Annotated in this window: 53 protein-coding genes (1 of these 53 cut by a window edge); 23 read left to right on the forward strand and 30 right to left on the reverse strand. The window is 74.3% G+C overall.

The features are described from left to right. Positions 1-421, forward strand: a 421-nt coding sequence (locus tag NUM_RS26320; protein WP_207127621.1) for a helix-turn-helix transcriptional regulator, incomplete at its 5' end; no start/stop codon positions are given. 30 nt (positions 422-451) lie between these two features. Here the strand turns inward: NUM_RS26320 and NUM_RS26325 are convergent. Further along, entirely contained in the window at positions 452-1,888 is a 1,437-nt protein-coding gene (locus NUM_RS26325; protein ID WP_207127622.1) for an ROK family transcriptional regulator, read from the reverse strand. A 105-nt stretch (positions 1,889-1,993) separates the two neighbouring features. On the opposite strand from NUM_RS26325, the gene NUM_RS26330 reads away from it, so the two are divergent. Further along, a complete protein-coding gene (locus tag NUM_RS26330; RefSeq protein ID WP_207127623.1) occupies positions 1,994-5,800 on the forward strand; it encodes an NEW3 domain-containing protein in 3,807 nt (1,268 codons plus the stop codon). Between the two features lie 71 nt (positions 5,801-5,871). Here NUM_RS26330 and NUM_RS26335 read toward each other — a convergent pair whose 3' ends face one another. The 5 genes from NUM_RS26335 to msrB all read right to left on the reverse strand — a co-directional run bounded on the left by NUM_RS26335 (position 5,872) and on the right by msrB (position 9,692). Continuing rightward, a complete protein-coding gene (locus NUM_RS26335; protein ID WP_207127624.1) occupies positions 5,872-6,264 on the reverse strand; it encodes a VOC family protein in 393 nt (130 codons plus the stop codon). Positions 6,265-6,375: 111 nt separating this feature from the next. Next, the gene (locus NUM_RS26340; protein WP_207127625.1) at positions 6,376-7,719 is read right to left on the reverse strand and encodes a C1 family peptidase; all 1,344 of its coding nucleotides are present in this window, start codon (positions 7,717-7,719) and stop codon (positions 6,376-6,378) included. 133 nt (positions 7,720-7,852) lie between these two features. After that, complete coding sequence (locus NUM_RS26345; RefSeq protein ID WP_207127626.1) at positions 7,853-8,311, reverse strand: GNAT family N-acetyltransferase; 459 nt, start codon at positions 8,309-8,311, stop codon at positions 7,853-7,855. Positions 8,312-8,365: 54 nt separating this feature from the next. After that, the gene (locus tag NUM_RS26350; protein ID WP_207127627.1) at positions 8,366-8,908 is read right to left on the reverse strand and encodes a hypothetical protein; all 543 of its coding nucleotides are present in this window, start codon (positions 8,906-8,908) and stop codon (positions 8,366-8,368) included. 355 nt (positions 8,909-9,263) lie between these two features. Then, complete coding sequence (gene msrB, locus NUM_RS26355; RefSeq protein WP_207127628.1) at positions 9,264-9,692, reverse strand: peptide-methionine (R)-S-oxide reductase MsrB; 429 nt, start codon at positions 9,690-9,692, stop codon at positions 9,264-9,266. Positions 9,693-9,814: 122 nt separating this feature from the next. Between msrB and NUM_RS26360 the strand changes: the two genes are divergently transcribed. Further along, a complete protein-coding gene (locus NUM_RS26360) occupies positions 9,815-10,273 on the forward strand; it encodes a nitroreductase family deazaflavin-dependent oxidoreductase (protein ID WP_308440592.1) in 459 nt (152 codons plus the stop codon). 51 nt (positions 10,274-10,324) lie between these two features. Here NUM_RS26360 and NUM_RS26365 read toward each other — a convergent pair whose 3' ends face one another. From NUM_RS26365 to NUM_RS26405, 9 genes are all read right to left on the reverse strand, one after another. After that, positions 10,325-12,694 (reverse strand): lamin tail domain-containing protein, encoded by a 2,370-nt coding sequence (locus NUM_RS26365; protein ID WP_207127629.1) that lies wholly within the window; start codon positions 12,692-12,694, stop codon positions 10,325-10,327. A gap of 197 nt (positions 12,695-12,891) precedes the next feature. Next, positions 12,892-13,416: a gamma carbonic anhydrase family protein gene (locus NUM_RS26370; RefSeq protein WP_207127630.1), complete on the reverse strand. Its 525-nt coding sequence runs from the start codon at positions 13,414-13,416 to the stop codon at positions 12,892-12,894. 69 nt (positions 13,417-13,485) lie between these two features. Next, positions 13,486-14,961 carry a CoA-acylating methylmalonate-semialdehyde dehydrogenase gene (locus NUM_RS26375; RefSeq protein WP_207127631.1) on the reverse strand — a complete coding sequence of 492 codons (1,476 nt, stop codon included), beginning with the start codon at positions 14,959-14,961 and terminating at the stop codon, positions 13,486-13,488. Positions 14,962-14,973: 12 nt separating this feature from the next. After that, positions 14,974-16,833 carry a 3D-(3,5/4)-trihydroxycyclohexane-1,2-dione acylhydrolase (decyclizing) gene (gene iolD, locus NUM_RS26380; RefSeq protein WP_207127632.1) on the reverse strand — a complete coding sequence of 620 codons (1,860 nt, stop codon included), beginning with the start codon at positions 16,831-16,833 and terminating at the stop codon, positions 14,974-14,976. After that, positions 16,830-17,675 carry a 5-deoxy-glucuronate isomerase gene (gene iolB / locus NUM_RS26385; protein WP_207127633.1) on the reverse strand — a complete coding sequence of 282 codons (846 nt, stop codon included), beginning with the start codon at positions 17,673-17,675 and terminating at the stop codon, positions 16,830-16,832. The genes iolD and iolB overlap by 4 nt, the downstream gene beginning before the upstream one ends. Positions 17,676-17,686: 11 nt before the next feature. After that, the gene (locus NUM_RS26390; RefSeq protein ID WP_207127634.1) at positions 17,687-18,562 is read right to left on the reverse strand and encodes a Cgl0159 family (beta/alpha)8-fold protein; all 876 of its coding nucleotides are present in this window, start codon (positions 18,560-18,562) and stop codon (positions 17,687-17,689) included. Beyond that, complete coding sequence (gene iolC / locus NUM_RS26395) at positions 18,555-19,508, reverse strand: 5-dehydro-2-deoxygluconokinase (protein ID WP_207127635.1); 954 nt, start codon at positions 19,506-19,508, stop codon at positions 18,555-18,557. Before iolC ends, NUM_RS26390 begins: the two co-directional genes overlap by 8 nt. Then, positions 19,505-20,404, reverse strand: a complete 900-nt coding sequence (locus NUM_RS26400; RefSeq protein WP_225918869.1) for a TIM barrel protein — start codon at positions 20,402-20,404, stop codon at positions 19,505-19,507. The genes iolC and NUM_RS26400 overlap by 4 nt, the downstream gene beginning before the upstream one ends. Further along, positions 20,401-21,390 (reverse strand): Gfo/Idh/MocA family protein, encoded by a 990-nt coding sequence (locus NUM_RS26405; protein ID WP_207127636.1) that lies wholly within the window; start codon positions 21,388-21,390, stop codon positions 20,401-20,403. The genes NUM_RS26400 and NUM_RS26405 overlap by 4 nt, the downstream gene beginning before the upstream one ends. A 168-nt stretch (positions 21,391-21,558) precedes the next feature. Between NUM_RS26405 and NUM_RS26410 the strand changes: the two genes are divergently transcribed. Continuing rightward, positions 21,559-22,302: a GntR family transcriptional regulator gene (locus NUM_RS26410; protein ID WP_207127637.1), complete on the forward strand. Its 744-nt coding sequence runs from the start codon at positions 21,559-21,561 to the stop codon at positions 22,300-22,302. A 53-nt stretch (positions 22,303-22,355) separates the two neighbouring features. Here NUM_RS26410 and NUM_RS26415 read toward each other — a convergent pair whose 3' ends face one another. Continuing rightward, positions 22,356-23,600: a phytase gene (locus NUM_RS26415; RefSeq protein ID WP_207127638.1), complete on the reverse strand. Its 1,245-nt coding sequence runs from the start codon at positions 23,598-23,600 to the stop codon at positions 22,356-22,358. A gap of 187 nt (positions 23,601-23,787) precedes the next feature. On the opposite strand from NUM_RS26415, the gene NUM_RS26420 reads away from it, so the two are divergent. Genes NUM_RS26420 through NUM_RS26450 form a run of 7 tightly spaced genes read left to right on the forward strand, consistent with a single transcriptional unit; the run spans position 23,788 to position 31,168 of the window. Next, positions 23,788-24,975, forward strand: a complete 1,188-nt coding sequence (locus NUM_RS26420) for an ABC transporter substrate-binding protein (RefSeq protein ID WP_207127639.1) — start codon at positions 23,788-23,790, stop codon at positions 24,973-24,975. A 12-nt stretch (positions 24,976-24,987) separates the two neighbouring features. Next, entirely contained in the window at positions 24,988-26,808 is a 1,821-nt protein-coding gene (locus NUM_RS26425) for an ABC transporter permease (protein ID WP_207127640.1), read from the forward strand. Between the two features lie 4 nt (positions 26,809-26,812). Continuing rightward, positions 26,813-27,958, forward strand: coding sequence for an ABC transporter ATP-binding protein (locus tag NUM_RS26430; RefSeq protein ID WP_207127641.1), 1,146 nt, complete (start codon positions 26,813-26,815; stop codon positions 27,956-27,958). After that, positions 27,955-28,734, forward strand: a complete 780-nt coding sequence (locus NUM_RS26435; RefSeq protein WP_207127642.1) for an HAD family hydrolase — start codon at positions 27,955-27,957, stop codon at positions 28,732-28,734. The genes NUM_RS26430 and NUM_RS26435 overlap by 4 nt, the downstream gene beginning before the upstream one ends. Positions 28,735-28,743: 9 nt before the next feature. Further along, the gene (locus tag NUM_RS26440) at positions 28,744-29,508 is read left to right on the forward strand and encodes an HAD family hydrolase (protein WP_207127643.1); all 765 of its coding nucleotides are present in this window, start codon (positions 28,744-28,746) and stop codon (positions 29,506-29,508) included. After that, the gene (locus tag NUM_RS26445) at positions 29,505-30,335 is read left to right on the forward strand and encodes an inositol monophosphatase family protein (RefSeq protein ID WP_207127644.1); all 831 of its coding nucleotides are present in this window, start codon (positions 29,505-29,507) and stop codon (positions 30,333-30,335) included. The genes NUM_RS26440 and NUM_RS26445 overlap by 4 nt, the downstream gene beginning before the upstream one ends. Further along, entirely contained in the window at positions 30,335-31,168 is an 834-nt protein-coding gene (locus tag NUM_RS26450; RefSeq protein WP_225918876.1) for an HAD family hydrolase, read from the forward strand. Before NUM_RS26445 ends, NUM_RS26450 begins: the two co-directional genes overlap by 1 nt. Before the next feature lie 37 nt (positions 31,169-31,205). Here NUM_RS26450 and NUM_RS26455 read toward each other — a convergent pair whose 3' ends face one another. From NUM_RS26455 to NUM_RS26465, 3 genes are read right to left on the reverse strand one after another with little or no spacing between them, the layout of a single operon-like run. After that, positions 31,206-31,928, reverse strand: coding sequence for a PP2C family protein-serine/threonine phosphatase (locus NUM_RS26455; RefSeq protein WP_207127646.1), 723 nt, complete (start codon positions 31,926-31,928; stop codon positions 31,206-31,208). 44 nt (positions 31,929-31,972) lie between these two features. Further along, positions 31,973-32,302, reverse strand: a complete 330-nt coding sequence (locus NUM_RS26460; protein WP_207127647.1) for a transcriptional regulator — start codon at positions 32,300-32,302, stop codon at positions 31,973-31,975. Beyond that, the gene (locus tag NUM_RS26465; RefSeq protein WP_207127648.1) at positions 32,299-32,916 is read right to left on the reverse strand and encodes a hypothetical protein; all 618 of its coding nucleotides are present in this window, start codon (positions 32,914-32,916) and stop codon (positions 32,299-32,301) included. Before NUM_RS26465 ends, NUM_RS26460 begins: the two co-directional genes overlap by 4 nt. A gap of 149 nt (positions 32,917-33,065) precedes the next feature. On the opposite strand from NUM_RS26465, the gene NUM_RS26470 reads away from it, so the two are divergent. Next, complete coding sequence (locus tag NUM_RS26470) at positions 33,066-34,313, forward strand: helix-turn-helix transcriptional regulator (RefSeq protein WP_207127649.1); 1,248 nt, start codon at positions 33,066-33,068, stop codon at positions 34,311-34,313. A 79-nt stretch (positions 34,314-34,392) separates the two neighbouring features. Continuing rightward, a complete protein-coding gene (locus NUM_RS26475) occupies positions 34,393-35,430 on the forward strand; it encodes an App1 family protein (protein WP_207127650.1) in 1,038 nt (345 codons plus the stop codon). Between the two features lie 112 nt (positions 35,431-35,542). Here NUM_RS26475 and hrpB read toward each other — a convergent pair whose 3' ends face one another. Further along, positions 35,543-38,011, reverse strand: coding sequence for an ATP-dependent helicase HrpB (gene hrpB / locus NUM_RS26480; protein ID WP_207127651.1), 2,469 nt, complete (start codon positions 38,009-38,011; stop codon positions 35,543-35,545). An 89-nt stretch (positions 38,012-38,100) separates the two neighbouring features. Here hrpB and NUM_RS26485 point away from each other — a divergent pair, with 89 nt between their 5' ends. After that, positions 38,101-38,358 (forward strand): DUF6343 family protein, encoded by a 258-nt coding sequence (locus NUM_RS26485; RefSeq protein WP_207127652.1) that lies wholly within the window; start codon positions 38,101-38,103, stop codon positions 38,356-38,358. Positions 38,359-38,404: 46 nt separating this feature from the next. Here NUM_RS26485 and NUM_RS26490 read toward each other — a convergent pair whose 3' ends face one another. After that, entirely contained in the window at positions 38,405-39,625 is a 1,221-nt protein-coding gene (locus tag NUM_RS26490; protein ID WP_207127653.1) for a CapA family protein, read from the reverse strand. A 285-nt stretch (positions 39,626-39,910) separates the two neighbouring features. Between NUM_RS26490 and gndA the strand changes: the two genes are divergently transcribed. Next, a complete protein-coding gene (gndA, locus tag NUM_RS26495; protein WP_207127654.1) occupies positions 39,911-41,350 on the forward strand; it encodes an NADP-dependent phosphogluconate dehydrogenase in 1,440 nt (479 codons plus the stop codon). Positions 41,351-41,353: 3 nt separating this feature from the next. Next, entirely contained in the window at positions 41,354-42,100 is a 747-nt protein-coding gene (locus NUM_RS26500) for a dienelactone hydrolase family protein (protein WP_207127655.1), read from the forward strand. A 61-nt stretch (positions 42,101-42,161) separates the two neighbouring features. On the opposite strand, the gene NUM_RS26505 is transcribed toward NUM_RS26500, so the two are convergent. Next, positions 42,162-42,992 carry a hypothetical protein gene (locus tag NUM_RS26505; protein WP_207127656.1) on the reverse strand — a complete coding sequence of 277 codons (831 nt, stop codon included), beginning with the start codon at positions 42,990-42,992 and terminating at the stop codon, positions 42,162-42,164. Between the two features lie 59 nt (positions 42,993-43,051). Then, positions 43,052-43,675 (reverse strand): hypothetical protein, encoded by a 624-nt coding sequence (locus tag NUM_RS26510; protein WP_207127657.1) that lies wholly within the window; start codon positions 43,673-43,675, stop codon positions 43,052-43,054. Positions 43,676-43,881: 206 nt separating this feature from the next. On the opposite strand from NUM_RS26510, the gene NUM_RS26515 reads away from it, so the two are divergent. Together NUM_RS26515 and NUM_RS26520 are read left to right on the forward strand one after the other, a co-directional pair. After that, positions 43,882-44,517, forward strand: a complete 636-nt coding sequence (locus tag NUM_RS26515) for an acyl-CoA-like ligand-binding transcription factor (RefSeq protein ID WP_207127658.1) — start codon at positions 43,882-43,884, stop codon at positions 44,515-44,517. 219 nt (positions 44,518-44,736) lie between these two features. Then, positions 44,737-46,350 (forward strand): FAD-dependent monooxygenase, encoded by a 1,614-nt coding sequence (locus tag NUM_RS26520; protein ID WP_207127659.1) that lies wholly within the window; start codon positions 44,737-44,739, stop codon positions 46,348-46,350. Here NUM_RS26520 and NUM_RS26525 read toward each other — a convergent pair. From NUM_RS26525 to NUM_RS26550, 6 genes are all read right to left on the reverse strand, one after another. Beyond that, positions 46,258-46,893: a hypothetical protein gene (locus tag NUM_RS26525; protein WP_207127660.1), complete on the reverse strand. Its 636-nt coding sequence runs from the start codon at positions 46,891-46,893 to the stop codon at positions 46,258-46,260. The genes NUM_RS26520 and NUM_RS26525 overlap by 93 nt on opposite strands. A 213-nt stretch (positions 46,894-47,106) precedes the next feature. Further along, positions 47,107-48,522, reverse strand: a complete 1,416-nt coding sequence (locus tag NUM_RS26530) for an aminopeptidase P family protein (protein ID WP_207127661.1) — start codon at positions 48,520-48,522, stop codon at positions 47,107-47,109. A 174-nt stretch (positions 48,523-48,696) separates the two neighbouring features. Next, complete coding sequence (locus tag NUM_RS26535; RefSeq protein WP_207127662.1) at positions 48,697-49,467, reverse strand: TetR/AcrR family transcriptional regulator; 771 nt, start codon at positions 49,465-49,467, stop codon at positions 48,697-48,699. Beyond that, positions 49,464-50,318, reverse strand: coding sequence for an NmrA family NAD(P)-binding protein (locus tag NUM_RS26540; RefSeq protein WP_207127663.1), 855 nt, complete (start codon positions 50,316-50,318; stop codon positions 49,464-49,466). The genes NUM_RS26535 and NUM_RS26540 overlap by 4 nt, the downstream gene beginning before the upstream one ends. 47 nt (positions 50,319-50,365) lie before the next feature. Continuing rightward, positions 50,366-50,857, reverse strand: coding sequence for a GNAT family N-acetyltransferase (locus NUM_RS26545; protein ID WP_207127664.1), 492 nt, complete (start codon positions 50,855-50,857; stop codon positions 50,366-50,368). A gap of 192 nt (positions 50,858-51,049) precedes the next feature. After that, positions 51,050-51,829, reverse strand: coding sequence for an SDR family oxidoreductase (locus NUM_RS26550; protein WP_207127665.1), 780 nt, complete (start codon positions 51,827-51,829; stop codon positions 51,050-51,052). A 142-nt stretch (positions 51,830-51,971) separates the two neighbouring features. Between NUM_RS26550 and fabG the strand changes: the two genes are divergently transcribed. The 3 genes from fabG to NUM_RS26565 are packed head-to-tail and all read left to right on the forward strand — an operon-like array spanning position 51,972 to position 54,348. Further along, positions 51,972-52,730: a 3-oxoacyl-ACP reductase FabG gene (gene fabG / locus NUM_RS26555; protein WP_207127666.1), complete on the forward strand. Its 759-nt coding sequence runs from the start codon at positions 51,972-51,974 to the stop codon at positions 52,728-52,730. After that, complete coding sequence (locus NUM_RS26560; protein ID WP_207127667.1) at positions 52,730-53,893, forward strand: acyl-CoA dehydrogenase family protein; 1,164 nt, start codon at positions 52,730-52,732, stop codon at positions 53,891-53,893. The genes fabG and NUM_RS26560 overlap by 1 nt, the downstream gene beginning before the upstream one ends. Next, positions 53,890-54,348, forward strand: a complete 459-nt coding sequence (locus NUM_RS26565) for a MaoC family dehydratase (protein ID WP_207127668.1) — start codon at positions 53,890-53,892, stop codon at positions 54,346-54,348. The genes NUM_RS26560 and NUM_RS26565 overlap by 4 nt, the downstream gene beginning before the upstream one ends. Before the next feature lie 120 nt (positions 54,349-54,468). Here NUM_RS26565 and NUM_RS26570 read toward each other — a convergent pair whose 3' ends face one another. Continuing rightward, complete coding sequence (locus NUM_RS26570; protein WP_207127669.1) at positions 54,469-55,185, reverse strand: SDR family oxidoreductase; 717 nt, start codon at positions 55,183-55,185, stop codon at positions 54,469-54,471. Positions 55,186-55,229: 44 nt separating this feature from the next. On the opposite strand from NUM_RS26570, the gene NUM_RS26575 reads away from it, so the two are divergent. Together NUM_RS26575 and NUM_RS26580 are read left to right on the forward strand one after the other, a co-directional pair. Further along, on the forward strand, positions 55,230-55,769 hold the full coding sequence (locus NUM_RS26575) for a TetR/AcrR family transcriptional regulator (protein WP_207127670.1): 540 nt from the start codon (positions 55,230-55,232) through the stop codon (positions 55,767-55,769). A 354-nt stretch (positions 55,770-56,123) separates the two neighbouring features. Beyond that, on the forward strand, positions 56,124-56,428 hold the beginning of the coding sequence (locus tag NUM_RS26580; RefSeq protein WP_207127671.1) for an ABC transporter substrate-binding protein. It continues 1,396 nt past the right edge of the window; only the first 305 of its 1,701 coding nucleotides appear in the window; its start codon is at positions 56,124-56,126; the stop codon falls past the right edge of the window.

The following is a 56,428-nucleotide window of genomic DNA, read 5'->3' on the forward strand; positions in this document are numbered from 1 at the left end:
CGGCCCGAGCGGCCTCGACCCGGCCGGTGGGCCCGCCGCGTCGGTCGGCGCGCGACCCGACCCGGCCGCGGTACTCGCCAGCGCGCTCGCCACGGCGCTCGCCGAGCCGCTGGCCGCGGCGGACGACCCGGCGCTGCGGTCGCTCGTCGCCGCGTTGCGCCGCGGTACGACGGTCGGCGCCGTCGCGGCCGGCTCCTACCTCAGCGAGCGGCAGCTGCACCGGCGCTGCCGGGACGCGTTCGGGTACGGGCCGAAGACGCTCGCGCGGATCCTGCGGATGAACCGCGCGCTGGACGCGGCCCGTACCGGCCGGAGCCTGGTGGAGGTGGCCGCCGCCGTCGGCTACGCGGACCAGGCGCACCTCAGCCGGGACGTCCGCGCCCTGACCGGCGTGCCGCCCAGCGCGCTGCTCGCGACCTGATCCGCCCGGTCGCCGCCCGGTGCGCTGCCGTCACCGAGAGGCGCCGTCGCCCGGCTGGTGACCGGCCTCGCCCGCTGCGGCCGCCGGTTGGCCGGCCTTGCCCGGTTGCCCGGCCTCGCCCGGGTGCCCGGCCTCGCCCGCTGCGGCCGCCGGCTGGCCGGCCCGGTCCGGCGCGCCGGCGCTGTCCGGTGTGGTCGCTGGTTGCCCGGCGGCTGCCTCGGCGGCGTCGGCGCTCGGCAGCAGCCGGGCCGCCACGTCGTCGAGCGCGTACCGGACGGCACCGGTGACGACCGCGTCCCCGCCGAGGGCGGACAGCCGGAGCGGGGTCGGCGTGAGTACCAGCCGTTGCAGGTGCTGGTTGACCGAGTCCAGGATCCGCGGGCCGGCCTGGGAGATCCCGCCGCCGATGACGAGGACGTCCGGATCGAGCGTGAGCATCAGCGGGGCCAGCCCGCGGGCGAGCCGGACGGCGATGGTGTCCACCACCTCCCGTGCGGTGGCGTCGTGGTCGGCCGCCGCGAACACCTCCGGTACGTCCAGGTCCGGTCGGCCGGACAGCGTCGAGGTGCGGGCGGGGTCGGCCGCGAGCGTGCGGGCGAGACGGACGATGGCGCTCGCCCCGACCTCGCGCTCGAACGGCCCGCGGCCCTCGCCGTCGGGTTGTGCGCCCCCGCCGTCGTCGCCGAGCACGGTGAGGTAGCCGATCTCGCCGGCGGCGTCGCCCTTGCCGCGGTGCAGCTGGCCGCCGATGCAGATGCCGGCGCCGACCCGCTCGCCCCACAGCACGAACACGACGGTGTCGGCGTCGCGGGCCACCCCGCGCCAGCGTTCGCCGAGTACGGCCAGGTTGACGTCGTTGTCGACCAGGACCGGGCAGCGGAAGAAGCGCCGCAGCTGCTGGTTGAGGTCGAGCGTGGTCCATCCCGGCAGGCCGGGCGCCTGCACGACGGTGCCGGCGTGCCGGTCGATGATGCCGGGGCTGCCGACCGCCACCGACAGTACGGCGCGCTTGGCGACCCCGGCCGCCCGCAGTGCCGCGTCGACCGCGGACCGGACCGCGGCAAGGAGCTGGTGCTGGTCCTGCGCCGAGGAGGTGCTCCGGCGGGCCGAGCCGACGGTGCGGCCGTCCAGGTCGGCCACCAGGACCGCGGTCTGGTGCGGTCCGATGTCGATGCCCAGCACGTAACCGGCGTCGGCCCGGAACCGCGCCACCCGGGCCGGACGGCCGAGCTGGCGCTGCCCGGCCGGCTCCCGCTCCAGGTAGTCGACCCAGCCCGCCTCGGACAGCTGGTCGATGACGTGGCTGACGGTGGGGCGGGACAGGCCGGAGAGCCGGGCCAGCTCGCCCACCCGCATCGGCCCGCCGGCCCGCAGGACGGCCAGCACCTTGCCCTGGTTGATCAGCCGCAGCAGCGGTGGCCCTGCCGTACCGGACGTTCCTGGCGGCTCTTGACGACCTCGTGTCACCAGGGCATAGTACCGAAGCAAAGTTTCGAAAAGGGCTTACGTAACTACACGTTGGCACGAGAGGTGGCCGACCGGTACCGGTCGCGTACGGCAGGAGCTGTCACCATGCATTCGAAACGTACCCGCCCCCGATCCCTCGTCCTGGCGGTGGCCCTCACGATGGTCGCCGCCGTCGCCGCGCAGGTGGTCGCCCCCACCACCCCGGCGCTCGCCGCACCCGCCCCGCTCGCGGACTCCGCGCCCGGCCCGGCCCCCCGGACCCCGACGGCGCGCAGCCCGTACGGCAACCCGTACAACGACTTCCTGCGCACGCCGTACGGCGTGACCGGCTCGGCGCAGCAGCAGGCGACGCTGTCGCCGGTCGAGGACGACCCCCACGAGCCGTTCGACTGGTACCGCAACCCGGTGTCGGTGCTCGGCGTGTACGGCGGGCCGGAGGAGTCGGTCGTCACCGCCAAGGGCGACCTGCAGACCGCGTTCGGCACCCTCACCTTCGCCACCGGGACCGACCGCACCCCGATCGACCAGCGGGTCAAGACCTGGCAGGACGGGTACCTGCCGATCCTGCGGGAGCGGTTCGACCGCGCCGGCGTCCGCAACGAGATCCAGATGTACGCCGCCAAGGTGCCCGACGTCGCGACGGTGGCGTACCGGGAGACCTACGGCAACCCGCAGCGGCAGCTCGACGCGCAGGTCGACAACATGGTCAACTTCGTCCGGGTGAACCTGACGAACACCGGCGACACCGCGACCACCTACCGGTTCTCCGTCGGGCTGGGCAACGACAAGGTCAAGGCCGCCGCCGGTACCACCGGGCCGGCCCGCCCGGCGAGCGCGGCCTGGGACAGCGGGCGCAACGCCTACCTCGGCGACGGCAAGCTGCTGTTCACCGCCGACCAGAGCCCGGACCGGGTCAGCGCCGGAACCCTGGACTACGACGTGAGCCTGGCCGCCGGCCAGACCCGGTCGCTGGTGTTCAAGCTGCCATACTTCGTCGCGCAGGAGTCCGACACCGCCGCGATCGCGGCCGCCTCGTACGAGCAGTACCGGACCGACACCGCGGCGTTCTGGCACCGCACCCTGGACCGGGCCGGTACCCGGATCGAGGTGCCCGGCACCGGGGTGGAGAGCAAGATCCTGGACACCTACAAGGCGAGCCTGGCGCTGTCGCTGCTCAGCTTCGACAACGTCGACGGGAAGTACTTCTGGGACGCCAACCCCACCGTGTACGACGGCTACTGGCTGCGGGACGCCGCGTTCGACATGGACGGCATGCTCGACGCCGGGTTCGGCGACCTCGTGCGCGGGGTCGACCTCGCGATGCTGGACTACCAGCACGACGACGGGCAGTTCAACTCGCAGAGCGGCCAGCTCGACGCGACCGGCCAGGCGCTCTGGGCGTTCGGCAACTACTACGCGACCACCCACGACGCGGCGTTCGCCCGGCAGGTGTGGCCCGCGGTCCAGCGGGCGATGGCCTGGGAGTGGACGTTCCGCGACGGCGGGCTGATGCCCGCGGCGGCGATGGACCACGACAACGAGGGCGTCCGCGGCCACCTGCTGACCTACGATCTGTGGAACATCGCGGGGGAGCAGGGCGCGGCGGTGATCGCGCGGGCCGTCGGGGACGACACCACCGCCGGCGAGTGGGCGCGGCGCCGGTCGGCGTACGTCGAGCTGCTGCGCGAGAAGGTCCGGCCGGCGGTGGACCAGCTCGGCTTCCTGCCGACCACGTTGGAGGGTGCGCAGGCCACCGGCGTGCGCACCGGCTGGTACGGCACCGTGTACGGGATCGACTGGGGCAACCTGGAGGCCGTCTGGCCGACCGGCGCCTTCGACCCGCAGGATCCGTGGGTGACCGGCAGCCTGCAGGCGTGGGAGCAGAAGAGCTTCGAGGGCATCTTCGGCTACCCGGAGGGCGGCCTGGAGAACATGCTGCACAGCTACACGACCACCTCGATCGCCATCACCGACGTACGCCGGGGCGATCAGTGGGCGGCGCTGCGCTACCTGTACGGCCTGCTGCTGCACACCTCGTCGACGCACATGGCCGCCGAGGCGGTACGGGCGGTCGAGCGGTGGGGGCGGCACAACCCGGAGACGGACACGATGCCGCACGGCGAGTTCGCCGGCAAGTACCTGACGCTGCTGCACGACATGCTCGCGTACGAGGGGCAGGACGACTCGCTGCACCTGGCCAACGTGTGGTCGCCGCAGTGGGCGCGGCCCGGCCAGCGCATCGCGTTCGCCGGCGACACCGACTTCGGGCACCTGGAGTACTCGATCGAGGTCGGGGACGCGGGTGCCACGATGCGGCTCGACCCGCCGACCCGGACCGCGCCGAAGAGCATCGTGGTCAGCATCCCGCAGAACGACACCGTCACCTCGGTCACCGTGAACGGGCGCAGCGTGCGGACCTTCCACGGCAACCGCATCACGCTGCCCGCGCTCACCGGGCACGCCGACGTCCGGATCGGGTGGCGGCAGCAGCAGGCGGCCCCCGCGTACTCGTTCGCCCGCGCGGTCTCCGACTACCAGGCGAACTACCGGAAGATGACCGGCGCGCCGCAGGTGGAGATCGCGGACACGGCGGTCGAGCATCCGAGCGTACGGGCCGGGTACCCGCTGCAGGTCACCGCCGACGTCGTCAACACCGGCGGTGCCGGCTACCTCGACGACCCGCGGCTGCGGCTCTACGTCGACGGCAAGCCGGTGAGCACCGACGACCGGTCGCTGGCCAAGGGGATCGGCTTCACCACCCCGAAGCAGGTGATCTCGTTCCAGCGGCACGACGAGGGCGTGGTACCGGTCGGGCTCGTCACCACCGTGTGCGCGCCGGGCCGGCACACCGTCGGCATCGGGCTCGGTGACCAGCCACCGGCGAGGACCGTCGCGGTGACCGTACTGCCCATGGTGCCGACGCAGTCCGCCCCGGCGGCCACGCTGAGCCTCGACGCGACCGCGGCGTTCGTGGCCGGGGACGGGCCGGCGACCGCCACCGCGACGATCACCAACCAGGGCTGCGCCGCACTGTCCGATGTGGACATCACGCTGGCGGCGCCGGACGGCTGGTCGGCGCGGCGCACCTCGCCGAAGACCGACCCGGTGGCGCCGGGGGAGTCCGCGACCGTGCGCTGGCACGTCGCGCCGGACGGGCACCCGACCGACACCCAGCCGACGCTGACCGCCACCGCCGGGTACGGCTGGCGCACCGACCGGTGGGCCGGCCACACCACCGGCAGCGCCGATGCGACCACCACGATGGTCGTCTGTACCGGTGCGCCACCGCAGGTCGAGCCGGGTGCCCGCGCGCAGTGGGACTTCGGCCGGGGTTGCGCGGCGGACCTGTCCGGCTCCGGGCACGACGGCCACGCCGGCTCCGGGGTGACGTTCACCGACGCCGGCGCGCTGTTCGACGGCACCGCCGACGGCGCGATCAGGGTGCCGTACGGGGACGGGTACCAGCCGGAGGCGATCGGCGCGGGGCAGACCTGGGCGCTGCACCTGACCGGGGTGGTGCCGGGCAAGGTCGGCGGCGGGTACCAGGCCGTCGCGAACGCCCGCAGCCTGTCGTCGAGCTACTCGACCGGGTGGACGGTGTACCTCAACCCGGACGGCACGTTCACCTTCCGGATGTCGCAGGTCGACCACCCGGGTTCGACGTACGCGATCGCGCAGTCCGGCGTGCACGCCGAGGCCGGGAAGCGGTACGACATCACGGCCCGCTGGGACGGGACCCGGCTGTCCGTCACGGTGTCGGGCGCCGGCAGCGGTACCGGATCGGCGACGCCGAAGGGTGGGTACCTGCCGGTCGGCGACGGGCCGATGGACCTCGGCAAGGGCACCACCGGCACCGCCGACTCGTACTTCTTCACCGGGTCGATCGAGGCCGCCACGATCACCGTCGAGTGACCGGCCGGTGCACCGGGGTCGGGGTCCACCCGACCCCGGTGGGCGGTTGCCGCCAACCGGCGGCGGCACCCCTAGCCGAGTGCGGCGTAGAGGTCGATGCCGTTGCCGTCCGGGTCGAGCAGGCTCGCGTAGCGCTGACCCCAGGGCGCGTCGAACGGTTCCCGCACCCCGCGCCCGCCGGCCCCGACCAGCCGCCGGTAGGTGGCGTCGACCTCGGCCGGGTCCGCGCACCGGAAGGCGAGCGCGATCCGCGGGCTGCCGCTCGGCGCGGTCCAGTCCGGATCCATCGACCGGACCACGTCCAGGGTGTCCCACATCAGCCGCATGCCTCCGGGCAGCGTTGCCTCCACGTGCGGCTGGGTCTCCGCGTCGGCCGGTACGGCCAGGCCGAGCGACCGGTAGAAGGCGAGCGAGGTGGCCAGGTCGGTGGTGACCAGGCCGATGCAGTCGAGTTGTGCGGTCATGCCGGCCACGCTAACGGCGGTGCCGGCGCCGAGCCTTGACGAAATCGGACGCGTACCGAACGGACCGGCCGGGCACCCGTCACGGTGACGGCTGCCCGGCCGGCGGTGCGGTCAGCGGGCGAGGGCGCCCATCGGGTCCCAGGCCGGCAGCACGGTGGGCTCGCCGGACAGCGCCTCCCGCAGCTGCTCGGGGAGCAGGTCGGCGCGGGCGGCGATCTCGAAGACGTACTCGTCGAACCACGAGTCGGTCATGGTGAAGAAGCCCTCCTGGCCGAGGTCGGCACCCCAGGAGTTCTCCACCCGCCAGCGCCGGGGCGTGCCGTCGTCGGCGATGTCCACGCCGGTGAACAGCATCGCGTGCGACATCGCCGACTCGTGGTACGTGAGCCGGTCGGCCTTGCTCAGCGCGAACGTGGTCGAGTAGACCGACGGGTAGTCGAGCAGCTTCGCGTCCCACACGCCGAGCTTCTTGTCGAACTGCTGCGCCACGTCACAGCCGAACCAGACCGGTTCGCCACCGGTGATCGTCTTCGCCGCGACGTCCTTGAGCACCGCCATGTCCACGTTGAGGTAGACCACCGGTGCGCCGCCGAGCACGTTGCCGAGGTACTCCACGGTGTAGGTGCGGCCGGTCGGGTTGCGCGGGTCGTGCACCAGGCAGACGTACTCGGTCAGCGGCAGCTCGACGTAGCGCTGCGCGAACTGCTGCGGGGTCAGCTCACCGTCCCGGTGGTACTGCCGGTCGGCGTCGGTCCACTGCCACTCGAACCGCTCCGGCGGGTTGCCCAGGTGGATCGCGAGCACCCGGTACACCACGGTGAGGATCTCCCGCCGCTGCTCGTCCAGCTCGTCGGCGGTGGCACCGGCGGCCGCCGCACTGCGCAGCGTGTGCGCGCCCTCCCGCAGCACCTTCTGCAGGATCGAGTTCATCCGGGCGGTCTGGCCGGACGAGTCGGTCTCCGGCATCGCGCTCTTCGGCACCAGCCCGTGCTTGGCCACCAGGGCGACGAACATGTTCCACTGGCCGCCGTCCTCGGCGACGTGGCTGAGCAGGTGCGCGACGGTACGGTCGTCGACGTCGGCGCCGGCCGTCTCGATCACCGCGGTCAGGAAGTAGTTGGCCCGCTCCAGCTTGTCCCAGAACATCAGGTGGTTCTGGGAGAACTCGAAGTCCTTCAGGTTCAGCTTCTGCTTCGCGCCGACCCGCAGCAGGTTGAGCCCGGCGAACAGCCAGCACCGGCCGCTCTTCTGCTGATCGGTCGCCTTCCAGTCGTCGAGCAGGTGCGACACGGCATGGTCGATGCCGTTGCCCACCGACCGGTCCAGCGCCACCTGGTCGACCGGGGTCGCGGCCACCGCGTTCTGCGCGACCCGGTTCGCCGGGTTCGCGGCGAACTGCTTGCGCAGCGACTCCAGCTCGTCGGTACCGAGGATGTTCCGGCTGCCAGCGTCCATGCCTGCTTCCTTTCCACCGGGCATCGCTGCGCCGGCTGTCGGGCTGGGAGGCCCCGACCGCAGGGGGTGTCGGATCCGTCGGGAGCCTCGTACGGCGCCGCGACCCGCCGATCGACCGGCACCGATGCCGACCCTACGTGGCCGGTGGCTGTTCGCGCGAACGCACCATGGGCGTGTGCGGGATGCCATCTTCCAGGAACGGCGCCCCGTCCGGGCGAAAGCCGTACCGGGCGTAGAACCCGGTCAGATGGCTCTGCGCGCTGAGCGCGACGGAGCGTGGCCCGATCGCGACGAGCGCCTGGTCGAGCAGCTGGCCGGCGAGGCCCCCGCCGCGCGCGTCCGCGGCCGTGCACACCCGCCCGATCCGGGCGGCGCCACCCGGCTCGGCGAGGATGCGCAGGTACGAGGCGATCGCGCCGCCCCGCTCGTACCACAGGTGCACGGTGTCCGGTTCGGTGTCCCGGCCGTCCAGTTCCGGGTACGGGCAGTCCTGCTCGACCACGAAAACGTCCACCCGCAGCCGCAGGATCTCGTACAGGTCGGCGCCGGAGAGCTCCGCGAACCGGGCCCGCCGCAAGGTCAGATCACTCACGGCACCGAGCCTATTGCGCCCGACCGCGACACCGGCCACGGACACCCGGTCGGGTCAGCGCGGCGCGGCGACCGGCGGCGGCGACGCGGTCGGCCGGCGCCGAGGGTCGAAGTACTCGCGGGAGCTCGGCAGCGACAGCAGCACCACCGGCCCGACGGTGGTCACCACCAGCAGCACCGCGGCGAACCCGCCGACGACGTTGACCGGGGCGAGGACCACGAACGAGCGCACCACCGCGCCGAGGCAGCCGAGCACGCCCACCAGCCCGAACAGGCAGCCGAGGAGGTAGGTGCCGATCCGGCCGGCGGGGCGGCCACGCAGCGTGAGGATGCCGCAGACCACCATCGCGGCGAGCACCAGCAGCGCGACGCCGGCGCCGACCAGCAGCTCGGCCGACGCGGCGGGCCGGATGTCGCCGCGCAGCGCGAGCCCCAGCAGCGCCAGCGTCGCGGCGGTCAGCAGCAGCGGCAGCGCGGCGACCAGGTCGCCGATCCCGGCCAGCGTGACGCTGGTCGGCCGCCGCCCCGGCTGCGCCCCCGCTCGTCCCGGCGGCACCGCGCCCGGCGGCATCCCGGGCGGCTCGGTGCCCGCTGGCATCCCGGGCGGTGCCGGATACCCGGGGAGCCGGGGCCCGACACCGGGTGGGGGTGCCCCGAGGCCGGGTGTGGGACGCCAGGGGCCGCCGGCGGGAGAGCCGGCGTCCGGCGGGCGGCGTGGTTCCGGCGGCTGCATGGGCACTCCTCGGTCTGCCGGCGGCCGTCGCCGCGGGCGGACGGCGCGCTGGGGCGGGACCGTCCTGGGCCGACCGACGGTATCGGACGGCCACCACCGCGGTACCGGAGCGGGCGGCGCAGCCGGGCCGGCCGGGCCGCGATGGGCACCCGGTCGACGCCCCGACCACCTCCGGGGCGGTGTGCTCGCGCCCTGCCGGGGGTGGTGTCGTCCCGCCGGCTCAGGAGGCGGGCTCGCGCGGCTCCAGGGTCAGCGAGACGGAGTTGATGCAGTACCGCTGGTCGGTGGGGGTGCCGTAGCCCTCACCCTCGAACACGTGGCCGAGGTGCGAGTCGCAGGTGGCGCAGCGCACCTCGGTGCGGGTCATGCCGAGGCTGGTGTCGGTGATCAGCCGCACCGCCTCGCCGGCCAGCGGGGTGTAGAACGACGGCCAGCCGCAGTGCGACTCGAACTTGGTGTCGCTGCGGAACAGCTCCGCCCCGCAGGCCCGACACCGGTACACACCCTCGGTGGTGGTGTTCACGTACTCCCCGGTGAACGGGCGCTCGGTGGCCGCCTCCCGCAGCACCGCGAACTCCTCCGGGCTCAGCCGCTCGCGCCACTCGTCCTCGGTGGCCGGCAGCGGCCGGCTCACGCTCTGCTCACTCATGTCTCCAGGCTACGTCGGCTGCCCAGTGCCGCCGCTGCCCCGGCGACGCCCCGCGGCTCCGGCGTTCTCGTGGTCGCCGGCGCGATACCGCCCTATCGTTCGAATCGAGCCCGATCGGCGGTATGGAGGAGTTGACTGGCGGCATGGCCTTGCAGGGGGAGTACGCACCGAGTCCGTCCCAGCGTTCGCGCGACCAGGTGGAGCGGTACGAGAGTTCCGGCGGCACCGAGGGCACCACGATGCGCGGCATGCCGGTGGTGATCGTCACCAGCCGGGGCGCCCGCACCGGCAAGATCCGCAAGACGCCGGTGATGCGGGTCGAGCACGACGGCGACTACGCGGTGGTCGCCTCGCTCGGCGGCGCGCCGAAACACCCCGTCTGGTATTACAACCTCGTCGCCGACCCACACGTCGAACTGCAGGACGGGCCGGTCAAACGGGCGATGGTGGCGCACGAGGCGAGCGGCGCCGAGCGGGACACCTGGTGGCGGCGCGCGGTCGAGGCCTACCCGGACTACGCCGACTACCAGACGAAGACCGACCGGATCATCCCGGTCTTCGTGCTCACCCCGGCCGACTGACTCCCGGTACCGGAGCGGCGCGCGGCGCACACGTCGCCGCGCGCCGCGACGTCACGGTCGGACCCGGGCGATCTGCGGGTCGTGATCGCTGGTCTGGTTGGCGAACTCGCTGTTGATGTGCACCACCTGGTAGTCGTGCCGCGGCAGCAGCGACGGCGAGATCATCAGGTGGTCCAGTACCTCCGAGTTGCCCTCGTAGTCGTAGGTGTACCGGTCCCGCAGCGGCAGCGTGCCCGGCAGGTCGACGAGGGAGTGGTCGGCGGTCAGGGTGTGCGCCGTGTCGGAGAACTCGAAGTCGTTCAGGTCACCGAGTACCACGATCCTCGCGGCCGGGTCGATCGCCTGGAGCTGCCCGACGAACCGGTGCACCAGCACCGCCTGCTGGTCGCGCTGCTTCTCCGAACCGCGCGCCGGCGGCTGGTAGCGGCCCATCAGCGGGTCGTCGCCGCCCTTGGACGCGAAGTGGTTCGCGATCACGAACAGCGGCTTGCCGTGGTAGGAGAACTCGCCGGCCAGCGGCTTGCGCGAGTCCTGCCAGGCGTCGTCGGCCGGCGCCACCCGCCCCGGCGAGTGGGTCAGCTGCGGCACCCCGTGCACCGAGGTGACCGACTCCGGCGTGGTCGAGTCGCCGGGCGAGCGGTCCACGAAGGACAGCCCCCGGTCGGTACGGAACAGGAAACCGACCCGGATGTTGCCGCCGGGCTGCCCGCCGTCCTGGTCGTTCACCGGGTCGATCGAGCGCCACTGGTACGTCGGCCCGCCGGCTGCGGTGACGGCGTCGATCAGCTTGGTCCAGGTCACGTCCGCGGCGACCACGCCGTCGTCGGTGGCGCCGTCGTTGTCCTGGATCTCCTCCACCGCGACGATGTCCGGCGAGGACAGGTTGTGCACGATGCCGGTGGCGAGCTTGTCGAACTTGCTCTGCGGGTCGCCCGGCGCCAGGTTCTCCACGTTGTACGTGGCGATCGACAGCTCGCCGGCCCGCTGCGGCCGGGTGGTGCCCGGCCGCAGGCCGCCGGAGACGACCGTCGGGCTCGCGGTCGGGTAGAGCATGTAGTTGCCGAACTGGTAGTCCAGCGGCCCGGACACGGTGCCGGTCAGCCGGTCGCCGGTGTTCGCGTCCGGCACCTTCGCCAGCGTCGAGGACAGGATCAGCCGGCCGGTGTTCGCGTTGTCGTAGCCGGTGTACTTGACGCCGCCGTTGCGGGTGCGCACGCCCGGGTCGCCGGCCGGCAGCACCGGCAGCTCACCGTACGAGTTGGTCGGGCCGACGGCCGTGGCGTGCCGCACCGCGACGAGCATGCCCTCGACCGACTCGTACGCGTCGAGCGCGTTGTGCCTCGGGTCGAACGTGGCGCTCTTCTCCACGTCGCCGGGCGAGTCGGTGCGCACCGCGCGCGGGATCCGCAGGCCACCGGGCCCGAGGACGACGGCCTTCGGCAGCCGCGCGTCGTGGCCGACGACGGTGACGGTCGGCCTGGTCAGCTCGGTGGTGGACAGGTTGGTGGCGCTGTTGCCCGGCCGGTACTCGCTGACCGTGCCGGCCACGGTCACGCTGTCGCCGCGGGCCACGGCCGGCTTGGCCGAGGTGAACACGTACAGGCCCTCGCTGGTGGCCGGGTCGCGGTCCGGGTGCGGGTCCTGGAACCAGAAGCCCTGCGGGCCGACGGCGGTGACCACGCCGGGTACCTCGGTGACCGGCTTGCCGGAAAGCGGGGAGCGGTGCGCGGCGCCCTGGATGTCGTGGATGCGGGCCGGTTCGCCGGTCGGCGGCGGGGTGCTGCCGGTACCGGTCGGGTCCGGGTCGCCGACGGTGAAGTCGGTGGCGTTGTCGTCGGTGTCGGCGGCGTCGCCGCGCAGCGCGGCGGTGGTGTTGGACAGTGCCGGTACCGGGCTGCCCTCGGCGTCGGTGACGCTGCCGTACCCGACGAAGTCGCGCACACCGTCGCTGCCGGCGCAGGAGGCGCCGCAGGTCAGCGCGGTACCCGCGGTGACGAGGGCGATCCGGCCGGAGGTGGCGCTCATGGCGATCGAGCCGGTCGCGTTCGGGTCGGTCAGCGGCGTGCTGCCGCCGGCCCCGGCGGCCTCGGCGACCAGGTAGTCGGCGCCGGCCGCGATGGCGCCGGTCAGCTTGGTCACCTGCCAGCTGGTGCCGCTGGCGGACGCGTACTGCACGCTCCAGCCGGACACGTCGACGGCGCTGCCGCCGCGGTTGTGCAGCTGGACGTAGTCGTTGGTGAGGGTGGCGCCGGAGTTGCCGCCACCGCCGTACACCTGGGTGATCACCACGTCGCTGGACGCGGCCTGCGCGGGCGCGACCGCGGCGAGGGTCAGGCCGCCGGCCGTGACGAGGGCGAGCGCGCCGCCGAGCACGGCGCGTCGCCGCCGTCCCGCCAGGGCGGCTGTGATGCGTGGGGACACGCTGAATCCTCCTGGATCGGTAGTGGAGGCACCCGGGAGGACGGCCGGCGCCCCGAGCCACGTCGGCAGTCCCGTCGGTACCTCTGCGCCGCCCGGCGTGGGCAGCCCTTCTGCCTACCATCCGGAGCCGGACAAGTCAGTAACGCCGCGGTATCGACCCCCTGAAGTCCACCCGACCGGCGGGTTCGGCCGCTGCCTCAGGCGGTGGTCGCCTCGTCGCGGTGCCGGTGGGCGAGGGACACGTACAGCTGCCACGAGGCGGCGATCGTCGCGGTCTCGGCCTCGCTGACCGGCCGCCGCACCTTTCCCGGTACGCCGGCGACCAGCGAACCGGCCGGAATCCGCGCGCCGGGTGGTACCACCGCGCCGGCGGCGATCAGGCAGCCCGGCTCGATCCGGGCGCCGTTGAGCACGGTGGCGCGCATCCCGATCAGGCAGTCGTCGCCGACCGTCGCGCCGTGCACGACCGCGCCGTGGCCGATGGTGACCCGCTCGCCGATGCTCGCCGGGAAGCCGGGGTCGGCGTGCAGCACCGCGGTGTCCTGGACGTTGCTGCCGGCGCCGATCGACACCGACGCGACGTCGCCGCGCAGCACCGCGCCGTACCAGACGCCGACGTCGTCGGCCAGCGTCACGTCGCCGACGACGGTCGCACCGGGCAGGACCACGGCGCCGGGTGCGAGCCGCGGCGCGGCGCCGGGCAGGGCGAGGATGCGGGACATGGGAACCGCCTCGAGGGTCGCGTCGTGGCGGCCGGCCGACCGCCACGACGCGATCATGACAGCAGCCGCTCAGGCGGAGGGGAAGTGGTACTGCGGGGCAGCGGCACCGCGCGGCCAGCGCGCGGTGACCGCCTTGGCGCGGGTGTAGAACGCCACGCCCTCGGTGCCGTACACGTGCGTGTCGCCGAACAGCGAGTCCTTCCAGCCGCCGAAGGAGTGATAGGCCATCGGTACCGGGATCGGCACGTTGATGCCGACCATCCCGGCGGTCACCTCCCGGCCGAACCGGCGGGCGGCGGCACCGCTGCCGGTGAAGATCGCCGCCCCGTTGCCGTACGGGTTCGCGTTGACCAGCGCGATCGCCTCGTCCAGGGTGGCCGCCCGCAGCACCACCAGTACCGGCCCGAACACCTCGGTGCGGTAGATCTCCTGGTCGACGTCGACGTGGTCGAGCAGGCACGGGCCGACGAAGAAGCCGTCGCCGGGCTGCTCGCGGCGGTCCACCACCAGCGTCGCGCCGTCCGCGGCGGCCCGCTCGACGTGCCCGACGATGCGCTCCGCCGCCTGCGCGGTGATCACCGGACCCAGCTCGGTACCGGCGTCCCGGCCGGCGCCGACCCGGACCCCGCGGGCCAGCTCGGCCAGCGCGGCGACCAGGTCGTCGGCGCAGTCACCGACCGCCACCACCGCCGAGATCGCCATGCAGCGCTGGCCGGCCGAGCCGTACGCGGCGCCGGTGATCTGCCGGGCGGTGTCGGCGAGGTCGGCGTCCGGCAGCACCACCGCGTGGTTCTTCGCGCCGCCGAGCGCCTGCACCCGCTTGCCGGCAGCGGTACCGCGCTGGTACACGTGCCGGGCGATCGGGGTCGAGCCGACGAACGACACGGCGGCCACGTCCGGGTGGTCGAGCAGCGCGTCGACCGCGACCGCGTCGCCGTGCAGCACGGTGAACACGCCGTCCGGCAGCCCGGCCCGCTGCCACAGCCGGGCCAGGACCATCGCCGCGGACGGGTCGCGCTCGCTGGGCTTGAGCACGAACGTGTTGCCCGCCGCGATCGCGATCGGGTGCATCCACAACGGCACCATCGCCGGGAAGTTGAACGGGGTGATCCCGGCGCAGACGCCGAGCGGCTGCCGCAGCGACCAGGCGTCGACCCCGGTGGACACCTGGTCGGAGTACGCGCCCTTGAGCAGGTGCGGGATGCCGCAGGCGAACTCGACGACCTCGCGGCCGCGGGCCACCTCGCCGCGGGCGTCGTCGAGCGTCTTGCCGTGCTCGTCGGTGATCGCCTCGGCCAGCTCGTCGGTGTGCGCGGTGAGCAGCTCCCGGAACCGGAACAGGATCTCGGTGCGCTTGGCGAGCGACAGGTCGTGCCAGCCGTCGAACGCGGCCTTCGCCGACGCCACCGCCGTGTCCACATCGGACTTCTCGGCCAGCCGGACCCGCGACTGCACCTGTCCGGTCGCCGGGTTGTACACCGGTGCGCTGCGCTCGCCGTCGCCGGCGGTGCTCGCCCCGTTGATCCAGTGCTCGATCGTCTGCATCTTCCCGCTTCCTTACAGGTAGTGGCGTTGCGTCTGCTTGGCCTGCTCGTACTCGCGGCGCGCGGTGACGGTGGCGGGCAGGGTCGCGGCCTCGGCCACCGGCACGTCCCACCACGCGGCCGAGTCCGGCGCGGGCACCAGGGGGTCGGTGCCGATCCGGATCACCGTGGTACGCGGCGACCGGCGCGCGGCGGCCAGCGCCGACCGCAGTTCCTCCACAGTGGACACTTCGGTGACCGCGGCGCCGAGGCTCGCGGCGTTCGCGGCGAGATCGGTCGGCAGCACGTCGCCGGTCAGCCCGCCGCCCTCGTCGCGATAGCGGTACCAGGTGCCGAAGCGCGGCGCGCCGACCGTCTCGGACAGCGCACCGATGGAGGCGAACCCGGCGTTGTCGACCAGCACCACGATCAGCTTCACACCCTCCGCGACCGCGGTCACCAGCTCCTGCGCCATCATCAGGTACGAGCCGTCGCCGACCAGGACGAACACCTCGCCCTCGGTGCCGATCGCGAGCTTCGCGCCGAGCCCGCCGGCGATCTCGTAGCCCATGCACGAGTACCCGTACTCCACGTGGTACTGGCGGGGTGCGCCGGCGCGCCACAGCTTGTGCAGGTCGCCGGGCATCGACCCGGCCGCGCACACCACGACGTCGGCGTCGGTGGCGGCCTCGTTGACCGCGCCGATCACCTCGCTCTGCGCGGGCAGCGGCGCGTGCCCCAGCCGGTACGCACCATCCACAGTGGACGACCAGGTCGCGGCGAGGTCCGCCGCGCGCCGCCGGTACCCGTCGGGCACCCGCCAGCCGGCGAGCGCGGCGGTCAGCTGCTCCAGCGCCCGCCGGGCGTCGGCCAGCACGGCGAGGCCGGCCAGCCGTACCGCGTCGGCGGCGCACACGTTGATGTTGACGAACCGGACGTCCGGGTCGGCGAACGCGGTGTGCGAGGCGGTGGTGAAGTCGGCGAACCGGGTACCGATGCCGAGCACCAGGTCGGCCTCGGCCGCGAGCGCGTTCGCCGCGGTGGTCCCGGTGGCCCCGATCGCGCCGACCGATGCGGGGTGGTCGTGCCGCAGCGAGCCCTTGCCGGCCTGCGTCTCGGCGACGGGGATGCCGGTGGCGGCGGCGAAGGCGGCCAGTGCCTCGGTGGCCGCCGAGTACCGCACGCCGCCGCCGGCGACGATCAGCGGCCGGCGGGCCGCCCGGATCGCCGTCACCGCCTCGGCCAGCGACTCCGGATCGGCCACCGCGCGGCGCACTGGCCAGACCCGGGGCGCGGTGAACGCGGCGGGCCAGTCGTACGCCTCGACCTGCACGTCCTGCGGCAGCGCCAGGGTGACGGCGCCGGTCGCGGCCGGGTCGGTCAGCACCCGCATCGCCGCGGGCGCCGCGTCGAGCAGCTGCTCGGGCCGCATGATCCGGTCGAACCACACCGACACCGGGCGCAGGCAGTCGTTCACCGACACGTCGGCCGCGTACGAGGTCTGCAGCTGCTGCAGCACCGGATCGGCCGGCCGGGTGGCGAACACGTCGCCGGGCAGCAGCAGCACCGGCAGCCGGTTGATGGTGGCGCCGGCCGCGCCGGTGACCATGTTCGTCGCCCCCGGACCGATCGACGAGGTGCACGCGAACGTCGACAGCCGGTCGCGCACCCGGGCGTAGGCCGCGGCGGTGTGCACCATCGCCTGCTCGTTGCGGGCCTGGTGGTAGCGCAGCTCGTCGCCGGCCTGCAACAGCGCCTGCCCGATGCCCGCAATGTTGCCGTGCCCGAAGATGCCGAAGCAGCCGGCGAACAGCCGCCGCCGCACCCCGTCCCGCTCGGTGTACTGGTTCGCCAGGAAACGCACCAGCGCCTGCGCCACCGTGGCCCGGGTCATGACGCCCCCTCCGCTTCGCCCATCGGCAGCCGGTCGTCGACCGGCATGCCGTCCCAGCTGGACCGTATCCAGGCGTGCGCCGGATCGTCCCGGATTCGCCAGGCCCGCTCCGGACGCGGCCCGGCCATCACGTTCAGGTAGTACATCGGGTAGCCCGGCGCGGCCATCGACGGTCCGTGCCAGCCGTACGGCACCAGCACCACGTCACCGGTGCGCACCTCGGCGAGCACGTCGATCGGTCGCCCCGGCGTGCCGTACACCCGGTGGTAACCGGCGCCGTCGCCGCCGATCTCGAAGTAGTAGATCTCCTCCAGTTCGGACTCGTGCTCGGAGTGCTCGTCGTGCTTGTGCGGCGGGTAGCTGGACCAGTTGCCGTCCGGGGTGAGCACCTCGACCACGATCAGCCGGTCGCACTCGAAACCGCCGGCGGCGGCGAGGTTGTTGACCTGCCGGCTGCACCGGCCGGCGCCGCGCAGCTCCACCGGCACCTGCCCGGCCGGCCCGTACCGGAAGGGAAGGTCGCGTCCGCACGGCCCGGCGGCGACGGCGAACCGGCCGCCCGAGGCCGAACCGATCGTGGCGTCCGAGCGCCGCGGCAGGTAGGCGAAGTCGGTGCGTCCGGCGAACACGTCGGCCCGGCCGGCCAGCTCGTAGCGCCGCCCGCCGCACTCGACGTGCGCGCCGCCGGCCAGCGGCACCACCAGCATCTCCTGCTCGCCGGTGTCGATCGTCGTGCTGCCGCCGGGCGGCAGTGCCAGCACCGACAGGCCGGCGTGCGACAGCCCGGTGCGGACCGTCCACGGTGGACTCGCGGTGGCGCCGAACGGTTGGTACCAGTCCATGCCCGATCCCCTCACAACAGGCCGACGGCGGTGTCGACGGCCGCGGCGACGTCGTCGTCCGGCGGGTACAGCAGGGCCCGGCCGACGACCAGACCGCGCACCGACTCGTCGGTCAGCGCCCGCTGCCACGCCGCGTACGTCCGGTCCGGGTCGCCGTGCGGGTCACCGCCGAGCAGCACCACCGGCAGCGTCGTCGCGGCCAGCACCCGCGGCATGTCGTCGACCACCGGCAGCTTCAACCAGGTGTACGCCGACCGGCTGCCCAGCGCCTGCGCCACCGCGACGGACCGGATCACCGCGTCGGTGGACAGGTCGTTGACCCGCCCGCCGGCGGCGTCCCGGCGTACCCAGAAGGGCTCGACCATCGAGACCAGCTGGCGCGCCGCGAGCGCCGAGACGGCCTGCGCGCAGCGTTCCAGCGCACCCGCGGTGGCCGGGTCGTCCGGGTCTATGCGCAGCAGCATCTTGCCGGCGTCGAAGCCCATCGCGGTGATCGTGTCCGCGTCGTAGGCGGTGAACCGATCGTCGATCTCGAACACGGTGCCCGGCACGCCGCCCCGGTTCATCGAACCGACCACCACCTTGCCCGCCAGCGCGTCGAGCAGCAGCAGGTCCTCCAGGATGTCGGCGGTACCGAGCACCCCGGCGACGCCGGGCCGCGACAGCGCGACGAGCAACCGGTCGAGCAGGTCGACCCGGTCGGCCATCGCGTTCGCCCGCCCCCGTACGGTCAGCGAGGCGCGCGCCGGGTGGTCGGCGGCGATGAGCAGGAACCTGCCCCGCCGGGCCAGCTCCGGCCCGCGCGGCCGGCTCGCCGCGGCGGTGCACACCGCGTCCGGCGCGGTGGCGCGGGTATGCACCAGCCGGGCGCGCATCGTCTCAGGCATCCGGGGCCACCCGTTCCAGTAGCGCCGTCACGTCGGCGGAGTACGGCATGTCGACCGAGCAGGCGAGCCGCCCGGCGGCGAGCGCGCCGGCGGCGTTGGCGAACGCGATGGTGTCGGCGAGCGGCCAGCCGGCGAGCAGCCCGTGGCACAGCGCGCCGCCGAACGCGTCGCCGGCGCCGAGCCCGTTGACCACCTCCACCGGCAGCGGCGGCAGCTGCACCCGCTCGGTCGCGGTGCGGGCGAGCACGCCGGCCGGGCCCTGCTTGACCACCGCGAGCCGCACCCCGGCGGCGAGCAGCGCCTCGGCCGCCGCGTCCGGCTCGCTCTCGCCGACCGCGATCTCGCACTCGGCCAGGTTGCCCACCGCGACGTCGACCCGGGTCACCGCCGCGCCGATCTCGCGCCGCGCGCTGTCCTCGTCCGGCCACAGCGTCGGGCGGTAGTCCAGGTCCAGCACCGTGTACGGCCGGCGATCGCGCGCGGCGAGCATCGCGTGATGCGCGGCCCGGCTCGGCTGCGCCGACAGTCCGGTCCCGGTCAGCCACAGCACCCGGGCCGCGCGGACCGCGTCGAGGTCGATCTCGGCCGGTTCGAGCTGCAGGTCCGGCGCGGCGGGGTAGCGGTAGAACCAGATCGGGAAGGTGTCCGGCGGGAAGATCTCGCAGAACGTGATCGGCGTCGGCAGCCCGGCCACCGGCGTCACCCACCGGTCGTCCACCCCGAACCCGCGCAGCGCGGTGTGCAGGAACTCGCCGAACGGGTCCGCGCCGGTGCGCGAGACGAGCGCCACCCGGCGGCCGTGCCGGGCCGCGGCGACCGACACGTTCGCCGCGGTACCGCCGAGGTAGCGGCCGAACTGCTCGACCTGCGCCAGCGGGGTGGCGATGGTCTGCGGGTACAGGTCGACGCCGAGCCGGCCCACCGCCAGCACCTCGAAGCCGGTCACGACAACACCTTCCGCAGGTAGGCCAGGCTGGTCGCGACGTCGGCGGCCGGGCCGGCATCCGGCGCCGGTGCCGCGGTCAGCACGACGTCCTGCTCCAGCACGTACCAGCCGGGGTAGCCGGCGAGGGCGGCGGCGATCGCCGGCACGTCGACGTCGCCCGCGCCGAGCGGCCGGTACAGCCCGTCGCGCACCGCGACGCTGTAGGGCACCGTGCCCGCGCGCACCGCCGCGGCGAGCGTCGCGTCCACGTCCTTGAGGTGTACGTGCGCGATCCGGTCGGCCGCCGACCGGCTCAACGCCACCGGATCCACCCCGCCGACCAGCAGGTGGCCGGTGTCCAGGCAGAGCCCGACCGTGCTGCCGTCGAGCACCCGCTCGACCTCGGCGCCGTTCTCGACCAGGGTGCCGACGTGCGGATGCAGGGTCGCGGTCAGCCCGGCGTCGGCGGCCCGCGCGGCGATCGCGTCCAGGTTCGCCAGCAGCGTGCGCCACTGGCCGGCGGTCAGCTCCGGCCGAATGTCGTACCCGTCGGCGCCGGTCGCCGCGGCGAGCACCAGCGTGTCGGCGCCCGCCGCCCGGAACGCCGGGAAGTGCGACTCCGCGGCGGCGACCGCGCCGTCGGTGTGCAGGCGCACCGGCACGAAGCCGCCCACCGCGACCATCCCGTACTCGGCGAGCACCGCGGCGCGCTCGGCCGGATCCGCCGGCAGGAAGCCGTCCGGACCGAACTCGGTGGCGGCCAGCCCCAACGCGGCCATCTCGGTCAACACCCGGTCCGGTGCGAGCTGGTGCCCCCAGCCCGGCACCTCGCACACGCCCCAGGAGATCGGCGCCGCGGCGATCCGCGGTGTGCCACCCACGCCTGCGCCGGACCGATCACGTCGGCGGGTGGTCACGCCGCCTCCTTCACCGCGACCGGCCGGTGCTCCCGCCGGGACCGCTCGGCGGCCTCGGCGACCAGCAGCGCGGCGAGCGCGTCGGCACCGGTACAGGGCGACTCCCGCTCGCCGCGCACCAGCTCGACGAACGCGGCCAGCTCTGCGGCGTACGCGGCGGCGAACCGGTCGGCGAACCCCTGGTACGGCTCGGCCGGCGCGGGCCCGCCCGGCTCGGCGGACGGCAGCGGCGCCCGCTCGTCCAGCCCGGCGACGAGAGTCGAGTCCCGGCCGCACGCCTCCAGCCGCACGTCGTAGCCGGCCCCGTTGTACCGGGTCGCGGTGCAGCTTGCCAGGCACCCGTCGGACAGCGTCAGCACGGCCATCGCGGTGTCCACGTCGCCGTGCTCGGCGAAGTGCGGCTCGCCGGTGTTGCCGCCGACCGCGCTGACTTCCACCACCTCCTGACCCGTGATCCACCGGACCGCGTCGAAGTCGTGCACCGCGCAGTCCCGGAAGATGCCGCCGGAGTGGGCGAGGTAGTCCGGGCTCGGCGGTCGAGGGTCGCTGGTGCAGGCCCGGACGGTGTGCAGCCGGCCGAGCTGACCGGTGCGGACGGCCTCGCGCACCGCGGCGAAGCCGGCGTCGAAGCGGCGCTGGAAGCCGACGTGCAGCGCGACGCCAGCCGCCGCGACGTGCGAGAGCACGGCCCGGGTCTCGGCCACGTCGGCGGCGACCGGCTTCTCGCAGAAGATCGGCAGCCCGGCGCCGGCGACCCGCCGGATCAGCTCCGGATGGGTACCGGTCGGGGTCGCGATCACCACACCGTCGGCATGGTCGAGCAGCTCGGCCATCCGCACCGGGCGGGCGCCGGTGTCGGCGGCCACGAGTTCGACGCGGGCCGGATCGGGGTCGGCGAGCAGGACCTCGTCGACGCTGTCCAGGTGGCTGAGGCTGCCGGCGTGACAGGCGCCGATGCGGCCCGCCCCGACGAGTCCGATGCGCATGGGTTGCTGCCTTCCTGCGATGTGTCGCGATCTCGCGGCCCTTTGTATCCCGGCCGGAGCGCGCTCGTCAAGCATTTGTTAGGACATACGGACGTATTGATATTCTGTAATCCTGAACAGGTGGGGAGGCGGCGGCGCGAGCCGCCGCAGACAGCAAGGGAGTCCGACGTGACCCGCGTTACCGACCTGATCACGATCGACCGCAGCAGCCCGATCCCGCTCTACTTCCAGGTCGCCTCCCGGCTGGAAGAGCTGATCGAGAGCGGCGAGCTCGCACCCGGCAGCCGGCTGGACAACGAGATCCAGCTGGCCGACGAGCTCGGCCTGTCCCGGCCGACCATGCGCCAGGCCATCGCGCACCTCGTCGACCGGGGCATGCTCACCCGCAAGCGCGGCGTCGGCACCCAGGTGGTGCACGACAGGGTCCGCCGCCGGCTGGAGCTGACCAGCCTGTACGAGGACCTGGACGGCGCGCACCAGCAGCCCCGCACGGAGCTGCTCACGCTGGAGCGGCGCACGGCGGACGAGGACGTCGCGACCGCGCTGCGGATCGATCCGGGCGCCGAGGTGACCTACCTGGAGCGGCTGCGGTTCGCGGCGGGCGAGCCGCTCGCCCTGATGCGCAACCACCTGCCGGTCGCGGTGGCCGACCTGACCCGCAAGCAGCTCGTCGCCGGCGGCCTGTACGCGGCGCTGCGGGAGGCCGGGATCCGGCTGCGGGTGGCCGACCAGACCATCGGCGCCCGGCGCGCCAGCACCGCCGAGGCCCGGCTGCTGGACGAGCCGCGAGGCGCTCCGCTGCTCGCGATGACCCGGGTGGCGTACAACGCCGGCGGGATACCCGTCGAGTACGGCTCGCACCTCTACCGTGCCTCCCGCTACACCTTCGAGCTGACCCTGATGGCACCCTGAGCCGCGCCGGGCGTCCGGTCCGGGTTCGGGCCCGGACCGGCGCTGACGGCCGGTCAGTGGGCGGTGCGCAGCTGCGACCGGTCCACGAACTTGACGTTGGTCGCCTCGCGACCCCCGGCGTCCGGCCCGGTGTCGGTGCCGTCCTGGATGGCGAGCAGCCCGTGCGGGAACGCCGAGCCGAGCGCCCCGTCGAACCCGTCGAGGCCGTCACAGCCCTGCGACCCGTCGATGGTCCCGGCGGCGACCCGGAACGCGCCGCGGTAGGCGTTCGTCGCGCCCAGCGAGTAGCGGACGAACGTGTCGTCGCCCTGGCTGGAGGCGATCAGCTGGTGCCCGGCGATCGTGAGCCCCTCCACGTCGGCGGTCAGGTGGTTGCCGCCGAAGCCGGGATCGGGGCCGTCGACCACGCACTCGTCGCTCGGCGCGTCGTAGTGCGCCGGCACGCCGTAATCGCGGACCCGGTCGAGCAGCGTGCCGGGACCGGACAGGTCGGCGGGCAGTCGCCAGATGCCGACGTCCTCCTGCGCCGCGTACAGCACACCGCGCCGCGGGTCGACCACCAGCCCCTCGGCCTGCGGCTGCTCGCCCGGGTCCTCGCACGGCGCCCAGCTCGTACCGTCGGGCAACCGGAACGTGTCCGGCAACCGCAGCGTGCGCACCGTGTGGTAGCCGACCGTGCCGGCCGCGGTGCCGACCAGCTCGACGAGCGCCAGCGCGTCCCGGCCGGCGCGGGTGACCAGCGCGTACGCGTGACCGTCGTGCTGCCAGGCGGTCAGGCCGTACGCGGTGGTGTCACCGTCCACATCGGACTGGTCGGCGGCGAACACCGGTGGTGCCCCGGCGGCGGTCACCTCGATCAGCGGCGCATCGGGACGGTCCGGTCGGATGCGGAAACTGCGCACCTGGTCACTGCCGCGGTCGGAGGCGAGCACCAGGTCCGTGCGGTGGCCCCCGAGCCGGATGCCGGTGACGATGTCGACGTTGTTGAGCCGCCCGGCCGCCGCGCCTGGGCGGGCGCCGGCCGGCACCGCCTGTACCAGGGTGCCATCGGTGCGGTAGACGCGCAGCCCCGCCTTCTTGGCCGCGACGACGACCAGGCTGCTGTCGGGATCGGCTCGGTTGAGCCAGATCGCCGGGTCGTCCGCGTCGCCGCCGGTGTCCGCGAACACCGGCGGCGTCTCGACCTGGGCGGTGACCGTGACGACCGAGCCGTGTCCGCTGGCCGGCGCGACGAGCCCGATCAGCGCGAGCGCGGCGGCACAACCCGCCGCGATGAGCGGGGATCTGTTCCGGGACATGGGTTTCCTCCTCGAACGGGGGGTGCGACCGGCCGACGCTACCGCCGTTTGTCCGGACAAATTAACCGAACGAACAGGTGAACAAGAAGTTACATCCGTATGTCTTGACAATTGCCGGGCGGGGGATCGATGCTGACACCCACCCCGAGCCCGGCCGCATCGCCGGGCAGCGCCTGGAGGTTTGACCATGCGCTCCATCCGCCCCCGTTCCCGCCGGTCGTTGCTGCGCGGCACCGCCGTGCTGGCACTCGCCGGCCTGACCGTCGCCGCCGCCGGATGCGCACCGTCGAGTGCGCCCGCGGACGGCACCACGAAGTCGGACGCCGCCATCACCGCGACCCGGGTCGACAAGGACTTCGACCTGAACAAGCTCGTCGCCGCGGCGAAGGAGGAAGGCAGCGTCACCGTCTACGACAGCACCGGTGACGTCGTCGAGGCCGCCGCCGCGTTCACGAAGAAGTACGGCATCAAGGCCGTCGGCGTGAAGTCGAAGGTCGGTGACACGCTGCAGAAGATGACCCGGGAAGCCGCCGCCGACAACGTCACCATCGACGCGACGCTCTACGAGGACGGTCCGACCTTCGTCGGCGAGCTGCTGCCGCAGAAGGTCGTGTACCCGTGGCTGCCGGGCGACCTGGTCGACGACATCGCCGCGAAGGACCGGACCCCACCGCAGGTGCTGCAGAAGGCGAACGTGTTCGCCTACAACCCGAAGCTCTACCCGGCCGGCTGCCCGGTGCACAACGTCTGGGAACTGACCGACCCGAAGTGGCGCGGCAAGGTGGTGCTGCAGGACCCCCTGGGCAAGCCCAACATCATCCAGCTGTTCACCCAGCTGGACAGCCAGGGCGACGCGTTGGGCAAAGCGTATCGGGACGAGTACGGCACGAAGCCGAGCGGCTCCCCGGCCCAGGAGTGGATCAAGAAGCTGGCCGCCAACGCGCCGATCCTGACCAGCTCCGACGGCGACTCGTCGGCCGCGGTCGGCGCCCCGAACCAGACCAAGCGCCGCATCGGGCTGTTCTCCACCGCGAAGTTCCGTGACGTCAAGGACAAGGGCTACCACCTGCGGGCCTGCGAGGGCCTCCAGCCGTGGAGCGGGTACCTCTACCCCAAGTACGTCGGGATCGCCACCCACACCAGGCATCCGAACGCCGCCAAGCTGTTCGTGCACTTCATGTACACCGAGGCGGGCATCGGCACCGAGATGCACAACGGCGGCATCTCGGCCAACCGGACGATCCCGGTGGCCGGTGGGATCCCCGGGCTGACCGACTGGCACCGTGACCTGTTCGCGTTCGACTCCGCACACCTGCGCAGCGACTACCGCAAGTCGTCGGACATGCAGGATCTGTGGCGGCTCAACCATCACTGATCGGAGGCGGCGATGACGGCGGTTGCCCAACCGCGAGCGAGCGCCTGGGGTCGGCTGCGGTACCGGCTGAGCGTGTGGCGACGTGAACCGACCGTGCTGCTCGGTGCGGTCCTGGTGCTGATCCTGCTCTACCTGGTGGTCGCGCCGCTGATCGCGGTGCTCTCCGACGCCGGGCAGGTGCAGTACGGCGACGAGGAGAAGGCCGGCGCCGCAGCCGGCTCGGTGACCAGCTTCTACCTCTGGCGGGTGTTTCGCTCGCCGGTCAGCCAGCTGCTGTTCTGGGAACCGTTGGTACACACCATCACCGTGGCGATCGGCGTGACGCTGGTGGCGTTCGTGGTCGGCGGGTCGATGGCGTGGCTGGTCTCCCGGACCAACGTCGCGTGCCGTGGCTTCCTGTCCACTGCGCTGGTGGTGCCCTACATGCTGCCGTCCTGGACGTTCGCGCTGGCCTGGCTGTCGCTGTTCAAGAACGACCGGGCCGGCGGCCAGATCGGCATCCTGGAGGCGTGGGGCGTGCACACCCCGGACTGGCTGGCCTACGGTGCGGTGCCGATCACCATCTGCCTCGGGCTGCACTACTACCCGTTCGTCTTCCTGCTGTTCGGCAACGCGTTGCGGCGCATCGACTCCCAGCTGGAGGACTCGGCGCGCATCCTCGGCGCCGGCCGGTTCACCGTGCTGCGCCGGGTCACGCTTCCGCTGATGCTGCCGGCGCTGTCCTCGGCGATCCTGCTGGTGTTCGGCCGGATCCTCGGCACCTTCGGCACGCCGTACGTGCTGGGCCTGCCGGTCAACTACACGCTGCTGTCGACCTCGCTGTTCTCGGCGGTCCGCAATCACCAGCAAGGCGTCGCGTCGGTGGTCACCGGCGTGATCGTGCTGATCGGCGTCGCAGTGGTGCTGATCGACACCCGGCTGGTGCGGGAGCAGACCAGGTTCGTCACCGTCGGCGGCAAGGGTGCGATGGACCGGCGCAGCCCGCTCGGCCGGATGCGCTGGCCCGCAACGGGTCTCGGCCTGGGCGTGTTCGTGGTCGCGGTGGTGGTGCCGGTGCTGGTGCTCGCGCTGACCACGGTGACCCGCACCCCCGGGGTCTTCCGCCGCGGCAACTTCACCCTCAAGTACTGGATCGCGGAGCACCTCGACGGTGCGCCCGGGTTCCCGCACGGCGTGCTGCGCGGCGGCGACCTGTACACCGCGGCGTTCAACAGCCTGCGCATCGTCGGCATCGCCGCGCTGGTCTGCGGTGTGCTCGGGCTGCTGGTCGGCTACGTGGTGGTCCGCACCGGTGGCTCCCGGCTGTCCGGTGTGCTGCGCCAGGTGACCTTCCTGCCCTACCTGGTGCCCGGGATCGCCTTCGCGGCGGCGTTCCTGTCGCTGTTCGCGGTGCGCCGCGGCCCGATCCCGGCACTGTACGGGTCGCTCGCGTTGCTGGTGATCGTGCTGATCGTGACCCACCTGCCGTACTCGTCGCGGTCGGGCATCTCGGCGATGATGCAGCTCGGCCGCGAGCCCGAGGAGGCCGCGCAGGTCTGCGGTGCCGGCTGGCTGTACCGGGTGCGCCGGGTCATCCTGCCGATCCAGAAGGGGCCGCTGGTGGCCGGCGTGCTGCTGCCGTTCGTGTCCGGTCTCAAGGAGCTGAGCATCGTCATCATGCTCACCACCACCGGGACCCAGCTGCTCACCACCCTGTCGATCAACCTGGTCGACTTCGCGTACTCGCAGATGGCCAACGCGGTGGTCCTGGTGATCGCGGTCGTCTCGTTCCTCGCGACGTACCTGACCCAGCGACTGAGCCGGACCAGCCTCGCGTCCGGCCTCGGAGGTTGACCCCATGCCCGACATCACGCTGACCGACGTGAGCAAGAGCTACGGCACCGGCCCGGCCGCGGTGACGGACCTGAATTTGACCGTGCCGGACGGCTCGTTCACCTGCCTGCTCGGCCCGTCCGGCTGCGGCAAGACGACCACCCTGCGGATGATCGCCGGGCTCGAACATCCGACCGCCGGAGCCATCTCGGTCGGCGGCCGGGTGCTGGACTCGGTCGAGCGCGGCGTGTTCGTCCCGCCGGAGCGCCGCGAGATGGGCCTGGTGTTCCAGAACTACGCCCTGTGGCCGCACCTGACCGTCGCCCGCAACGTCGAGTTCGGCCTGCGGGTACGCCGGATGCCGGCCCGCAAGCGGGCCGAGCGGGTTCGGCAGGCGCTGACCGCGATGCAGATCGACTGGGCCGCGGACCGCTATCCCGCCCAGCTGTCGGGCGGCCAGCAGCAGCGGGTGTCGCTGGCCCGGATGCTCGCGGTGGACCCGAAGGTGCTGCTGCTCGACGAACCACTGTCCAATCTGGACGCCCAGCTGCGCTTGGAGATGCGGGCCGAGCTGAAGCGGCTGCATGCCGAGACCGGGCAGACCATCGTGTTCGTCACGCACGACCAGCTGGAGGCGATGACGATGGCCACCCACGTCGCGGTGCTGAACAAGGGAGTCCTGCAACAGCTCGCGGCCCCGATGGAGGTGTACCGCCGGCCGGCCAACCGGTTCGTCGGCGGCTTCGTGGGCAGCCCGCCGATGAACCTGATCGAGCTCGGCGACACCCGGTCCGGGACCGAGGTGCGGCGCCAGCTCGACCGGCTGCGACCGGAACTGCTGCCCCGGGTGGCCGCCGTCGGGGTCCGGCCGGAGGCGATCCGGATCGCCGAGTCCGGCCCGGCCGACGACTGGGTCTTCGAGGCCAGCGTCGGTGCGGTGTTGCCGACCGGGTCGAGCTGGACGGTCTCGGTCACCCCGACCAGCGGTACCGACCCGAGCGCCTCCGCACCGGTCGATGGGGGGCCGGAGCTGTACCTGGTGTCCTACCAGGACGTCGCGGCGACCACCGGCGCTCGGGTGCGGTGCCGGGTGAGCGCCGACGACCTGCACCTGTTCGACGACGACGGCGCGCGGATCGCCACCGCGCCGGCCCCGGCGGTGGCGCCGTGAGCGATCTGGTGACGCCGGCCGCGCTGCTGCTGGACTTCGGCGGCGTGCTGGTGCAGACCACCACCCGGCCGGACTGGCGGCTGCGGCTGGCCGAACACGTGCACCGGTTGCTGACCACCGCGGGCGGCACCGAGCTGACCGTCGAGCAGGTGGCCGCGGACATCGGCGCCGGCGCGGCGGCGGACTCGCACTGGAAGGACGCGATGTCGCGGCCGGCGGCCCCGGCGGAGATGACGCAGCGGTTCTTCTGGGCCGAGCTGGTCGCGGCCGACTGGCCGGACGCCGCCCGTACCGTGGTGGCGACCGAGTCCGCGGCGCTGTGCCGGCGGATGGGGGAGCTGCGGCAGGAGCGCGCCAACCGGCCCGGCATCGAGCGGCTGCTCGGCCTCGCCCGCGACCGGTCGATCCCGGTCGCCGTGGTCAGCAACGCGCTGTGCGGCGTGGTGCACCGCGACCACCTGGCCGCGACCGGGCTGGCCGAGCTGATCGCGGTGCAGGTCTACAGCGACGAGATCGGCGTCCGCAAGCCGAACCCGGCGCTGATCGAGCACGCCGCCCGGGCGCTGTCGGTACCCACCGGCGCGGTGTGGTACGTCGGCGACACGTACGACCGCGACGTGGTGTGCGGTCACCGGGCCGGCGCCGGCGCGACGATCCTGATGCGGTCGCGCAGCACCGATTCCTGCCCGTACGAGCCGAGGTTCGCGCCGGACGCCGTGGTCGACGACCCGGACGCGCTCCGTGCGCTGCTGACCGCCACCGATTCCGTCCACTGAGGAGGGTCCGTGCCATCCGAGCCCCGCGCGTTGCTGCTCGACCACGGCGGCGTGATCGCCCGCTCCGTCAAACATCCCGAACGGGTCGCGCAGGTCGCCGCCCGGGTACACAAGCTGCTCGGCACCGCCGGCTGCGCCACGCTGTCGGCCGCGCAGGTCCAGGCCGACATCACCGCCGGCAACGCCGCGTACAAGGCGTGGAAGCAGGGCAGCGTGCGCCGGGCCCGCCCGCGCGAGGTCAGCCACCGCGAACTGTGGTGCGACTTCATCGGTACCGACTGGCCGGAGCCGGCGCGCGCGGTGGTCGCCGCCGAGGCGAGCGTGCTGTGCACCGAGCTGGCCCGCGCCCTGACCGAGAAGTCGCTCGCGGTCGGGATGCGGCAGGTGCTGGCGGAGTGCACCGCCGGTGGCATCCGCGTCGGCGTCGTCAGCAACACCCTGGTCGGTGCGATCAACCGGGGCCTGGAGCGCGACTGGGGCACCGACGTGCACCTGGGCGTGCAGGTCTACTCCGACGAGGTCGGGTATCGCAAGCCGGATCCGGCCCTGATCGAGCAAGCCGCGCGGGCGCTGCGCACCGCGCCGGGGGACTGCTGGTACGTGGGGGACACGTACGACCGGGACGTGGTGTGCGGGCGGCGGGCCGGGGTCGGCGCGACGATCCTGATGCTGCCGCCCGATCGGCGGGACCAGACCGTGACTCCGCAGCCGGACGCCGCGGTGGCCGACGGGCCGGAGCTGCTCGCCCTGCTGCGCTCGGCGGTGCGGCCGTGACCGATCTGCGCGCGCTCTCCGAGCGGTTGACCGACATCGCGGTGGCCGCGGCCGACGCCGCGGCCGACGGAATCCGGGCCGGGTTCCGGTCCACGATGGACGTGGCCTACAAGCGGGATCACCACGATCCGGTGACCGAGCACGACCGCCGCGCCGAGGAACGCATCCGGGAGGTGCTGCTGCGGGCCCTGCCGGACAGCTCGATCGTGGGCGAGGAGGGCGGCACCAGCACCGGCGCGGGCCGGGTGCGCTGGCACGTGGACCCGATCGACGGTACCGCGAACTTCGCCGCCGGCTCCGCCTACTTCTGCACCTCGATCGGTGCCGAGATCGACGGCGAACCGGTCGCCGGCGTGGTGCTGGATCCGATGGCGGGCAACCTGTTCACCGCCCACCTCGGCGGTGCCTTCCGCAACGGCCGGCGGTTGCGCTGCACCGGCCGCTCCGCGGAGCGGCACGGCTACCTCGTCACCTCGTACCCGAGCGTGCGCGACCTCGACGACCAGGGGCCGGATGCGTTGCGGCGGTTCGAGTCGCTGGTCCGTGGTTACGGCACGGTACGCCGGCACGGCGCGGCGGCGCTGTCGCTGGCACACGTCGCGGCCGGCTGGGCCGAGGCCGGCTTCGGTACCGGGGTGCACAGCTGGGACGTGTGCGCCGGCGCGCTGCTGGTGCGGCAGGCCGGCGGGGTGTACCGGTCGTTCACCCCGGGCGACCCCACCGGCACCGACTGGACCGCACCGGGCTACCTCGCGCACGTACCGGAGCTCGCCGCCGACCTGGTGACCGCGACGGTCGACGAGTTGGTCGGTGGGGGCCGCGGGTGATGCGCTGGCGCTGGCTGGTGTCGGACCTGGACGGCACGCTCGTCGACCGCGCGCAGCGGATCGCCGACCGGGACGCCGCCGCGCTCGCGCGGTTCCGGGAGGCCGGCGGCGCGGTGCTGCTCGCCACCGGCCGCAGCGAGGCCTCCGCGCTGCCCTACCACCGCCGGCTCGCGCTGGACACCCCGCTGATCGTCTACAACGGGGCCCGCATCGTCGGCCCGGACGGCACCGTGCTGTACGCGCGAGAGCTGGGTGCGGCCTGGCCGGCGTTGCGCGACGAACTGGTGCCGCGGCTGCCGGTCGGCGTCGGTGCGGTCGGCTTCGCCGGCGGCACCGCACACGTCCTGCGGCCCGGCCCCGGTCTCGCCGAGTACGCCCGGGCGAACGGCATCGCGCTGACCGATGCGTCGCCGCAACCACCGGTGACCAAGCTGATGCTGGTCGCCACCGCGCCCGCCGAGCTGGCCGGGTTGGAGGGGCGGGTGGCCGAGATCGACGGCACCCTCGGGCTGGTTCGGTCCGAGCCGACCTACCTGGAGGTGCTGCCGGCCGGGGTCGACAAGGGCAGCGCGCTGCGCCACCTGGCCGAACGCAGCGGTGTACCGCTGGTGCGGGTCGCGGCGATCGGCGACAATCCGAACGACCTTCCGCTACTGGCCGCCGCCGGTTTCGGGGCCGCGGTCGGCGACGGTGACCCGGTCGCGCGGCGCGCCGCGGACGCCGTCGTGGGACCCTGCGGAACAGCGCTCGCCGACCTGGTCGAACTCCTGCTCGCCGAGCCGTCGGCGGCCGGCGCCCCGCCGGTGGGCGACGCCACGGCTGGCGGCGGGTAGCTGGTGCACGGCGCCACGGCCGGCAGCGGGCGACGGGTCAGCGCCGCCAGGGGAGGCGGCGGCCGGGAAGCAGGTCGACCACGACGACGGTGACGTTGTCGGGTCCGCCGCCGGCCAGCGCCAGCTCGATCAGCCGGTCCGCCGCCCGGCGCGGCGACTGCTCGTCCCGCAGTACCTCGGCGATGTCGTCGGCGCCGGCCGCGTCCGGCAGCCCGTCGCTGCACAGCAGGTACCGGTCGCCCGGCGCCGCGGGCAGCCGGGCGTGCCAGGCCGGTACCGGACGGCCGTCGAGCACCCGGGTGACCACCGAGCGGTGCGGGTGGCGCGGGATGTCCGCCGCGGCCAGGTGGCCGCTGTCCACCAGCTGCTGGACGAACGTGTCGTCGCGGGTGAGCTGGCTCAGCTCGGCGTCGCGCAGCCGGTACGCGCGGGAGTCGCCGACGTGCGCCAGCCGGACCGCGTCGCGCTCCGGCGCCAGCACCGTCAGGGTGGTGGCCATCCCGGCGTACGCCGGTTCGGTGTCCACGGCGGCAGCGAGCCGCCGGCCGGCGTCGGCGACCAGCGCGTCCAGCCGGGGTGCGCGGGTGTCGGCGGCGCGCACCGCCTCGATCGCGAGCGCGCTCGCCACCTCGCCGGCGACCTCGCCGCCCACCCCGTCGGCGATCGCGAACAGCCGGCGCCCGGTGTACGCACAGTCCTCGTTGTGGTCGTACACCAGGCCGATGTGGCTCGCGGTCGCGGAACGCGTGGCAGGTCGCACCACCCCACCCTGCCGACCGCGCCGCCCGGAGTCTGTACGTACTTCTACGTAGTACCGGTGCCGCGGAACCGGCGCAGCAACGCCTCCAGTACCTGCATCTCGGCGGCCAGGGCCCGCCTGCCGGCCGGGGTGATCGACGCCCAGGTGCGCGGCCGGCGCCCCTCGTAGCCCTTGGTGAGCTCGACCAGACCCTGCCCGGCGAGCACGTCGAGGTGCCGGCCGAGGTTCCCGTCGGTCAGCCGCAGCGTGCGCTTCAGGTAGGGGAAGTCGGCGCGCTCCGCCTCGTCGAGCACGGTGAGCAGGGCGAGCCGGGTCTTCTGGTGCACCGCGTCGTCGAGGTCGAGCGCCGGGTGCGGGCCCGGGTCGGTGCTCATCCGGCGGCGAGCTCGCGCCGGCGGGCCAGCGCGGCCCCGCCGATCATGGCCAGACCGAGCAGCCCCTGCCCGACCCACACCAGCCACAGCCAGCCGGCGTCGGCGGTGCCGGCGGCGGCGACCGCGAGCACCGCGGCGGCACCGCCGAGCACGCCGGTGACCGCCGCCCAGCGGCCGAGCTGCGTGTCGTGCCGCCACCAAGCCAGGGCGGCGAGCACCGCGGCCGGCCAGACCAGCGGCGCGAACACTCCGACGAACAGCACCGGCAGCATCAGCAGGACGATCAGCAGCAGCGCGATCAGATACCGGCGGGTGGCGTGGCCGTAGTCGCGGCGGCCGGCGCCGACGCCGTCCCGCCGGGCTCGGTGCCGTGCCGCGAACCACAGGGCGACGAGGCCGACGGCCGTCGCGATCGGCCAGTACGCGAGCAGGGCGACGTGCCGACCGCCGGCCGCGAGCGGCCCCGTCAGCGGCCCGTCGAGCACCGGGTAGAGCAGGATCAGCACGCCGAACACCACCAGTGGTGCGGAGGTGGCGCGTTGGTCGGCGCGCACCCGGGCGCGCAGCCGGTCGAGCTCGGGAACGAGCCGGGCCGGGTCGGTGGTGCTCTCCATGGCTGCACGTCCTCACGTCGAGTTCTCTGCATTGCCGATAACTCTGTAGTGGAGAGTACTCGCCGCGCGCAAGCCTGCGCGAGCCCGGGCACCGCGACCTCCGGGCCGGCCCGGCCGGCCTTCTAGAGTGGACGGGCGGAGGTGGGCGGGTGCTGCCGTTGGTCGGGCGTACGGACGAGATGCGGGCGGTGGCGACCGCCTGGCGTTCGCTACGCACCGAACCGGCCCGATGCCGGATCGTGGTGATCACCGGTGAGATCGGGGTCGGCAAGAGCCGGCTCGCGGCCGAGGCGGTGGCCGCGCTGGCGCCGCCGCCGGCGTCGGTGCTCACCGGCCAGGCCCGCGCCCACCGCCCCGCCCCGTACGACCTGACCGCGTCGGCGCTCAGCGGCCGCGCGGCGGACGAACTCGGCATCTCGGACGACGCGCTCGCCTGGCTGACCCAGCGGGCGGAGCCGGCCACCCGCCGCTTCGCGCCGGAGGCGCTGCTGCGTACCGCGGTCGACGCGATCCGGGCGCTGCACCGCGCCGGCCCCGGCGTGCTGGTGGTGGAGGACCTGCACGACCTCGACCCGGCCAGCCTGGAGGTGGTCAGCGAGCTGGCCGCCGCCCCCGACCTGCCGGTGCTGCTGCTCGTCACCGCCCGCACCGCGCGCGGGCTCGCCGGGCGGGTGCTGACTCGGCTGTGCGGCACCGACCGCACCACCCGGCTGCACCTCGCGCCGCTGACCGTCCCGCAGGTCGCGGCGGCGCTGCCGGACCGGCCCGAGGCCGACCTGGCCGGCGCGGTGTGGCGCCGGACCGGCGGCAACCCGTTCTGGTTGACCGAGCTGGTCGCCACCGCCGACCCGACCGGCCCGCCCGGCGACCAGCTGATGGCGCTCGCCGCCGACCGGGTACCGGCCGGGCTGGCCCGGGTCGCGCAGGCGGCAGCGCTGCTCGGCGAGCCGGTGGCGGCGGCGACGCTGGCCCGGATCGTACCGCCGGCCGACGGCGGCCCGGCCGCGGCTGACACCGCGGTCGACCGGCTGGTGGCAAGCGGCGTGCTGCGTTCCGACGCCGACGGCGGGCTGCGGTTCGCCCAGCCGATCCTGGCCGAGTGCCTGGCCGCCGCGGCGCTGCCGTCGCTGCGCTCGGCGGTCGCCGCCGCCCGGGCGACCGACCTCGACGCGGACGACGACGCGACCCGCCGCTGGGCGTCGCTGACCGCGCGGGAACGCGACGTGGTGCGGCTGCTCGCCGACGGCATGACCAACCGTCAGTTGGCCCGCGCGCTGGACATCTCGGTACGGACCGCCACCGTGCACGTGTCCAACGTGCTGCGCAAGACCGGCGCGGTCTCCCGGACCGAGGTGGCCCTGTTCGCCCTCCGGCACGGTGTCCTGGATGCCACCTGACGCTCGTCACCGCCCGTCCACCGGCCGGCCACCGGCGGGTTGCGATGGTCGTTCAGGTCGATGTGGCAGGGTTGACCAGATGTCGACGAGGACCGACGAGACGCCGATGCACCGGGCCGCTCGGGTGTCGGACTCGATGCGTGCGCTCGCCGAGCGTCGCCTCCGGCAGCGTGGTTGGCGCACGATGATCGTGCCCTACGCCGGCTACGGCGCGCCGGGCTGGGCCCGGGTGATCTGCCGGGTGCTGCTGCGCCCGGACGATCCGCGGCCGCCGAAGCCGCGCACCCGGCGCCGCAAGGTACGCGGCTGGCGCAGCTTCACGTCGATCCCGGCGCAGGGCGTACCGGTGACGATCGTGGCGGGGGAGCGGCGGGTCGAGGCGCTCACCGACCGCGGCGGGTTCGTCGACCTGAGGGTCGAGGCCGAGCTGACCCCCGGCTGGGACCAGGTGCTGCTGGAGAGCGAGGGCACCGCCGCGGTGTCCGCGCCGATCCGGGTCGTCGACCCGGACGTGCGGTTCGGCATCGTGTCCGACGTGGACGACACGGTGATGGTGACCGCGCTGCCCCGGCCGCTGCTCGCCGCCTGGAACACGTTCGTGCTGGACGAGCACGCCCGCGCCTCGGTGCCCGGGATGGCCGTGCTGTACGAGCGGCTCGCCACCGGCCATCCCGGCGCGCCGGTGTTCTACCTGTCCACCGGCGCCTGGAACGTGGCGCCGACCCTGTCCCGGTTCCTGTCCCGGCACCTGTTTCCGGCCGGGCCGCTGCTGCTGACCGACTGGGGCCCGACCACCGACTCGTGGTTTCGCAGCGGTCGCGAGCACAAGCGGGACACGCTGCGCCGGCTGACCACGGAGTTCCCGTCGATCCGCTGGCTGCTGATCGGTGACGACGGCCAGCACGACGAGCAGCTGTACGCGGAGTTCGCCGCCGAGTTCGGTGACCACGTCGCGGCGGTGGCGATCCGGCGGCTGTCGCCGACCCAGTCGCTGCTGGCCCGCGGCCTGCCCGCGCCGCACGGCGCGCCGCACGCCCGGGACCTGACCTGGCTGTCCGCCCCGGACGGCGCCGGCCTGTCCACCCTGCTGCGCGAGGCCGGCCTGCTCCCCGACTGACGGTCCGGCCCGCGTCTCGCGGGGCCGCGGCGGACCTGGCGACGCCACGGGTCGTCCGGCGCCGGTCGCCGGGCTCGCGCCGGTCAGTGCTGGCTCGCGCCGCGGGTGCCGGTCAGTGCCGGCGCGGGTTGGTACGGCGGGTCGCCGCCGCGGTGGTCGGGTCCGCCGGCCACGGGTGCCGGGGATAGCGGCCGCGCAGCTCGGCCCGTACCGCCGGATAGCCGGTGCGCCAGAACGACGCCAGGTCGCTCGTCACGGCGGCGGGGCGGCCGGCGGGTGACAGCAGGTGCAGCGTCAGCGGTACCCGACCGGCGGCGATGCGCGGGGTCTGCGCGGCACCGAACATCTCCTGTACCTTCACCGCGAGTACCGGTGCGGACGGGTCGGTGTAGTCGACCCGGACCGCCGAGCCGCTGGGCACCGTGACCCGCTCCGGCGCGAGCCGGTCCAGCTCGGCCGACTGCCGCCAGTCGAGCAGCCGGCGCAGCGCGGCACCGGCGTCGATCCGGGCCAGGTCGGCCCGGCGGCGGGCCCGGGCCAGTTCGGGGCCCAGCCAGGTGTCCGGGTCGGCGACCAGGCCGGCGTCCGAGACGTCCGGCCACGGCGCACCGAACACGGTGCGGCAGAATGCGATCCGGGCCCGCAGCGCGGTGCCGCCCGGGCCGAACCGGAGCAGCTGCGGCCCCTCGCTGCGCAGGCCGGTGCGCAGCGCGTCGTGCACGGCGGTGGCGTCCGGGTGCCGGATCGGCCGCACCGACAGCGGGATCGCGCCGAGCCGGTCGGTCCGCTCGGCCCGCACGTCCCCGTCGTACCACCCGATCCGCTGCTCGGTGTGCCGCAGCGCGGCGCCGAGCTCGGCCGCGGTGTCCGGCTCGATCGCCGCCGCCAGGCGGATCCGGGCGGCGGCCCGACCGACCGGGCGGTCCGCGACGGCGATCGCCAGCCATCCGGCGCCGTGCAACGCCGAGCCGGGCGACAGCTGCGCCTCGGTACCGCCGGCCATCAGGTAGCTGTCCGCCTCGCCGTCGCGCCGCCGGGCGATCCGTTCCGGGAACGCCAGTGCCGCAACGACGGCAGCCGCGGCCTCGGCGGGGACGCCGGCGTCCGGGTGGCTCGGCGCGGACCGCTGCAACCGGTGCGCCTCGGCCCGCCAGCCGGCCGCGCGCCGGTCCCGCTCGACCGCCCGGCGGGCGGCGGCCAGGTCGTCGGTACCGGCGGTGTCGGGCTCGGCGAGCAACGCGACCAGCTCCGCGGTACGCCGGCTGCCCAGCCGCGGCGCGCCGTCGAGCAGCGCCCGGGCCAGCCGCGGATGGGTACCGGCGGCGGCGAGGGCGCGGCCCCGGTCGGTCACCCGGCCCCGCCGGTCGACCGCACCGAGCGCGGTGAGCGTCTCGGTGGCCACCGCCATCGCACCGGCCGGCGGCGGTTCGGGCAGCGCCAGCCCGGTCCCGTCCGGCCGGCCCCAGCAGGCCAGGTCCAGCGCGAACGAGGTGAGGTCTGCGACGGCGATCTCCGGTTCCGGCCGGGCCGGCAGCCGCTCGTGCTGCGCCTGCGACCAGCACCGGTAGACGGTGCCGGGGCCCTGGCGGCCGGCCCGGCCGGCGCGCTGCTCGGCGGCGGCGCGCGACACCGGTACGGTCGCGAGCGAGCCGAGGCCGCGGGCCAGGTCGACCCGGGGCACCCGGGCCAGCCCGGCGTCGACCACCACCCGCACGCCGGGCACGGTCAGGCTGCTCTCCGCGACGGAGGTGGCCAGCACCACCTGGCGGCCAGATCCGCCGCGCAGCACCGCATCCTGCGCGGCCGCCGGCAGCCGTCCGTGCAGCTCGGCCACCTCGGCATCCACAGTGGACAGTGCGGAGTGGACGGTACGGATCTCTCCGGTGCCGGGCAGGAACACCAGCACGTCCCCGTCGGTCTCGGCGAGCGCCCGGCGCACCGTGGCCGCCACGTGGGCGAGCAGTGTCGGGTCGACCCGCAGCCCGAGCGGTGGCCGTACCGGCGCCGGCGGCGGGCACCACGCCGGCGTCACCGGATGCAGCGCGGCCGACGCGGTCACCACCGGCGCGGACAGCGCCGCCGTCAGCGCCGGTACGTCGGCGGTGGCCGAGGTGGCGAGCAGCCACAGGTCCTCGCGCAGCACGGCCCGCACGTCGCTGGTGAACGCCAGCGCCAGGTCCGAGTCGATCGCCCGCTCGTGGCACTCGTCCAGCACCACCGCGGCGACGCCGGGCAGCTCCTCGTCGGCCAGCAGGCGGCGTACCAGCAGGCCGGTGGTGACCACCTCGACCCTGGTCCGGGCCGAGACCCGGCGCTCGCCGCGCACCGCGTAGCCGACCCGCTCGCCGACCGGCTCGCCCAGCAGGTCGGCCATCCGCCGTGCCGCGGCGCGGGTGGCCACCCGGCGCGGTTCGGCCACCACGACCCGCCCGTCGACCGCGTCGGCCAGCGCCAGCGGCGCCAGCGTGGTCTTGCCGGTACCGGGCGGCGCCACCAGCACCGCGCTGCCGGCCGCGCGCAGCGTGCCGGTCAGCTCGCCCAGCACCGACCGGATCGGCAGGTCGGGCTCGGCGGGCAGCATCCGGCCAGTCTGCCGTACCGGTCGCCGGGCGGGCCCGGTCGGGGGACGGCGCGACGTTTGGTCCCGGCGCCGCCGGGAACCATCAGGGTATGGGGCGGCCACGGGGCGATCTGCCGTTCGGGCCGCCGGCACACAGTGCGTTGAACCTGCGCCTGGCGTTGGCGTTGTTCGGGTTCGTGGTCGCCGGCGGTGCGGCGGTCGCCGCCTTCCTGCTGGGCCGGGTCCTGCCGGGCGTGGTGCTCGCCGCGGTCGCGGCCGTCGCGCTGGCCAACGCCGGCTGGGTGCAGCACCGCCGCCGTCAGCGCAGCCGGGCCGAGCACGGCAAGCGCCACTCGCTCTTCGAGTAGTGGGGAAGGCGCGCCGGGAGTAGTGGGAAGGCGCGGCGGCGCCGGGTCAGGCGAGCGGGACGTGCGCGCCGAGCGCGTTCACCGCGGCGCCGATCCGGTCGTACTCGCGCTGGTAGACCGACCGCTGCGCGGCCGACGGCTGCCCGGCCAGCGCCGTGGACAGGGTGACCAGCCGGATCTTCGGCGCGATGTCCACCCAGGTCGGCACCGCGTCGACGTGGCTGACCCGCCAGCGCCCGCCGGCCGACTCGGTGAACGTCAACCGCGGCATCACGCCCTCCCGGCTCGCGGCGACCGGGTCCTCATGCCGGGCGATCTCGTTGCCCATCCCGTACACCACCCACTTGCCGCCGATGCGCTGGAACGGTTGCACCACATGGGCGTGGCAGCCGAGGATCGCGTCGACGTCCGGCGAGCCGAGCAGGGTGCGTGCCTGCGCGCGCTGCTCGTCGGTCGGCTGCTGCTGGTACTCGGTGCCCCAGTGCAGCGAGAGCAGCACGATGTCGGCGCCGGCGGCGCGGGCGGCGTGCGCGGCGGTCAGGATCCGGTGCACGTCGGTGACGTTCACCAGCCAGGACTCGCCCGCCGGCAGCGACAGCCCGCTGTTGAGCCCGAAGGTGTACGACAGGTCCGCGATGCGCACCCCGTGCACGTCGATCAGGTCGGTGCGGGCCGCCTCCCGGGCGCTGCGCGCGGTACCGGCGTGGTGCAGGTGCGCGGCGTCCAGCGCGTCCAGGGTGTCCCGCACCCCGGCGCTGCCCTGGTCGTACGAGTGGTTCGAGGCGGTGGAGCAGTCGTCGAACCCGGTGGCCCGCACCGCATCGAGCACCTGCGGCGGGGCGGCGAACCGGGGCCAGCCGCGCGGTGCGTCGCCGGGCCCGGCGAGCGGCGTCTCCAGGTGACAGACGGCGAGATCGGCGCCGGACACGGCCGGGCGTACCCCGGCGAAGATGTCACGGAAGTCCATTCGGCCGTGCCCGTCCGCGCGGGCCTGCTGCCACACCGGCGGGTGGACCAGCACGTCACCGGCGCCCAGCACGGTGACCCGGCGCGGGCCCGAGGGCGAGGGCTGCGCGGCGGAGCGGGCCGGTGAGGAGGCGGCGGGGGAGACCGTCCGCGGCCCGTCCGCCGCGCAACCCGCGGCGGCGATGAGTACCGCCGCCGCAGCAGCGACGATCGTGCAGCTGCGCTGCCAGGTCGGACGCACCCGGGTGGCCCCGGTCGGGACCGCACTCCGCAGGGCGACAGTTCCGGCGCGTCGCGACATCGGCCAACCGTACCGACAGCTTTGCCGCGCCGCGGCGATTCGGTGATTTTCCCCGCAGCCGGATCCTGGGAAGCGCGGCCACGCCGCGCGGCCCGCTGGGTAGGGTCGCCGCAGACATCGACGTCTGGAGGCAAACGGGGCGGGCACGTCGAGCGCCCCGACACCGACCGCAGGCAGTGGGCGGTCCGAGTGGAGCCGATCGCCGGTTCCCGTCCGGGCCGCCCGGGACTCGGCGTCGACGGGGGTCGCGGCACCTCCCGGTACGCCGGCGAAAGGCGCGACGAGATGACCGATCAAGCCAACATCGGAGTGACCGGACTGGCCGTGATGGGCCGCAACCTGGCCCGCAACCTGGCCCGGCACGGACACACGGTGGCCCTGCACAACCGGCACCAGCAACGCACCGACGACCTGGTCGCGCAGTTCGGCGACGAGGGAACGTTCGTCCCGACCGGCTCGGCGGCGGAGTTCGTCGCGGCGCTGGAACGGCCGCGCAAGCTGATCGTGATGGTCAAGGCGGGCGGGCCGACCGACGCGGTGATCGAGGAGTTCGCGCCGCTGCTGGAGGACGGCGACATGATCGTCGACGGCGGCAACGCGCACTTCGCCGACACCCGGCGCCGGGAGAAGGCGCTGCGCGAGCGCGGCCTGCACTTCGTCGGTACCGGGGTGTCCGGCGGCGAGGAGGGCGCGCTGCACGGCCCGAGCATCATGCCCGGCGGCTCGCGGGAGGCGTACGCGTCGCTCGGGCCGATCCTGACCGACATCGCCGCCGACGTGGACGGCACCCCGTGCTGCACGCACATCGGCCCGGACGGCGCCGGCCACTTCGTCAAGATGGTGCACAACGGCATCGAGTACGCCGACATGCAGCTGATCGCCGAGGCGTACGACCTGCTGCGGCACGCGCTGGGGCTCGAGCCGGCGCAGATCGCGGACATCTTCCGGGACTGGAACACCGGCCGGCTCGACTCGTACCTGATCGAGATCACCGCGCAGGTGCTCGGGCACGTCGACGCGGCGACCGGCAGGCCGTTCGTCGACGTGGTGGTCGACCAGGCGGAGCAGAAGGGTACCGGCCGGTGGACGGTGCAGACCGCGCTGGAGCTGGGGGTGCCCACCACCGGCATCGCCGAGGCGGTGTTCGCCCGGTCGCTGTCCGGCGGCGCGGCGCTGCGCGAGGCGGCCCGCGGGCTGCCCGGGCCGGCCCGGGCGCCGATCACCGGGGCCGCCGCCGAGACGCTCGCGGCCGACATCGAGCAGGCGCTGTACGCCTCCAAGGTGGTCGCCTACGCGCAGGGCTTCAACGAGATCCAGGCCGGCGCCGCGGAGTACGACTGGCCGATCGATCTCGGGGCGGTCGCGACGATCTGGCGCGGCGGCTGCATCATCCGGGCCGCCTTCCTGGACGACATCCGCGCCGCGTACGCGAACGACCCGGCGCTGCCGACGCTGCTCACCGACGGCGGCTTCGCCGAGGCGGTACGCGACGCGCAGGACTCGTGGCGGTCCGTGGTCGCCACCGCAGCCCGGCTCGGCATCCCGGCGCCCGGCTTCTCCTCCGCCCTGTCGTACTACGACGCGCTGCGGGCGCAGCGGCTGCCCGCCGCGCTGGTGCAGGGCCAGCGGGACTACTTTGGGGCGCATACCTACCAGCGGGTCGACCGCCCGGGCACCTTCCACACCGAGTGGGCCACCCGCGACGCAGCAGAACACGAGGTGTAGCAGTTGAGCTACGACGCAATCCAGGCGGAGACGGTCACCATCGGCGGGCACGACGGCGACCGGATCGAGGCGTACCAGGCGCGCCCGCTCGGCCCCGGTCCGTTCGGTGCCGTGGTGGTCATCCACCACCTGCCCGGGTACGACCGGGAGAGCAAGGAGACGGTGCTCCGCTTCGCCACCGAGGGCTACCTCGCCGTCTGCCCGAACCTGTACTCGCGGCAGGGCGCCGGGCTGTCCCCCGAGGAGGCCGCGAGGCTGGTCCGGGAACGTGACGGCGGCATCTCCGACGAGCAGCTGGTTGGCGACGTCGCCGGCGCCGCGGCGTACCTGCGGGAGCAGACCAGCAGCAACGGCAAGGTCGGCTGCATCGGCTTCTGCTCCGGCGGCCGGCAGGCGTTCCTGGCCGCGGCCAACGTCGACCTGGACGCCGCGGTGGACTGCTACGGCGCGTTCGTGGTCGGCAACCCACCGGAGGGGTTCCCGTTGCGCGCCACCGAGATCCTCGACCAGGCGCCGAACCTGCGCTGCCCGCTGCTCGGCCTGTTCGGCAACGAGGACCAGTTCCCGTCGCCGGACCACGTGGCGACCCTGGAGAAGGAGCTGACCAGGCTCGGCAAACCGCACGAGTTCCACTCGTACGACGGGGCCGGCCACGCGTTCTTCTCCGTCGACGGCCCCCGGTACCGGCCGGAGGCCGCGGTGGACGGCTGGTCGAGGATCCTCGACTTCTACGGTCGCCATCTGAGCTGACCTGCCCGGCGGGGTCACCGCGTGGTGGCCCCGCCGTACCGCGTCCGGTGGTGCGCCGCGCTCAGAGGCCGAACAGCGTGCGCACGATGTCGACGTAGAAGTTGCCCTCGATGTGCCGGAAGATCGCGAACGGCTCGCCCGGGCTGCCCACGAACGGCCGCAGCGTCCACGCCAGCTGGGTGCCGACGAACCCGAACACCACGATCCAGACGTACAGCAGCGCCATGCTCGCCTGCCGCTCCGGCGCCGGCGGTAGCGGCCGCATCGGGGCGGCCCCGTTGGTCGGTGCCGGGGCGTCGGCCGCCGGCAGCGCCGCGGGCTGCCCCTCGTGACCGGCGCCGACCATCGCCGGGACCGGTTGTGCCGCAACGGGTTGCGCGGCGGGCACGGATGGTGGAATCGCCGGCTGGTTCATCGACCGCATGCCGCCGACGAGGAACTTCAGCCCCACGAACGCGGTGAGCGTCATGATGGCCACGTTGAGCAGCTTGTAGAACGAGTAGTGCGGCGCGGTCACCAGGAAGAACAGGCTGATCGGTGCGAACGCCAGGCACAGCGTGGACATCACCGTCACCGCGACCGACACCAGCGCCACCGCCTGCCGGATCGACAGCCGGGCCCCGAACACCAGGTTGAACAGGTACAGCGTCGGCAGGCAAATCACCAGCGTGACGAGCAGCAGGATCGGCAGCTTCACCGCGGAGGCGACGGCCTGCAGCGCCCCGTTGGAGGCGCCGAGCACCGCGCCGTACAGGGCCAGGGAGATGGCCGCGGAAGCCAGCAGCTGTCCGGTCAGCGGGCCGAGGTCGCGGTCGTCCCGGATCTGTTCCCAGACCCCGGCCCGGTCTCGCAGGATGCGCTCGATCACGAGCAGGCTCTGTGCGGATGCCATGGCAGGCTCCTTGCTGCGACGACGTCGAAGTCGCTACACCCTAGAGGACACGAACAACGTCAGTCGGTCCGGTCCCGCTCGCCACGGGTCAATCGCCGCAGTTCGGTCGCGGCGAGCCCGGCCCGGTCCAGCTCGTCGGACAGCGCCGCGAGCGACGCCCGCGGGCCGGACGGTGCGGGCCCGGCGGGCACCAGCCGCTCCAGCCGGCGTACCTCGTCGGCGAGGGCGGCGTGCCGGTCCGGGTCGGCGCGGCAGTCGGCGGCGGTGTGTGCCACCGCCCACTCGATCCGGCGCAGCGACTGCTCGTCGAGCGGGTCCGAACCGCCGCGGAGCGCGTCGATCGCCCGCTGCGCGGCGAGCAGCAGCGCCGCGGCCGGCGGGTCGGCGGCGGCCAGCGCGGCGAGCCGGCGACGGCCGAACAGCACGCCGGCGGACTCGGCCGCCCGTTCGCGCCGAAGGCTGACCGCGCCGCGCACCGCGACCAGCGCGGCGACCAGGGCGACGAGCAGCCCGCCGTCGCCGGCCACCGCGCCGAACAGCGGCGACGCGCCGCTCGGCCGGGCACCGGACAGCAGGATGGCGAGCCCGCCGACCCCGAACAGCACCGCGACGACCGTGGTCAGCAACACGGTGGCCGGCTCGGTAGCGCCGGCGAGCAGCCGGCGCCGCACCTGGTCGGGCACCTGGGGTGCGCACACCGGTCGTGGCCGCCCGGTCACGACCGCCGCTCCGGGTCGAGCCGGGGCGGCGCCTGGTCCCGCTGTCTCATGTGCCCTGTCGTACCACAGGGTCCCGCGTCCGGCGGACCGGCGGCCGTCGCGACCCGGGTGGCAGAATTTTGCGACTCAGGAAAAGTTGCGCGACACGCAAACTCCTGTATGGTGGGTACATGGCAGCCGACCCGAGCGGCCTGCGGGCCCGCAAGAAGGAGCAGACGCGCATCGCGCTGAGCTGGGCCACCATCCGGCTCGCCGTCGAGCGCGGTCTCGCCAACGTCCGGGTGGAGGACATCGCCGCCGAGGTCGGCGTGTCCCCGCGCACCTTCAACAACTACTTCGCCAGCAAGGGCGAGGCGATCGCCGACCGGGAACTGCAACGCTTCCGGCAGTTCGCCGCGGCGCTGCGCGAGCGCCCCGCCGACGAGCCGCTGTGGCCGGCGATCACCGCCGCGGTGCTCGACCGGTACGCGCTGACCGGGGAGACCGACGGCGGCAGTGTCGAGGAGGTCGACGAGACCGCTCGGCGGCGCTGGGTGGAGGGGGTGCGACTGATGATCGCCGAGCCAGCCGTGCAGCGTGATCTGGCCGCCGCGTACGCCGCCGCCGAAGAGCAGCTCGCCGTGGCCGTCGCCGCCCGCACCGGTACCGACGTCGACCGCGACATGTTCCCGCGGCTGGTCGCCGGCGCCGTCGGGGTCGCCCTCGGTACTGCCCGACAGCAGTGGATGCGCGACCAGTCGGTGCCGATCGCCGACCTGATCGTCGATGCGCTGGCGCAGGTCGCCGGCGGCCTCCCCACCCCCTGACCGACCCGACCAAGCCACGAACCCGAGCGCGCCACCAACCCGAGCGCGCCATCAACCCGAGCACGCCACCGACCCGAGCACGCCACCGACCCGAGCGGGCCGCCGGCTCCGCTGACCCGAGACCGAAGCGGCGACGGGGCCGCATCGCCCGTGCCGCACCACATCCCTGCCGCTCGCGACCCGCCGCGGTCGCGCGCTCGACCCTGCCCGGAGGCACTCATGTCCGAAGACGTCGTCATCGCCGGCGCCGGCCCCACCGGCCTGCTGCTCGCGATCGAACTGAGCCTGGCCGGCATCCGGCCGCTGGTACTGGAGGCGCTACCGGAACGGTTGCCGCACAACCGGGCCAACGGCCTGGTCGGCCAGGTGGTCCGGATGCTGGACCGGCGCGGCCTGTACGAGCGGGTCGCCGGCACGCCGGGTCCGCCGGCGCAGACCCCGCGGTACATGTTCGGCGGGCTGCCGCTGGATCTCGCCGACATGCCCGACCACCCGCTGTACCTGCTGCCGGTACCGCAGCGGGAGCTGGAGGACGCGCTGGAGTCTCGGGTCCGCGAGCTCGGGGTCCAGATCCGGTTCGGGCACCGGCTGACCGGCCTGAACCAGACCGACGACGCGGTGACCGTGCGGGTCGCCGGCCCGGACGGCGAGTACGAGCTGGCGACGGCGTACCTGGTCGGCGCGGACGGCGGCCACAGCGTCACCCGCAAGCTCGCCGGCATCGGCTTCCCCGGGGTGTCCCGGGACGACACCGTCTCCCGGGTGGCGCACGTACACATCCCCGACGACCTGCGCGATCCGGCCACCGGTGGGCTGCGGGTACCCGGCCACGGCACGATCCCGCCGTTCCTGTACCACCGCACCGAGCACGGCCTGTTCGTGTACGCGCCGTTCCCGGGCCGGGCGACCGCGCTGACCACGATGGAGTGGAACGACCTCGACACCGCCGGCGAGTTCGACCTCGCGGAGCTGCACGCGAGCGTACGGCGGGTGCTCGGCGTCGACGTGGGCTTCACCGCGCCGCCCGGCCCGGGCCCGCACCTGCTGCGCCGGCTGGTCGGCGGCAGCACCCGCATCGCCGCGGCGTACCGGTCCGGCCGGGTGCTGCTGGTCGGCGACGCCGCGCACGTGCACGCCGCGGTGGGCGGCCCGGGGCTCAACCTCGGCCTGCAGGACGCGGTCAACCTGGGCTGGAAGCTCGCCGCGGCGCTGCGTGGCCGCGACGACCTGCTGGCCAGCTACCAGGCGGAACGGCGGCCGGTGGGGGAGCGGGTGGTGACGCACACCCAGGCGCAGTCGGCGCTGATCGCGTCCGGGCCGCAGACCACCGCGCTGCGGTCGGTACTGACCGAGCTGCTCGCCGACCGCCCGGCCCGGCGGCGGCTGGCGGAGCTGCTCGCCGGCGCCGACGTGCGGTACCCGGCCGGGCCCCAGGAGCATCCGCTGGTCGGCCGGTGGGCGCCGGATCTGCTGCTGCACACCGCATCCGGCCCGGTGCGGCTGGCCGAGCTGACCGCCACCGGACGGCCGCTGCTGCTCGACCTGACCACCCGGCACGACCTCGCCGCCGACCTCGCTGGTGGCGTTGTAGCGGGCCCGGGCGGTGACGTCACCGCCGGGCTCGGCAGCGGGCTCGGGGCGGACGCCGGTCGGATCGAGGTGGTCACCGCCGAGCCGGTCGACGGGGCGCCGGCGGCGATGCTGCTGCGGCCGGACTGCTACCTGGCGTGGGCGAGCGACTCAGCGGACCCGGACCCGGCGGAGCGGGCCGCACTGCGTGCCGCGGCCGGGCGCTGGTTCGCTGCGCGGCGGCTGGTCGAGCCGGTCGCGTGACTCCTCCTGCCGGTCCGCCCACCGGGACAGCTGGTCGACCTGGTCGGACAGCGCGGTGCGGTGGGCGGCGTCACCGCCGCAGTCCAGCGCGGCCCGGCTCACCGCCCACTCGGCCCGGCGCAGCGCGGGTTCGTCGTCGCGGGCCGAGGCGGCCCGGATCCGGTCGATGTCGCGCTGTGCGAGCGCGAGCAGCGCCGCCGCCTGCGGATCGCGCACCGCGAGGTCGGCCAGCAGGTGCCGGCTGAGGAACACCCCGGTGCGCTGCGCCCAGCGCCGGCGCAGCGCACAGAACACCCCGTGCACGACGGTCAGGCCGGCGGCACCCGCGACCAGCAGGCCGCCGCCGCCGACCAGCTCGTCGAACGTGTGCGGGGCGCCCTCCGGCCGACCGCTGGAGGCGAGCACGGCCACCGCGCCGGCGCCGAACAGGGCGGTCAGCACCGCGGCGAGCAACGCCATCGAGGAGTCGGCACCGTCGAGCAGCCGCCGGCGCATCGGTTCGGAGACCTGGGGCGCGCACACCGGGCGCAGCTGATCGACCATGCGCCTGTCGTATCACAACCCGACGCCGACGGGCACTCCGGAGGCCCGTGACACGTCGATCATTTCGGTACGCAAACCGGGCGGCCGTGCCCGTGCCCGCTCCGCGGCCCGCTGGTCGACGGATGCGCGCGGCGGCCGAGGGCGCCGGCCGTCGGTCACGGGCACGACCCGGCCGGGTCCCTCGGCCGATCTCCCGGCGCGCGGCGGCCGCCGTCAGGGTGTCGTGTCTACTGTGGACATCCAGGACTCGACGTCGGCGGCGGTGCGGGGCAGCGCGTGCGACAGCAGCTGGTAGCCGTCCGCGGTGATCAGCACGTTCTCCTCGATCCGGTAGCCGAGACCGCGGAAGGAGGCCGGCACCAGCTCGTCGTCCGGCTGGAAGTACAGCCCGGGTTCGACGGTGAGCACGTGGCCGGGCGCGAGCGTGCCGTCCAGGTACTCGGTGGCCCGGGACGCCGCGCAGTCGTGCACGTCGAGGCCGAGCATGTGGCCGGACCCGCACAGCGTCCAGCGCCGGTAGATCGTCGAGGCCGGGTCCAGCGCCTCCTCCGCCGAGCAGGGCAGCAGGCCGAGGTCGGCCAGGCCGTACGCGGTGACCCGCATCGCGGCGCGATGGAAGTTGCGGTACGACGCGCCCGGCTTCAACTCCGCCAGCGCGGCGTCGTTCGCGGCCCGGTTCAGCTCGTACAGGTCGCGCTGGATCGGGCTGAAGTGGCCGGAGATCGGCAGCACCCGGGTGATGTCCGCGGTGTAGAGCGAGCGGGTCTCCACCCCGGCGTCGAGCAGCAGCAGGTCGCCGTCGCGGACCGGTCCGTCGTTGTCGATCCAGTGCAGCGTGGTGGCGTGCGGGCCGGCGGCGACGATCGAGTGGTACCCGACGTCGTTGCCCTCGGTACGGGCGCGCCGCCAGAACGTGCCCTCCAGGTACCGCTCGGAGGTGGCCTTCGCGGCGTCCAGCGCGCGGACCACGTCGGCGAAGCCGCGGGCGGTGCTGTCGCAGGCCAGCTGCAGCTGCTCGATCTCGTACGCGTCCTTGACCAGGCGCAGTTCGGCCAGCACCGCGGCGAGCTCCTCCTCGGCGTACCCGTCGTCGCGCGCCGGCACCAGCGCGTCCACCCCGGCGTCGACCCCGCGCAGTACCCGGGTGGGCAGGTCGGCGCGCAGCGCGGCCTCCAGCTCGGCCACGTCGCGGGTGGCGACGCCCAGTTCGGCGGCCGACTCGGCGAGCGACGGCCGGCGGCCGACCCACAGCTCGCCGGCCCGGCTGCGATAGAACTCGCCGTTGTCCCGGCGCGAGCGCGGCGGCGCGAACAGCGTGTCGCCGTCCGGCTCGACCACCAGCACCGAGTCGGCGTGCTGGTCGCCGGACAGCCACACGTAGTTCGAGTGCGGCCGGAAGCGGTAGTCCTGGTCGGCCGAGCGGGTCTGCAGCCGGCCGGCCGGTACCACGATCCGCTCGCCGGGGAACGCCGCCCGCAGCCGGTCGCGGCGCTTGGCGGCGAACCCGGCGACCGGCAGCTGCGCCAGCTCGCGGCGCTCGGTGTCCGCCCAGCCGGTACTCATGAACGCGTCCAGTGCCTCGGTCGGCGGCCAGTCGTGGCTGCCGGTGGCGAACTGCTCGCGGGCCATCACACCTCCAGCGTTCCGTATGCCGAACGACCCAACGCTAGGCACCGGATCCGCCGAGGTCAATGCGCCCGCCCCGGGTACCGTGTACTGCTGGGCATTTGTCCGGCAGCGCCGGGAGCCCGGTGGCGGACGTCACCGGGCCGGGCCGTTCGCTTCACGGAACGACTGCGCGGCTCAGCCGTCGCCGAGGAACTGGTCCAGTTCGGCGTCGAGCAGGGTGCCGGCGTCGATGCCCACCGCGGCGAGCACCCCCTCCAGCTCCATCCCGACGATCCCGTGCAGCCGCACCCAGAGCCGGATCGCGGCGGCGGCGACGGTCGGCTCGACCGCGGTGTCCCGGTCACGGGCCCAGTCGGCGACCTCGCCGCGCAGCCGGGGCGGGGTCGGCGGCAGTGGCCGCTCCAGCGCCGCGACCAGCTCCAGCAGTACCCGCATGGCGCGCTGCGACGCGCTCACCACGGCGGGGGCGGCGAGGTGCCCGTCCCCGTACGGGTCGGCCAGCATCACCCGGTAGAGCGCCGGGTCGCCGAGCGCCCAGTCCCGGTACGCGCCGGCCACCGCCCGCAGCCGCCCCGCCGGACGGCGCCGCCTCGCCGCCTCGGCCGCCCCGGTGACCGCCGCGGCCAGTTCCTCGAAGCCCACCGTCGCGAGCGCGGTCACCAGCGCGGCCCGGGAGTCGAAGTACCGGTAGATCGCCGGGCCGGACATGCCCATGGCGCGGGCGATGCCGTTCAACGACAGCCCCGGTACGCCCTGCTCGGCGAGCTGGCCGCGGGCCCGCGCCACGATCTCCGCCCGGGTCGCCGCGCGCTGCCGCTCCCGCCGGCCCGGCGGCGTCCGTACGCCCGTCGACGCGCCACCCCCGTCCGGCGTGGCGGTGTCGGCCGCGGGTGGCGTGGCTGGTGCGGACGGTGCCGGCCGGGCGCGGTCGGTCGGCCGGCTCATGCGCGGAAGGCGTCGGCGTAGGCGCGGGCGAACTCGTCCACGCCGCGCGCCGGGTGCCCGGTCAGGTCCGGCACCGCGGTGGAGACGGCGGCCGCCTCGCCCCGCCGGTAGTGCGCGTAGTCCTCCAGCAGGCCGTCGACCTGCCAGTCCGGCAGCACGCCGCGCAGCTGGGCGGCGAACTGGTCGGGCGACACGTCGGCGAAGTGCACCGGCCGGCCGGTCGCGGCCGAGATCGCCTCGGCGAGCCTGGTGTGCGTGATCGCCGCCGGCCCGGTGAGGTCGTAGCTGCGGCCCAGGTGCCCGTCGGAGGTCAGCACGGCGGCCGCCGCGTCGCCGATGTCGCGCACGTCGACGGCGCTGACCGCGGCGTCGCCGATCGGTGCGCCGAACCCGCCGGTCGCCCGGATCAGGTCGGCGAACGCGAGGGTGCCCTGCAGGAACAGGTTGGGCCGCAGGACGGTGTGCGCCGGGCCGTGCTCCGCCGCGTACCGCTCGACCTCGGCGTGCCAGCGCAGGAACCGGACCGGCGAGTCCTCGGCGGCGGCGAGCTGGGAGAGGATCACGACCTGGTCGACGCCCGCCGCCCGGGCCGCGTCGAGGAACCGGAGCTGCCGCCGGGCCGCCTGCTCCGAGGACGGCGTGACCAGGTACGCCGCGTCGACGTCGGCGAGCGCCGCGGCCAGCGCGGCGGGATCGTCGAAGTCGGCGACCGCGGTCTCGTCCGCGCCGGTCACCGCCGGCTCGGCCGGCTGGCGCACCATCGCCCGCGCCGTCACGTTCCTGCCCGCCAGGGCCTGCAGCACCGCGCCGCCGGTCGCGCCGGTCGCCCCGGTCACCAGGATCCGTCGCATGATCCCCCGCCTCCTCAGTTATAGCCTCTAACAAAAGTTAGAGTAGCTCACTGGCCGGCGACGGCAACGTGATCGTCCCCACCGGCCGGCCGCGACGTCCAGCCCAGCGTCAGGGCCGGCAGCCGCTCCATGTTGTCGTCGTCGCGGCCGATCTCGACGAACCCGTGGTTGGCGTAGAACGCGCGCGCCTCGACGTTGGCCTCGAACACGTGCAGCGTCAGTCGCTCCGGGCTGTACTCGCGCACCGCCGCGAGCAACAGCGAGCCGATGCCGCGCCGGCGTTGCTCCGGAAGCAGGTACAGCGCGTCGAGCAGGGTGCCGTCCAGCGCCGCGTAGCCGACCACGGTGCCGTCCGCCTCGGCCACCAGCACCCGGCTGCCCGGCAGCACCACCTCCCGTACCCACCGGGTCACCTCGTCGTGGCCGCGCCGCTGCGGCGGCAGGTACGGCATGGTCCCGGCCCGGGAACGCTGGTGCACCGCGGCGATCGCCGCCGCGTCGTCGGTCGTCGCCGGTCTGATCGTGATCGGAGTCCGCATCCGCCGACCGTACGGTCCGCCGGCCGGCGCCGCGCCCGGTTTCACCGGTGCCCGCGCGGCGCCTGGTGCCGTTCCGTCCGGACCCGCACGGAGCGCGGCCCGGCTTCCGTTCGTCCGGGCCCGCACGGAACGCGGCCGGCTTCTCGTTCGTTCGGGCCGAGGGGGAGCGCGGCGCGGGATGGTGCGGTCGGCCTACCGGTCGTCCGGGAGCAGCGCGGGGCGGATCGCGGCGCCGCCGTCGACCACCAGCGTCTGGCCGGTCAGCCAGCTCGACGCCGCCCCGGCGAGGAAGACCGCGGTGGCGGCGATGTCGTCCGGTTCGCCGATCCGGCCGAGCGGGAGGGCCGCGTTCAGCGCCGGTTCGCGGCCCTCCCACAGGGCCCGGGCGAGCCGGGTCCGGACGATGCCGGGCGCGATCGCGTTGACCCGCACCCCCGGCGCGAGTTCCGCGGCGAACTGCCTGGTCAGGTGGATGACGGCGGCCTTCGTCGCGTTGTAGTAGCCGATGCCGGGTTCGGTCAGCAGACCGCCCACCGAGGCCAGGTTGACGATGGCGCCGCCGCGCTCGCGCATCGACGCGCGCCACACCGCCTGCGTCCACAACACCACCGACAGCTGGTTGACCTGCACCGTCTTCTCCGCGCGGGCCACGTCCAGCTCGACCATCGGCCCGTAGTACGGGTTCGTCCCGGCGTTGTTGACCAGCACGTCGACGCCGCCGAACGCCTCGACCGCGGCGGCCACGCAGGCCGCCGCGGCGTCCGGGTCGCCGACGTGCGCGGCGTGCGTGCGGATCTCGACCCCGGGGTACGCGGCGCGCAACCGCGCGGCGACTTCGTCCAGCGCCTGCTGCCGGCGGGAGGACAGCACCACGTGGCAGCCCTCGGCGGCCAGTGCCGCCGCGATCGCCGCGCCGATCCCGCGCGACGCGCCGGTCACCAGGGCGGCGCGCCCGGCCAGTCCGGTGTCCATTCGTACCCCTTTCGCGGCACCGGGCCGGCCGGTGTGCAGGTTCCGGGCCGGTGTCCGATGCGCGGCGTTGACGTGGTTCGCCGATGGGCTTACCTTACCGACCAGTAGCGTGCCGTTCAGCCGACACGAAAAGAGGTCCACTGTGGACAGGTTCACCGGGCGGGTCGCCGTGGTCACCGGCGCGGCGCAGGGCATCGGCGCGGCCACCGCACGCCGGTTGGCCGCCGAGGGCGCGACCGTGGCGGTACTGGACCTCGATCTCGACCGCACCGCCGACACCGTCGCGACGATCCGTGCCGTCGGTGGCGCCGCCGACGGGTACGCCGTGGACGTCGCCGACGCGGACTCGGTGACCGCGGCGATCGATGCCGTCGCCGGGGCGTACGGGCGGATCGACGTGCTGGTCAACGATGCCGGCGTGACCCGCGACAACCTGGTGCACAAGCTCGCCGAGGACGACTGGGACACGGTGCTCGACGTCAACCTCAAGGGCGCGTACCTGGTCAGCCGGGCGGTGCAGCGGCAGATGGTGCCGGCCGGGTACGGGCGGATCGTGTCGCTGTCGTCCACCTCGGCGCTGGGCAACCGGGGCCAGGCCAACTACGCCGCGGCGAAGGCCGGCATCCAGGGGTTGACCGCGACGCTCGCGATCGAGCTCGGCCGGTACGGGATCACCGCGAACGCGGTGGCGCCCGGCTACGTGGCGACCGCGATGACCGCGGCGACCGCGCAGCGGCTCGGCATGGACCCGGCCGAGCACCAGCGGCTCGCCGCCGAGCAGATCCCGGTGCGCCGGGTCGGCCGGCCGGACGACATCGCCGCCGCGATCGCGTTCCTGGCCTCCGAGGAGGCCGGCTACGTCAGCGGCCAGACCCTGTACGTGAACGGGGGGCTGCGCTGATGGAGTTCGGCCTGACCGACGAGCAACGCGCGATCCGGGACACGGTGCGCGACTTCGTCCGCAAGGAGTTGACCCCACGCGAGCCCGCGGTACTGGCCCGCGACCGCCGGGGCGAGCCCGGGCTGACGCGCGACGAGCTGACCGCCTTGCAGGCCAAGGCGCGCGGCTTCGGCTTCTGGGGCCTGTCCACCCCGGAGGAGTACGGCGGGATGGACCTGGACGCGGTCACCCAGGCGCTGATCCACACCGAGCTGGGCCGCACGTACGTGCCGTTCACCTTCGGCGGCGAGGCCGACAACATCCTGTACGAGGCGAACGACGCGCAGCGCGCCGAATACCTGCTGCCCACCATCGAGGGCGACCGGATCTCCTGCTTCGCGATCACCGAACCGGGCGCCGGCTCGGACGCGGCGAACATCCGGCTCGCCGCCCGGCGCGACGGCGACGACTGGCTGCTGTCCGGCGAGAAGACGTTCATCACGGGCGGCAACGACGCCGACTTCGCCATCGTCATCGCGCTCACCGACCCGGCGGCCGGCGCCCGCGGCGGCTCGACCGCGTTCCTGGTGGACCGGTCGATGGGCTGGAGGTCGTCGCCGATCGTCACGATGGGGCCGGCCGAACCGGCGTCGCTGTTCTTCGACCAGGTCCGGGTGCCGTCCTCGCACGTCCTCGGCGAGGTGGGGCAGGGCTGGCAGCTCGCGATGCGCTGGATCGGCCGCGGCCGGTACCTGATCCCGGCGCGGGCGGTCGGGATCGCCGAGCGGGCGCTGTCGATGGCCGTCGAGTACGCGAACACCCGGGAGACGTTCGGCGCACCGATCGCCGCCAACCAGGCGATCCAGTGGATGATCGCGGACAGCGAGCTGGAGCTGGAAGCCGCCCGGCTGCTGGTGCTGCGGGCGGCCTGGCTGGTCGACAGCGGCGCCGACGCCCGGCACGCGGCCTCGATGGCGAAGCTGTCCGGCGCCACCATGGTCAACCGGGTGATCGACCGGGTGTTGCAGGTGCACGGCGGCATGGGCTACACCCGCGAGCTGCCGATCGAGCGCTGGTACCGGGAGGTGCGGCTGTTTCGCATCTTCGAGGGCACCGACGAGATGCAGCGGCTGATCCTCGCCCGCGACCTGCTGCGCGGTTACACGAAGGTGGGGCTGGGATGAGGACGTTCGACAGCGCCGCCGAGCTGCTCGCCGCGGCCGGGACCGACCTCGGTACCAGCGGGTGGCGGCCGGTCAACCAGGGCCGCATCGACGCGTTCGCCGACGCCACCGGCGACCGGCAGTGGATCCACGTCGACGCCGAACGGGCCGCGGCCGGGCCCTTCGGTACCACCGTGGCGCACGGCTTCCTGACCCTGTCGTTGCTGCCGATGCTGCTGCGCGAGGTGGTCGAGGTGCGGGCCGCGCACGCACTCAACTACGGCCTGGACCGGGTCCGCTTCCCGGCGCCGCTGCCGGCCGGCTCCCGGGTACGGGCGAGCGCCACCCTGCTGTCCGCCGTCGCGGTCGGCCCCGTCGAGGCCGGCGTGCAGACCACGGTGCGGGCCACGGTGCAGGCCGACGGCGCGGCCAAGCCGTGCTGCGTCGCCGACCTCGTCACCCGCTACCTCTTCTAGGGCGAGCCGTCCGCCCGCCCCGGCGCTCGCCCGGGAGCCGACTGCCCGCCCCGGCGCTCGCCCGGGAGCCGACCGCCCCGCCGCTCGCGGCGACCGGCCCCGGGCCCGCCGCCGGTGGCGTCAGGCGGCGGCGGGGCCGCCGTCGACCGGCAGTACCGCGCCGGTCAGGTACGGGTTGGTCAGCAGCGCCAGGATCGCCTGCGCGACCTCGTCGGCGGTACCGACCCGGCCGATCGTCGCGGCCTTGCCGTACTGGGTGAACACCGCCTCGCGCGCCTCGGCCGGGAACCCGGACCACCAGGCGGTGTCCACGACCCCGGGGGAGACCGCGTTGACCCGCACCGGGGCCAGTTCGGCGGCGAGGCTGGCCACCGCGGCCTCCACCGCGCCGTTGATCATCGCCAGGCCGACCGCGCCGGGCGCCGCGTTGCGGGCGCTGGCCGCGCCGACCAGGGTGATCGAGCCGCCGGGCCGCAGCGCCGGCAGCGCCGCCTGGATCGCGCCGAGGAAGCCGATCACCTTGGTGTCCAGCCCGCGCCGGACCGAGGCGAGGTCGAGCCCGGCGACCGGGCCGATGCCGGCGGCGTCGCCGGCCGCGAGCACCAGGTGGTCCAGCCGCTCCGGTACGGCGGCGGTGATCGCGTCGTGGTCGCCCAGCTCGGCGACGCGCCAGGCGATCCGGTCCCCGGCGGCGCGCAGCCGGGCCTCGTCGCGACCGGTCACGGTGACCTCGGCACCGGCCGCGCGCGCGGCGCGTGCGGTGGCCAGCCCGATGCCGGAGCTGCCGCCGACGACGAGGACGGCACTGCCTTCGAGCACTTCATTCTGAGACGTCATGTCTCGAAATATATCCGAGGCAAGCCGTCTCGTAAACTGACCGGATGGACGAGGCGAGCGCGAAGCGGGGCCGGCCGCGGGACGAGCGGGCCCGGCAGGCCATCCTGCGGGCGACCCGGGACCTGCTGCTGGCGGACGGGTACGGTGCGCTGACCGTCGAGGGCATCGCCCGGCGCGCCGGTGTCGGCCGGCAGACCGTGTACCGCTGGTGGCCGACCAAGGCCGACGTCGCGCTGGAGGCGATGAACGCCCAGGCGGAGCTGGAGATCGCGGCGACCGAGCTGGCCGGCTTCCTGCGCGAGACGTTCACCGTCGCACCCCGGTACGTGCCGGCGCTGTCCGGGCTGATGGCGTACGCCCAGCTCGACCCGGCGTTCGCGGCGCGGTTCCAGGCCGAGTTCCTGGACCGCCGGCGCGCGGCACTGATCGCGCTGGTCGGCGCCGAGCTGCCGGCGCTCGACCCGGAGTACGCCGCCGATCTGGTCTTCGGCACCCTCTGGTACCTGGTGCTGACCCGCCCGGAGCGTCTCGACGCCGAGTGCGCCGACCGGCTGTACGAGACGCTGCACGCGCTGCGATGCTGACGCGCCGGTGCTAGGGCGGGGTGTGATGCACACTGCGTTAGGTTGACCGACGGCGAAAGACGTCGTTAGGTTCGCTGCGTGGACGGTCACCTGCATCTCGGCTACGAGCTGGCGCTGCTCGCCAATCACGGGCACGCCGTCGCCGACGTGCACTGTCGCTGACCGATCCCCGGTCGGGCGTTCGAGCCCGCCGACCCCACCCAGCCGGTGACCGTCCGTGTCGGACGACGCCGTTGCGTCCTGCCCCTTTTCTTGCGCATTTCCGCTGGCTAGTGTTCATTTGCGGTCATACCGCCGACCGGCCGCGGTGCGTTTTCGGCTGCCGGTACCCCTCCGGCGTCTCAAGGAGCCCTCGTGAACCGCACACCCGTCCTGTCGATCGCCGCCGGCGCGCTGCTCGCCGGCACGCTCGCCGCCTGCGGCAACACCGGTGGTGGGTCGTCCACCACCGCGTTCGATCCGAAGACCTGCCGGGGCGGCACGCTGGAGGTGCTGAACCAGCAGGACATCACCCACCTGGACCCGGCCCGGATCTACACCTCCGGCGGCGGCAACATCCCCTCGCTGCTGTTCCGCACGCTGACCACCCGCAACCGGGCGGCCGGGGCGGACGGCGCCAAGGTGGTGCCCGACCTCGCCACCGACACCGGTACGCCGAG

Origin of the sequence: Actinocatenispora comari (genome assembly GCF_017312725.1) — a bacterium.
Lineage (GTDB): Bacteria > Actinomycetota > Actinomycetes > Mycobacteriales > Micromonosporaceae > Actinocatenispora > Actinocatenispora comari.

Excerpts from the sequence above, each read along its gene's own strand:
- iolB (WP_207127633.1), bottom strand. The coding sequence starts at position 17,675 with ATGGACTGGTACCAACCGTTCGGCGCCACCGCGAGTCCACCGTGGACG.
- NUM_RS26485 (WP_207127652.1), top strand. The coding sequence starts at position 38,101 with ATGGGGCGGCCACGGGGCGATCTGCCGTTCGGGCCGCCGGCACACAGT.
- hrpB (WP_207127651.1), bottom strand. The coding sequence starts at position 38,011 with ATGCTGCCCGCCGAGCCCGACCTGCCGATCCGGTCGGTGCTGGGCGAG.
- NUM_RS26570 (WP_207127669.1), bottom strand. The coding sequence starts at position 55,185 with ATGACGTCTCAGAATGAAGTGCTCGAAGGCAGTGCCGTCCTCGTCGTC.
- NUM_RS26560 (WP_207127667.1), top strand. The coding sequence starts at position 52,730 with ATGGAGTTCGGCCTGACCGACGAGCAACGCGCGATCCGGGACACGGTG.
- gndA (WP_207127654.1), top strand. The coding sequence starts at position 39,911 with ATGACCGATCAAGCCAACATCGGAGTGACCGGACTGGCCGTGATGGGC.
- NUM_RS26405 (WP_207127636.1), bottom strand. The coding sequence starts at position 21,390 with ATGCGCATCGGACTCGTCGGGGCGGGCCGCATCGGCGCCTGTCACGCC.
- NUM_RS26415 (WP_207127638.1), bottom strand. The coding sequence starts at position 23,600 with ATGTCCCGGAACAGATCCCCGCTCATCGCGGCGGGTTGTGCCGCCGCG.
- NUM_RS26375 (WP_207127631.1), bottom strand. The coding sequence starts at position 14,961 with ATGCAGACGATCGAGCACTGGATCAACGGGGCGAGCACCGCCGGCGAC.
- NUM_RS26530 (WP_207127661.1), bottom strand. The coding sequence starts at position 48,522 with ATGGCCCGCGAGCAGTTCGCCACCGGCAGCCACGACTGGCCGCCGACC.
- NUM_RS26505 (WP_207127656.1), bottom strand. The coding sequence starts at position 42,992 with ATGGCATCCGCACAGAGCCTGCTCGTGATCGAGCGCATCCTGCGAGAC.
- NUM_RS26360 (WP_308440592.1), top strand. The coding sequence starts at position 9,815 with ATGGAGGAGTTGACTGGCGGCATGGCCTTGCAGGGGGAGTACGCACCG.
- NUM_RS26450 (WP_225918876.1), top strand. The coding sequence starts at position 30,335 with ATGCGCTGGCGCTGGCTGGTGTCGGACCTGGACGGCACGCTCGTCGAC.
- NUM_RS26420 (WP_207127639.1), top strand. The coding sequence starts at position 23,788 with ATGCGCTCCATCCGCCCCCGTTCCCGCCGGTCGTTGCTGCGCGGCACC.
- NUM_RS26565 (WP_207127668.1), top strand. The coding sequence starts at position 53,890 with ATGAGGACGTTCGACAGCGCCGCCGAGCTGCTCGCCGCGGCCGGGACC.
- NUM_RS26460 (WP_207127647.1), bottom strand. The coding sequence starts at position 32,302 with ATGAGCACCGACCCGGGCCCGCACCCGGCGCTCGACCTCGACGACGCG.
- NUM_RS26575 (WP_207127670.1), top strand. The coding sequence starts at position 55,230 with ATGGACGAGGCGAGCGCGAAGCGGGGCCGGCCGCGGGACGAGCGGGCC.
- NUM_RS26425 (WP_207127640.1), top strand. The coding sequence starts at position 24,988 with ATGACGGCGGTTGCCCAACCGCGAGCGAGCGCCTGGGGTCGGCTGCGG.
- NUM_RS26535 (WP_207127662.1), bottom strand. The coding sequence starts at position 49,467 with ATGAGCCGGCCGACCGACCGCGCCCGGCCGGCACCGTCCGCACCAGCC.
- NUM_RS26370 (WP_207127630.1), bottom strand. The coding sequence starts at position 13,416 with ATGTCCCGCATCCTCGCCCTGCCCGGCGCCGCGCCGCGGCTCGCACCC.
- NUM_RS26490 (WP_207127653.1), bottom strand. The coding sequence starts at position 39,625 with ATGTCGCGACGCGCCGGAACTGTCGCCCTGCGGAGTGCGGTCCCGACC.
- msrB (WP_207127628.1), bottom strand. The coding sequence starts at position 9,692 with ATGAGTGAGCAGAGCGTGAGCCGGCCGCTGCCGGCCACCGAGGACGAG.
- NUM_RS26540 (WP_207127663.1), bottom strand. The coding sequence starts at position 50,318 with ATGCGACGGATCCTGGTGACCGGGGCGACCGGCGCGACCGGCGGCGCG.
- NUM_RS26545 (WP_207127664.1), bottom strand. The coding sequence starts at position 50,857 with ATGCGGACTCCGATCACGATCAGACCGGCGACGACCGACGACGCGGCG.
- NUM_RS26340 (WP_207127625.1), bottom strand. The coding sequence starts at position 7,719 with ATGGACGCTGGCAGCCGGAACATCCTCGGTACCGACGAGCTGGAGTCG.
- NUM_RS26390 (WP_207127634.1), bottom strand. The coding sequence starts at position 18,562 with ATGCCTGAGACGATGCGCGCCCGGCTGGTGCATACCCGCGCCACCGCG.
- NUM_RS26330 (WP_207127623.1), top strand. The coding sequence starts at position 1,994 with ATGCATTCGAAACGTACCCGCCCCCGATCCCTCGTCCTGGCGGTGGCC.
- NUM_RS26465 (WP_207127648.1), bottom strand. The coding sequence starts at position 32,916 with ATGGAGAGCACCACCGACCCGGCCCGGCTCGTTCCCGAGCTCGACCGG.
- NUM_RS26475 (WP_207127650.1), top strand. The coding sequence starts at position 34,393 with ATGTCGACGAGGACCGACGAGACGCCGATGCACCGGGCCGCTCGGGTG.
- NUM_RS26430 (WP_207127641.1), top strand. The coding sequence starts at position 26,813 with ATGCCCGACATCACGCTGACCGACGTGAGCAAGAGCTACGGCACCGGC.
- NUM_RS26335 (WP_207127624.1), bottom strand. The coding sequence starts at position 6,264 with ATGACCGCACAACTCGACTGCATCGGCCTGGTCACCACCGACCTGGCC.
- NUM_RS26550 (WP_207127665.1), bottom strand. The coding sequence starts at position 51,829 with ATGGACACCGGACTGGCCGGGCGCGCCGCCCTGGTGACCGGCGCGTCG.
- iolD (WP_207127632.1), bottom strand. The coding sequence starts at position 16,833 with ATGACCCGGGCCACGGTGGCGCAGGCGCTGGTGCGTTTCCTGGCGAAC.
- NUM_RS26525 (WP_207127660.1), bottom strand. The coding sequence starts at position 46,893 with ATGGTCGATCAGCTGCGCCCGGTGTGCGCGCCCCAGGTCTCCGAACCG.
- NUM_RS26515 (WP_207127658.1), top strand. The coding sequence starts at position 43,882 with ATGGCAGCCGACCCGAGCGGCCTGCGGGCCCGCAAGAAGGAGCAGACG.
- NUM_RS26520 (WP_207127659.1), top strand. The coding sequence starts at position 44,737 with ATGTCCGAAGACGTCGTCATCGCCGGCGCCGGCCCCACCGGCCTGCTG.
- NUM_RS26350 (WP_207127627.1), bottom strand. The coding sequence starts at position 8,908 with ATGCCAGCGGGCACCGAGCCGCCCGGGATGCCGCCGGGCGCGGTGCCG.